This is a genomic window from Lentzea fradiae, assembly GCF_900100955.1.
Taxonomy (GTDB): domain Bacteria; phylum Actinomycetota; class Actinomycetes; order Mycobacteriales; family Pseudonocardiaceae; genus Lentzea; species Lentzea fradiae.
In genome coordinates this window covers 1-55,462 of sequence record NZ_FNCC01000017.1, presented here as the reverse complement: position 1 = coordinate 55,462, position 55,462 = coordinate 1, and the positions used below count along the sequence as shown (strand labels likewise).

General features: G+C 68.5%; 59 protein-coding genes, 6 tRNA genes and 1 pseudogene (1 of these 66 cut by a window edge). 11 read left to right on the top strand and 55 right to left on the bottom strand.

Features of this window, described 5'->3' with window-relative positions; all coding sequences use genetic code 11:
- A protein-coding gene (locus BLT23_RS42345; protein ID WP_425434440.1) for an allophanate hydrolase-related protein crosses the window boundary here: on the top strand, window positions 1-207 show its 3' portion. The gene continues 180 nt to the left of window position 1, outside the view; only the last 207 of its 387 coding nucleotides appear in the window; its start codon lies beyond the left edge, outside the window; it ends in the stop codon at window positions 205-207.
- Window positions 208-367: 160 nt separating this feature from the next.
- On the opposite strand, the gene BLT23_RS33315 is transcribed toward BLT23_RS42345, so the two are convergent.
- From BLT23_RS33315 to BLT23_RS33295, 5 genes are all read right to left on the bottom strand, one after another.
- Window positions 368-991: a response regulator gene (locus BLT23_RS33315; RefSeq protein WP_090057149.1), complete on the bottom strand. Its 624-nt coding sequence runs from the start codon at window positions 989-991 to the stop codon at window positions 368-370.
- Entirely contained in the window at window positions 988-2,139 is a 1,152-nt protein-coding gene (locus BLT23_RS33310) for a sensor histidine kinase (protein WP_090057586.1), read from the bottom strand. The genes BLT23_RS33315 and BLT23_RS33310 overlap by 4 nt, the downstream gene beginning before the upstream one ends.
- Before the next feature lie 9 nt (window positions 2,140-2,148).
- Window positions 2,149-2,874, bottom strand: coding sequence for an ABC transporter permease (locus tag BLT23_RS33305; RefSeq protein ID WP_090057146.1), 726 nt, complete (start codon window positions 2,872-2,874; stop codon window positions 2,149-2,151).
- A complete protein-coding gene (locus tag BLT23_RS33300; protein WP_090057143.1) occupies window positions 2,874-3,752 on the bottom strand; it encodes an ABC transporter ATP-binding protein in 879 nt (292 codons plus the stop codon). Before BLT23_RS33300 ends, BLT23_RS33305 begins: the two co-directional genes overlap by 1 nt.
- 89 nt (window positions 3,753-3,841) lie before the next feature.
- Complete coding sequence (locus BLT23_RS33295) at window positions 3,842-4,432, bottom strand: TetR/AcrR family transcriptional regulator (RefSeq protein WP_090057139.1); 591 nt, start codon at window positions 4,430-4,432, stop codon at window positions 3,842-3,844.
- Between the two features lie 81 nt (window positions 4,433-4,513).
- Here BLT23_RS33295 and BLT23_RS33290 point away from each other — a divergent pair, with 81 nt between their 5' ends.
- Entirely contained in the window at window positions 4,514-4,840 is a 327-nt protein-coding gene (locus BLT23_RS33290) for an antibiotic biosynthesis monooxygenase family protein (protein WP_090057136.1), read from the top strand.
- A 34-nt stretch (window positions 4,841-4,874) separates the two neighbouring features.
- Here the strand turns inward: BLT23_RS33290 and BLT23_RS33285 are convergent, their stop codons facing one another.
- Complete coding sequence (locus BLT23_RS33285; RefSeq protein ID WP_090057132.1) at window positions 4,875-5,477, bottom strand: DUF305 domain-containing protein; 603 nt, start codon at window positions 5,475-5,477, stop codon at window positions 4,875-4,877.
- A gap of 129 nt (window positions 5,478-5,606) precedes the next feature.
- On the opposite strand from BLT23_RS33285, the gene BLT23_RS33280 reads away from it, so the two are divergent.
- Window positions 5,607-7,088, top strand: coding sequence for an LVIVD repeat-containing protein (locus tag BLT23_RS33280; RefSeq protein ID WP_090057128.1), 1,482 nt, complete (start codon window positions 5,607-5,609; stop codon window positions 7,086-7,088).
- A 16-nt stretch (window positions 7,089-7,104) separates the two neighbouring features.
- Here the strand turns inward: BLT23_RS33280 and BLT23_RS33275 are convergent, their stop codons facing one another.
- Together BLT23_RS33275 and BLT23_RS33270 are read right to left on the bottom strand one after the other, a co-directional pair.
- Window positions 7,105-8,265, bottom strand: a complete 1,161-nt coding sequence (locus tag BLT23_RS33275) for an MFS transporter (RefSeq protein ID WP_090057125.1) — start codon at window positions 8,263-8,265, stop codon at window positions 7,105-7,107.
- Window positions 8,266-8,661, bottom strand: coding sequence for a VOC family protein (locus tag BLT23_RS33270; RefSeq protein WP_090057584.1), 396 nt, complete (start codon window positions 8,659-8,661; stop codon window positions 8,266-8,268).
- Window positions 8,662-8,735: 74 nt separating this feature from the next.
- Between BLT23_RS33270 and BLT23_RS33265 the strand changes: the two genes are divergently transcribed.
- Entirely contained in the window at window positions 8,736-9,908 is a 1,173-nt protein-coding gene (locus BLT23_RS33265) for a hypothetical protein (RefSeq protein ID WP_090057121.1), read from the top strand.
- A gap of 42 nt (window positions 9,909-9,950) precedes the next feature.
- Here the strand turns inward: BLT23_RS33265 and BLT23_RS33260 are convergent, their stop codons facing one another.
- From BLT23_RS33260 to BLT23_RS41100, 7 genes are all read right to left on the bottom strand, one after another.
- Entirely contained in the window at window positions 9,951-10,982 is a 1,032-nt protein-coding gene (locus tag BLT23_RS33260) for an ABC transporter ATP-binding protein (RefSeq protein ID WP_090057117.1), read from the bottom strand.
- 2 nt (window positions 10,983-10,984) lie between these two features.
- The gene (locus BLT23_RS33255; protein WP_245744465.1) at window positions 10,985-11,767 is read right to left on the bottom strand and encodes an ABC transporter permease; all 783 of its coding nucleotides are present in this window, start codon (window positions 11,765-11,767) and stop codon (window positions 10,985-10,987) included.
- On the bottom strand, window positions 11,755-12,672 hold the full coding sequence (locus tag BLT23_RS33250) for an ABC transporter permease (RefSeq protein WP_245744463.1): 918 nt from the start codon (window positions 12,670-12,672) through the stop codon (window positions 11,755-11,757). The genes BLT23_RS33255 and BLT23_RS33250 overlap by 13 nt, the downstream gene beginning before the upstream one ends.
- Complete coding sequence (locus BLT23_RS33245; protein WP_090057113.1) at window positions 12,669-13,790, bottom strand: ABC transporter substrate-binding protein; 1,122 nt, start codon at window positions 13,788-13,790, stop codon at window positions 12,669-12,671. Before BLT23_RS33245 ends, BLT23_RS33250 begins: the two co-directional genes overlap by 4 nt.
- Before the next feature lie 89 nt (window positions 13,791-13,879).
- On the bottom strand, window positions 13,880-14,368 hold the full coding sequence (locus tag BLT23_RS33240; protein ID WP_143036123.1) for an HAD domain-containing protein: 489 nt from the start codon (window positions 14,366-14,368) through the stop codon (window positions 13,880-13,882).
- Between the two features lie 67 nt (window positions 14,369-14,435).
- Window positions 14,436-15,365 (bottom strand): hypothetical protein, encoded by a 930-nt coding sequence (locus tag BLT23_RS33235; protein WP_090057106.1) that lies wholly within the window; start codon window positions 15,363-15,365, stop codon window positions 14,436-14,438.
- Between the two features lie 109 nt (window positions 15,366-15,474).
- A complete protein-coding gene (locus BLT23_RS41100; RefSeq protein WP_090057102.1) occupies window positions 15,475-16,047 on the bottom strand; it encodes a vWA domain-containing protein in 573 nt (190 codons plus the stop codon).
- A gap of 150 nt (window positions 16,048-16,197) precedes the next feature.
- On the opposite strand from BLT23_RS41100, the gene BLT23_RS33225 reads away from it, so the two are divergent.
- Window positions 16,198-19,083, top strand: coding sequence for an AfsR/SARP family transcriptional regulator (locus BLT23_RS33225; protein ID WP_245744462.1), 2,886 nt, complete (start codon window positions 16,198-16,200; stop codon window positions 19,081-19,083).
- Here the strand turns inward: BLT23_RS33225 and BLT23_RS33220 are convergent.
- Both BLT23_RS33220 and BLT23_RS33215 read right to left on the bottom strand, forming a co-directional pair.
- Window positions 19,074-20,276, bottom strand: a complete 1,203-nt coding sequence (locus tag BLT23_RS33220) for a helix-turn-helix domain-containing protein (RefSeq protein ID WP_090057098.1) — start codon at window positions 20,274-20,276, stop codon at window positions 19,074-19,076. The genes BLT23_RS33225 and BLT23_RS33220 overlap by 10 nt on opposite strands.
- A 103-nt stretch (window positions 20,277-20,379) precedes the next feature.
- Window positions 20,380-20,562, bottom strand: a complete 183-nt coding sequence (locus BLT23_RS33215) for a hypothetical protein (protein WP_090057094.1) — start codon at window positions 20,560-20,562, stop codon at window positions 20,380-20,382.
- Window positions 20,563-20,782: 220 nt separating this feature from the next.
- On the opposite strand from BLT23_RS33215, the gene BLT23_RS33210 reads away from it, so the two are divergent.
- A complete protein-coding gene (locus BLT23_RS33210) occupies window positions 20,783-21,484 on the top strand; it encodes a hypothetical protein (protein ID WP_245744461.1) in 702 nt (233 codons plus the stop codon).
- A gap of 54 nt (window positions 21,485-21,538) precedes the next feature.
- On the opposite strand, the gene BLT23_RS33205 is transcribed toward BLT23_RS33210, so the two are convergent.
- The 10 genes from BLT23_RS33205 to BLT23_RS33160 all read right to left on the bottom strand — a co-directional run bounded on the left by BLT23_RS33205 (window position 21,539) and on the right by BLT23_RS33160 (window position 28,818).
- The gene (locus BLT23_RS33205) at window positions 21,539-24,730 is read right to left on the bottom strand and encodes an ATP-binding protein (protein WP_090057087.1); all 3,192 of its coding nucleotides are present in this window, start codon (window positions 24,728-24,730) and stop codon (window positions 21,539-21,541) included.
- Complete coding sequence (locus BLT23_RS33200; protein WP_245744459.1) at window positions 24,727-25,335, bottom strand: hypothetical protein; 609 nt, start codon at window positions 25,333-25,335, stop codon at window positions 24,727-24,729. The genes BLT23_RS33205 and BLT23_RS33200 overlap by 4 nt, the downstream gene beginning before the upstream one ends.
- 10 nt (window positions 25,336-25,345) lie before the next feature.
- Window positions 25,346-26,962: a tyrosine-protein kinase family protein gene (locus BLT23_RS33195; protein WP_090057084.1), complete on the bottom strand. Its 1,617-nt coding sequence runs from the start codon at window positions 26,960-26,962 to the stop codon at window positions 25,346-25,348.
- Window positions 26,963-26,964: 2 nt separating this feature from the next.
- On the bottom strand, window positions 26,965-27,555 hold the full coding sequence (locus tag BLT23_RS33190) for a TIR domain-containing protein (protein ID WP_090057081.1): 591 nt from the start codon (window positions 27,553-27,555) through the stop codon (window positions 26,965-26,967).
- A gap of 154 nt (window positions 27,556-27,709) precedes the next feature.
- Window positions 27,710-27,781: transfer RNA gene (locus tag BLT23_RS33185), tRNA-Val, on the bottom strand.
- A gap of 1 nt (window position 27,782) precedes the next feature.
- Window positions 27,783-27,855, bottom strand: a tRNA-Gly gene (locus tag BLT23_RS33180).
- Window positions 27,856-28,026: 171 nt separating this feature from the next.
- Window positions 28,027-28,098 (bottom strand) — tRNA-Val (locus tag BLT23_RS33175).
- 1 nt (window position 28,099) lies between these two features.
- Window positions 28,100-28,171 (bottom strand) — tRNA-Cys (locus BLT23_RS33170).
- Between the two features lie 42 nt (window positions 28,172-28,213).
- Window positions 28,214-28,286, bottom strand: a tRNA-Gly gene (locus tag BLT23_RS33165).
- Between the two features lie 106 nt (window positions 28,287-28,392).
- Window positions 28,393-28,818, bottom strand: a complete 426-nt coding sequence (locus BLT23_RS33160) for an SsgA family sporulation/cell division regulator (protein ID WP_030477975.1) — start codon at window positions 28,816-28,818, stop codon at window positions 28,393-28,395.
- Window positions 28,819-29,074: 256 nt separating this feature from the next.
- On the opposite strand from BLT23_RS33160, the gene BLT23_RS33155 reads away from it, so the two are divergent.
- From BLT23_RS33155 to BLT23_RS33140, 4 genes are all read left to right on the top strand, one after another.
- Window positions 29,075-29,686: an RNA polymerase sigma factor gene (locus BLT23_RS33155; protein ID WP_245744457.1), complete on the top strand. Its 612-nt coding sequence runs from the start codon at window positions 29,075-29,077 to the stop codon at window positions 29,684-29,686.
- A complete protein-coding gene (locus BLT23_RS33150; RefSeq protein ID WP_090057073.1) occupies window positions 29,683-30,453 on the top strand; it encodes an anti-sigma factor in 771 nt (256 codons plus the stop codon). Before BLT23_RS33155 ends, BLT23_RS33150 begins: the two co-directional genes overlap by 4 nt.
- A 22-nt stretch (window positions 30,454-30,475) precedes the next feature.
- Entirely contained in the window at window positions 30,476-30,898 is a 423-nt protein-coding gene (locus BLT23_RS33145) for a TIGR02611 family protein (RefSeq protein WP_090057071.1), read from the top strand.
- Window positions 30,899-30,954: 56 nt separating this feature from the next.
- Window positions 30,955-31,026, top strand: a tRNA-Val gene (locus tag BLT23_RS33140).
- A gap of 120 nt (window positions 31,027-31,146) precedes the next feature.
- On the opposite strand, the gene BLT23_RS33135 is transcribed toward BLT23_RS33140, so the two are convergent.
- The 18 genes from BLT23_RS33135 to BLT23_RS40300 all read right to left on the bottom strand — a co-directional run bounded on the left by BLT23_RS33135 (window position 31,147) and on the right by BLT23_RS40300 (window position 45,206).
- Window positions 31,147-32,481: a tyrosine-type recombinase/integrase gene (locus BLT23_RS33135; RefSeq protein WP_090057067.1), complete on the bottom strand. Its 1,335-nt coding sequence runs from the start codon at window positions 32,479-32,481 to the stop codon at window positions 31,147-31,149.
- On the bottom strand, window positions 32,478-32,684 hold the full coding sequence (locus tag BLT23_RS33130; RefSeq protein WP_218133961.1) for a helix-turn-helix transcriptional regulator: 207 nt from the start codon (window positions 32,682-32,684) through the stop codon (window positions 32,478-32,480). Before BLT23_RS33130 ends, BLT23_RS33135 begins: the two co-directional genes overlap by 4 nt.
- 278 nt (window positions 32,685-32,962) lie before the next feature.
- On the bottom strand, window positions 32,963-34,540 hold the full coding sequence (locus BLT23_RS33125; RefSeq protein WP_090057060.1) for a YfjI family protein: 1,578 nt from the start codon (window positions 34,538-34,540) through the stop codon (window positions 32,963-32,965).
- 83 nt (window positions 34,541-34,623) lie between these two features.
- Complete coding sequence (locus BLT23_RS33120; RefSeq protein WP_090057056.1) at window positions 34,624-34,974, bottom strand: hypothetical protein; 351 nt, start codon at window positions 34,972-34,974, stop codon at window positions 34,624-34,626.
- A gap of 30 nt (window positions 34,975-35,004) precedes the next feature.
- Window positions 35,005-35,895: a bifunctional DNA primase/polymerase gene (locus BLT23_RS33115; protein ID WP_090057052.1), complete on the bottom strand. Its 891-nt coding sequence runs from the start codon at window positions 35,893-35,895 to the stop codon at window positions 35,005-35,007.
- Window positions 35,896-35,925: 30 nt separating this feature from the next.
- A complete protein-coding gene (locus BLT23_RS33110) occupies window positions 35,926-37,416 on the bottom strand; it encodes a DNA cytosine methyltransferase (protein ID WP_090057048.1) in 1,491 nt (496 codons plus the stop codon).
- Complete coding sequence (locus BLT23_RS33105; protein WP_090057044.1) at window positions 37,416-37,850, bottom strand: RRQRL motif-containing zinc-binding protein; 435 nt, start codon at window positions 37,848-37,850, stop codon at window positions 37,416-37,418. Before BLT23_RS33105 ends, BLT23_RS33110 begins: the two co-directional genes overlap by 1 nt.
- Window positions 37,850-38,242: a hypothetical protein gene (locus BLT23_RS33100; protein ID WP_090057041.1), complete on the bottom strand. Its 393-nt coding sequence runs from the start codon at window positions 38,240-38,242 to the stop codon at window positions 37,850-37,852. Before BLT23_RS33100 ends, BLT23_RS33105 begins: the two co-directional genes overlap by 1 nt.
- Window positions 38,242-38,871 (bottom strand): GGDEF domain-containing protein, encoded by a 630-nt coding sequence (locus tag BLT23_RS33095; protein ID WP_090057037.1) that lies wholly within the window; start codon window positions 38,869-38,871, stop codon window positions 38,242-38,244. The genes BLT23_RS33100 and BLT23_RS33095 overlap by 1 nt, the downstream gene beginning before the upstream one ends.
- 89 nt (window positions 38,872-38,960) lie before the next feature.
- Window positions 38,961-39,410, bottom strand: coding sequence for a single-stranded DNA-binding protein (gene ssb, locus BLT23_RS33090; protein ID WP_090057035.1), 450 nt, complete (start codon window positions 39,408-39,410; stop codon window positions 38,961-38,963).
- A 24-nt stretch (window positions 39,411-39,434) separates the two neighbouring features.
- Entirely contained in the window at window positions 39,435-39,902 is a 468-nt protein-coding gene (locus tag BLT23_RS33085) for a hypothetical protein (protein ID WP_090057032.1), read from the bottom strand.
- A 15-nt stretch (window positions 39,903-39,917) separates the two neighbouring features.
- On the bottom strand, window positions 39,918-40,406 hold the full coding sequence (locus tag BLT23_RS33080; RefSeq protein ID WP_090057029.1) for a Pycsar system effector family protein: 489 nt from the start codon (window positions 40,404-40,406) through the stop codon (window positions 39,918-39,920).
- Between the two features lie 192 nt (window positions 40,407-40,598).
- Window positions 40,599-42,578, bottom strand: a complete 1,980-nt coding sequence (traB, locus tag BLT23_RS33075; protein ID WP_143036121.1) for a plasmid transfer protein TraB — start codon at window positions 42,576-42,578, stop codon at window positions 40,599-40,601.
- 55 nt (window positions 42,579-42,633) lie between these two features.
- Window positions 42,634-42,990: a hypothetical protein gene (locus BLT23_RS33070; RefSeq protein WP_090057021.1), complete on the bottom strand. Its 357-nt coding sequence runs from the start codon at window positions 42,988-42,990 to the stop codon at window positions 42,634-42,636.
- Between the two features lie 92 nt (window positions 42,991-43,082).
- Entirely contained in the window at window positions 43,083-44,435 is a 1,353-nt protein-coding gene (locus tag BLT23_RS33065; protein WP_090057018.1) for a DUF2637 domain-containing protein, read from the bottom strand.
- Window positions 44,435-44,644 (bottom strand): hypothetical protein, encoded by a 210-nt coding sequence (locus BLT23_RS33060; RefSeq protein ID WP_090057014.1) that lies wholly within the window; start codon window positions 44,642-44,644, stop codon window positions 44,435-44,437. Before BLT23_RS33060 ends, BLT23_RS33065 begins: the two co-directional genes overlap by 1 nt.
- Window positions 44,644-44,892, bottom strand: coding sequence for a WhiB family transcriptional regulator (locus BLT23_RS33055; RefSeq protein WP_090057571.1), 249 nt, complete (start codon window positions 44,890-44,892; stop codon window positions 44,644-44,646). Before BLT23_RS33055 ends, BLT23_RS33060 begins: the two co-directional genes overlap by 1 nt.
- 50 nt (window positions 44,893-44,942) lie before the next feature.
- A complete protein-coding gene (locus tag BLT23_RS40300) occupies window positions 44,943-45,206 on the bottom strand; it encodes a hypothetical protein (RefSeq protein ID WP_143036120.1) in 264 nt (87 codons plus the stop codon).
- A gap of 106 nt (window positions 45,207-45,312) precedes the next feature.
- Between BLT23_RS40300 and BLT23_RS33045 the strand changes: the two genes are divergently transcribed.
- Window positions 45,313-45,699, top strand: coding sequence for a winged helix-turn-helix domain-containing protein (locus BLT23_RS33045; protein ID WP_176947039.1), 387 nt, complete (start codon window positions 45,313-45,315; stop codon window positions 45,697-45,699).
- A 129-nt stretch (window positions 45,700-45,828) separates the two neighbouring features.
- Here the strand turns inward: BLT23_RS33045 and BLT23_RS33040 are convergent, their stop codons facing one another.
- The 10 genes and pseudogenes from BLT23_RS33040 to BLT23_RS33000 form a co-directional block, all read right to left on the bottom strand.
- Entirely contained in the window at window positions 45,829-46,896 is a 1,068-nt protein-coding gene (locus BLT23_RS33040) for a hypothetical protein (RefSeq protein ID WP_090057002.1), read from the bottom strand.
- 14 nt (window positions 46,897-46,910) lie between these two features.
- Window positions 46,911-48,362 (bottom strand): helix-turn-helix domain-containing protein, encoded by a 1,452-nt coding sequence (locus BLT23_RS33035; protein WP_143036119.1) that lies wholly within the window; start codon window positions 48,360-48,362, stop codon window positions 46,911-46,913.
- A gap of 723 nt (window positions 48,363-49,085) precedes the next feature.
- Window positions 49,086-49,310, bottom strand: coding sequence for a hypothetical protein (locus BLT23_RS33030; RefSeq protein WP_143036118.1), 225 nt, complete (start codon window positions 49,308-49,310; stop codon window positions 49,086-49,088).
- Window positions 49,311-49,508: 198 nt separating this feature from the next.
- Complete coding sequence (locus tag BLT23_RS33025; protein WP_245744487.1) at window positions 49,509-51,269, bottom strand: DUF262 domain-containing protein; 1,761 nt, start codon at window positions 51,267-51,269, stop codon at window positions 49,509-49,511.
- Between the two features lie 930 nt (window positions 51,270-52,199).
- A complete protein-coding gene (locus BLT23_RS33020) occupies window positions 52,200-53,030 on the bottom strand; it encodes an SDR family NAD(P)-dependent oxidoreductase (protein ID WP_176947038.1) in 831 nt (276 codons plus the stop codon).
- 30 nt (window positions 53,031-53,060) lie between these two features.
- Entirely contained in the window at window positions 53,061-53,594 is a 534-nt protein-coding gene (locus tag BLT23_RS41435; RefSeq protein ID WP_342713718.1) for a hypothetical protein, read from the bottom strand.
- Between the two features lie 213 nt (window positions 53,595-53,807).
- Window positions 53,808-54,098 (bottom strand): annotated as a pseudogene (locus BLT23_RS42125) (GAF domain-containing protein); the annotation flags it as partial.
- 146 nt (window positions 54,099-54,244) lie between these two features.
- On the bottom strand, window positions 54,245-54,454 hold the full coding sequence (locus BLT23_RS33010) for a DUF397 domain-containing protein (protein WP_090056977.1): 210 nt from the start codon (window positions 54,452-54,454) through the stop codon (window positions 54,245-54,247).
- Window positions 54,455-54,494: 40 nt separating this feature from the next.
- Window positions 54,495-55,022 (bottom strand): DUF5753 domain-containing protein, encoded by a 528-nt coding sequence (locus BLT23_RS33005; RefSeq protein ID WP_281248931.1) that lies wholly within the window; start codon window positions 55,020-55,022, stop codon window positions 54,495-54,497.
- A 63-nt stretch (window positions 55,023-55,085) separates the two neighbouring features.
- Window positions 55,086-55,397 carry a transposase gene (locus BLT23_RS33000; protein ID WP_090052852.1) on the bottom strand — a complete coding sequence of 104 codons (312 nt, stop codon included), beginning with the start codon at window positions 55,395-55,397 and terminating at the stop codon, window positions 55,086-55,088.
- Window positions 55,398-55,462: the final 65 nt, after the last annotated feature.

The window sequence follows — 55,462 nt, the reverse complement described above, 5'->3', positions numbered from 1 at the left end:
GACCTCCCGCTGAAGGTCCTGCGCGACCACCTCGTCCCCGCGGAGCCCGCCGAGCTGGAGATCGGCGTCATCGAGCTGGAGGACGGCAGCGCGGCCCTGGCGACCGTGCTGCGCGACGCGGTGGTGGACGAGTTACTCCGAACGGGTGACATCGAGGACATCTCGTATCTCGGTGACTGGCGGGCGTTCCTTCACCGCGAGGGGTGAGGGAGTGGCAAGGGGGAGTTGCCGCAGGCGGCGGGGCCAACCGAAGTGGCCCCGCCGCGGGGGGACCCTCACGTCTCGGGCGCCACGGCGCCGCGACGCTTTCAGCGGGTGGCACCGCCGCGCCACCGCTGAGAGCCGGTCGTCCTGAGCGGACAGGCGCTCACCTGTTGCCGAGCTTGAGCAGTCCTCGCTCGTAGGCCACCGCGACCGCCGCCGCCCGGTCCGACACGCCGAGCTTCGCGTACACGTGCAGCAGGTGCGTCTTCACCGTCGCCTCGCTGATGAACAGCGCCGCCGCCACCGCCCGGTTCGTCGACCCCTTCGCGACCAGCGCCAGCACTTCGAGCTCCCGCGCGGACAACGGTTCCAGCGCGGGTTCCCGCACCTGCCCCAGCAGCCTGGTCGCCACCGCGGGCGACAGCACGGCCTCCCCCGCGTGCGCGGCTCGGATGGCGCGGTGCAGCTCGTCGCGCGGGGTGTCCTTCATCAGGTAGCCGGTGGCGCCCGCCTTGATCGCGGGCAGCACGTCCCGGTCGGTGTCGTAGGTGGTGAGCACCAGGACGCGGCACGGATGGCCGCGCAGCCGCTCGATCGCGGACACGCCGTCCGAACCCGGCATCCGCAGGTCCATCAGGACCACGTCCGGTGAGGTGGCCGTGACGACGGCGACCGCCTCGTCGCCGGAGGCCGCCTCGCCGACCACCTCGAAGTCGCCGGTGGACAGCATGCCGCGCAGGCCGTCGCGGACCACCGGGTGGTCGTCCACGATCACCAGCCGGATCACGCCGGCACCCGCACCGAGATCGCCGTCCCCGCACCGGGTTCGGACTCGACGAACAACGCGCCGGACAGCCGGTGCACGCGATGCCGCATCGCGGGCAGACCGAACCCGTCGGACGGCCGCCCGAAGTCGAAGCCCACCCCGTCGTCACGCACGTCCAGCGTCACCACGTCCTCCATGTACGAGAGGGTGAGGCCGACCCTGGACGCACGGGCGTGCTTCGCCACGTTCGACAGGGCCTCCTGCGCGGTGCGCAGGAGGACGACCTCCACCTCGGGGTGCATCTCGCGCACCGCTCCGGTCAGCGTCACCGAGACCGGGACGCCGTTGTACCTCGACCAGTCGGACGCCACCTCGTCCAGCGCCTCGTGCAACGCCGCCGAGTCCAGTGCGGGCGGACGCAGGGCGTGCACCGAGCGGCGGGCCTCCTGCAGGTTGTCGCGCGCCAGCTCGGTGGCGACCGCGACGCGGCTCTCCCAGTCCTTCTCGGTGGCCGCCGACAGCTGCGTGATGATGCCCGCGAGGCCCTGCGCCAGGGTGTCGTGGATCTCCCCGGCCATCCGGTGGCGTTCGTCCTGCACGCCCGCCTCGTGCGCCTGCACCAGCAGCTGCGCGTGCAGGCCCTCGTTCTCCTCCAGCAGTTCCTTGCGCAGCCTGGACTGCTCGGTCGTCACGTAGCCGAAGTAGCTGAAGGTGCACGCCGCCACGGTGAAGATCACCAGGATTCCCCAGAACGCCAGCGGCGCCTCCGCCGGGTAGCCGCCGAACAGCGACAGCGTCGCGAGGCCCGCCGTCAGCGTCGTCACGAGGACCATCCAGCTCCCGCGCAGCAGCTCGCTCGCGTACACGAAGATCGCGTACGAGACCGGCCCGAACCAGTGCTCCCGCATGCCCAGGACGCCGTAGAACACGACCATGCCGCCGACGAACACCGCCATCAGCCCACGCCGGTCCCGCCACTGCGGGTGCAGCGTGAACCACCACGTCATCCAGGCGAGGCAGCCCGCCACGACGCCGTAGGTGACCCAGCGCTGCGCGGCCGAGTGCTCGGTGAAGATCGAGTACAGCACGGTCGTCACGACCAGCACGAAGTACGGGATCAGGTAGGTGACCGCGAGGAGCCTGCGCTCCCACCTGTCCAGGGCGGTCATGTTCACGGGCTACTCCCAGCGGAAGGTCTTCGCCGCGACCGTACCCGCCACGAGGCTGATCACCCCCATGACCAGCAGGTGCCGCCAGTCCGGCGCCGTGCCGAGCCACGCCTCCTGCACCGCCAGCGAGCCGGGCGGCAGGAACACGCTGATCGTCTCGAACACCGACGGCAGCAGGAACCGCGGCAGGTACACGCCGCCGAAGAACATCAGCAGCATGAACACCGCCGTCGCCCAGCCGCCCGCCGCCCGCGCGTTCGGGGCCAGCGCGGCGATCACGAGGCCCAGGCCGAACGTGCCCGCCCCACCCAGCAGCACGGCCAGAGCGAGGCCGAGCGGGTGGTGCGGCAGGTCGATGCCGAACACCGCGAAGCCCACGAAGACGGTCAGCAGCACCGACACGACCGCCGCGACGAGATTGACGATCATCTGCCCGGCCAGCAGCCGCGCCGGGTGCATCGGCGTCGTCGCCAGCCGTCGCAGCACGCCCTTCTCCCGGTAGGTGGCCACCACGGTAGGCACGCGCTGCAACCCGATGAACGCCAGCGTGAACACGATCAGCGCCGACACGTACGTGTCGATGAACCGCTGGCCGCCGAACACGTCGTCGGGCGTCCGCAGCACCGGAACCGCCCCCAGCAGGAGCAGCAGCAGCGACGGGAACAGCACGGCGAACAGCGAGTTCAGCCGGTCGCGCAGGAACAGCCGCGCCTCGATCTCCACGATCTTCAACATCAGGACCCCCCGGTCAGCTCGACGTAGGCGTCGTCCAGCGAGACCTGGTCGACGCGGAGGCGGTGCGCCACGACCTGGCGCCTGGCCAGGAACGACGTCACCGCGTGCAGCAGGTCCTCCGACCCGCTGACCACCACCTGGTCGCCCTCGGAGGTCACCGAGGAGACCTCGGGCAGCCGCTCCAGCGCCGGGACGTCGAGGGCGGCGGACGGCACGAACCGCACCCTGGTCGCGCCGCCGACCTTCGACACCAGCGCGGAAGGCGTGTCGAGCGCGACGACGCGGCCCTCGCGGAACACCGCGACCCGGTCGCAGAGCCGTTCCGCCTCCTCCATGAAGTGGGTGACCAGCAGGATCGTCACGCCGGCCGCGCGCACGTCCTCGATCACCGACCAGGTGTCGCGGCGGGCCTGCGGGTCGAGCCCGGTCGTCAGCTCGTCGAGGATCGCGACCTTGGGCGAGCCGATCAGCGCGAGCGCGATCGACAGCCGCTGCTTCAGGCCGCCGGAGAGCCGCCCGAACTCGGACCGCAGGTGCGAGGTCAGCCCGAGCCGCTCCGACCAGTCGACGGGATTGGGGTAGAACGACGAGAACAGCTCCAGCGCCTCGCTGACCCGGATGCGTTCGGGCAGCTCGGACGCCTGGAGCTGCACCCCGATCGCCGCCCGCACGTCGGCGGGCCTGCGGCCGAGCACAGACACCTCGCCCCGGTCCGGTGTGCGCAGCCCCGCCACGCACTCGACCGTCGTCGTCTTGCCCGCCCCGTTCGGGCCGAGGACGCCGAAGATCTCCCCCTCGGCGACGTCGAACGACACGGAGTCCACGGCGACCCGTGGCCCGTACCGCTTCCCCACGTCGCGCACTTCGATGATTGCCATGCCTCCAGCCTCGGAGAACGGCGCGGGAAGATCATCGATCGACGAGCGGGACCGCGATCAACCGATCGGTTGATGCCAGGTGTGGACGGTCAGCCGATCCGCTGGTCCAGGCCGTGCACGACCTGGTCGAGCAGCGTGCGGATGACGGCCTCGTTGTGCTCGGCGCGGCCCGGCGTGATCATCCGGGACGCGGCCTCGACCATCGCGTGCACCAGCATCGCCCGCAACGCCGCCCGTTCCACCCCCGCCGTCTCGAACACGCCGACCAGCGGCGCCAGCAGCCGTTCGTGCTCGGCCCTGATCTGCTCGCGCGCCGAGTCCGGCAGCGCGTGCGCGGCCAGCGCGACCACGGCGCCGTGGCTGCCGTCGGTGATGATCGCGAGCTCGGTCCGCAGGTACGCCTCGATCTTCTCCGGCACGGACGTGGCGCTGTCGACCGCGTCCTCCAGCTTGTCCGCCCACTCCGGCAGCGCGTCGGAGACGATCGCGGCGACCAGCTCCTCCCGCGAGCGGAAGTACTCGTAGAGGCTCGGCCGCGACAGCCCGACGCGGCGGGCGAGCGACGCGAGCGTCAGCGCCTCGGCGCCCCCGGTCGCCACGATCTCCCGCCCGGCGTCCAGCAGGGCGCGCAACCGGTTGGCGCGGTGCTCCGCCACGGTGTCTGCGCTGATCCTCGGCACGGCCCGATCGTAGCTCCCTTGATTTCCCGACGGGGTGTTGGAATAGTTCCCGACACAGCGTAGGAACGAGGAGGACCGCGCATGTTCATCGCGACGAACCGGCTGTTCGTGCCCGCCGAGAGGGCGGAGGAGTTCGAGGCCCACTTCCGCGACAACATGCGGACCTACCTGCCGGGCGTCCCCGGCCTGCTGCGCAGCACGCTGCTCAAGCCGACCCGCGAGGACCAGCCGTACGTGTCGATCAACGAGTTCGAGTCCGAAGAGGACTTCCGCGCCTGGGTCGCCTCCGACTCGTTCCGCGAGGCGCACCAGCGCAACCGCGGCATCGCCCGGCACGTCACCGGCAACGCCGTCGAGACGTTCGAGCACGCGGAGGACCTGGTCCTGCCGCGCCAGCGCACGGCGTAACGGCGCTCCTGCGGGGGGCGGACCGGTCCGCCCCTCACAGCTCCGTCAGCAGCTTCCTCATCCGGTTGATCTCGTCGGACTGGGTGGCCACCACGTCGTCGGCCATCTCCTCGACGGTGACGTTGGTGCCCGACGCGCGCACGTCCGTCGCCATCTTGATCGCACCCTCGTGGTGCTTGATCATCAGCTCCAGGAACATCCGGTCGAACTCCTTGCCGCGCGCCGCTCCCAGCGCGGTCAGCTGTTCCTGGGTCGCCATGCCCGGCATCGAGCCGTGGTCACCGTGCGAGCCCACGATGCCGTGGGTGCGCTGCCACTGCTTCATGGCGCCGATCTCGGGTTCCTGGCTGAACCGGATGCGTTCGGCGAGCCCCTTGACCGTCTGGTTCTCCGCGCGGTCGGGGGCGAACCTCGTCATCGCCAGCGCCTGCTCGTGGTGCGCGATCATCATCGACACGTAGTCGCGGTCGGCGGCGTTGGGCGGCGGCGGGACGTGCCCCGTCGCGTCGGAGGCGGCGATGGTCGACGCCGAGCCGCCCGGCGTGTCCGGCGCGATGACCGGCACCTGCTCCTGCTCGGACGTACAGCCCGCCAGCAGGGCGATTGCCGCCGCGACCACCACAACCCCAGAGCGCATGCGACGGACAATACAGATCGCGCGGTGCCCCCGTCCGGTGGAGGAGAACCCTCCGAAAGGCGCTGGCCCTTAGCAAGGCGAAAGGGTCATACTCCCCCTCACCCAACCCGTAGCGAGGGGGTTAGAGCAGTGAGTTCACGCGCAACGACCCGGCGGCGCAGAGCGCCGCTGGCGGTTCTGGGGGCGCTCGCGCTGACGCTGTCGACGGTGACCGCGCCCGCGTACGCCGATCCCGAGGTCCCGCCGGACGGCAAGGGCCTGACCGAAGCTCAGCTGGAGTCCCAGGCCGAGGCGGTCAACGGCATCCCGGGGGTCGACGAGATCTCCCGCAGCCGCAACATGGTGCTGCTGGCCCACCTGGACAAGCAGGCTCCGCTCAACTCGACGCAGACCGACATCGCGTTCCAGGACAACTACGCGTTCGTCGGCAACTACGACGGCTTCGTCATCTACGACATCAAGAACCCGAAGAAGCCGAAGATCAAGAGCCAGGTGCTCTGCCCCGGCTCGCAGAACGACATCTCGGTGTACGGGAACCTGCTGTTCCTGTCGACCGACTCGTCGCGCAGCGACAACTCGTGCAGCAGCGTCTCCCAGCCGGCGACGGAGAAGTCGTCGTGGGAGGGCATCAAGGTCTTCGACATCAGCGACAAGACCTCGCCGCGCTACGTGGCGGCCGTCGAGACCGACTGCGGCTCGCACACCCACACGATGGTGCCGGCCAAGGACAAGAAGAGCGTCTACCTCTACATCTCGTCCTACTCGCCGAACGCCGCGTACCCGGACTGCCAGCCGCCGCACGACAAGATCTCCATCGTGAAGGTGCCGGTGCGCACCCCGGCGTCCGCCTCGCTGATCAAGGCCGAGGTCGTCTTCCCCGACGGCGGCAACGTGGGCCGTCCCGGCACCATCGACACCGGCTACACCACGGCCACCAGCGGCTGCCACGACATCACCGTCTACCCGCAGCTCGACCTCGCGGCCGGCGCGTGCATGGGTGACGGCGTCCTGTGGGACATCACCGACCGCGAGAAGCTGGTCGAGATCAACCGCGTCCAGGACGACGAGAACTTCGCGTTCTGGCACTCCGCGACCTTCAACAACAGCGGCACCAAGGTCGTCTTCACCGACGAGCTCGGTGGCGGCGGCGCCGCGACGTGCAACGAGAAGATCGGCCAGAAGCGCGGTGCCAACGGCATCTACGACATCGTCGGCAAGGGCAAGAACCGCAAGCTGGTCTTCAAGTCCTACTACAAGATCCCGCGCATGCAGGCCGACACGGAGAACTGCGTCGCGCACAACGGCTCGCTGATCCCGGTTCCCGGCAAGGACATCATGGTCCAGTCCTGGTACCAGGGCGGCGTGTCGGTGTGGGACTTCACCAACTCGAGCAAGCCGCGTGAGATCGGCTTCTTCGAGCGCGGCCCGATGCCGAACGGCGGTGGCGGCGGTACCTGGTCCACCTACTGGTACAACGGCTACATCTACTCCTCGGAGATGGGCCGCGGCTTCGACGTCCTCGACATGCGCGACCCGCGCACGTTCGTCGCGAAGCTGTTCCGCACGAACGAGCTGAACGTCCAGACCCAGGGCAACTTCTACCGCGGGTAGGAGCTCCCCACCCCGATCAGCGCGGCTGCCGGCGTTCGGCGGCCGCGCTGACGGCTGTCAGGACCAGGGTGACGGCGACGCCGCCGAAGACCGCCCAGACCGGTGAGCCCGCGTCGAGCGCCCACGCGATCACGACGGCGGTGAGCCCGTAGCCCGCGCCGGTGACCGCGTACATCAGCGAGAAGCCGGGGGCGTGCGCGCCGACGGGAAGCCGTTCGCGCAACGCCAGGCTCCGCGTCACCAGCACACCGGACTGGAACAACCCGGCCGCGAGCAGCGCGCCCGTGATGCCCGGCAGGTTCGGGAACAGCGCCACCGCGCCGACGCAGGTCGCGGTGATCACCAGCAGCACCAGGCCCTGCGTGCGGAACGTGCCCGGCCACGGCCGCAGCCCGTAGAGCACGGCGCCCAGCGCGCTGCACGCGGCGAACCCGGTGAGCAGCGGCCCGGTCCAGCCGATGCCGATCCCCCGGTGCTCCAGCAGCGCGGGCAGCACGAGCTCCGCGACCGCGAGCTGTGCCAGTGCCGCCGCGCTCACCAGGTAGATCGGCCACGCCGACGTCACCACGCTCGTCTTCGCCGTGCCGGAGCGGGACGTCACGTGCCCGCGCGGCAGGATGAACACGAGCCACGCCGCCACGACGATGAGCGACACCGACACCACCACCGGCGCGCGGTGGTCGACGCTCAGCGCCAGCACCGTGACGAGCGCGGGCGCCACCGCCCACACCACCTGCGTGATCATGGCGTCGAAGCCCATCGCCTTGGGCACCAGCGCGTCCGGCACCAGCCCGAGCAGCATCGCGCGCAGCCCGCCCGGTGTCGTCGACGGCCCGGCGCCCGCGATGAACGCCGCGATGGCCAGCACCGTGACGTTCGTCGTCAGCGCCAGCGTGGTGAACGCGGCAGCGCCGACGACGAGCCCGACCGACAGCTGCCCGCGCATCCGCGACGGGTCCAGGAACAGCCCGAGCAGCGCCGCGCCGAGGATCTCACCCAGCACGTAGACCGCCACCAGCGACGCGGCGAGCACGTAGCCGCCGGGCAGCCCTCTGGTCAGGAAGACCATCATCAGCGGCGTCATGGACATCGGCAGCTTCGCGGCGACCGTCACGACGGCGCACGCGAGCACGTCCCGGTTCGCGAGGTCGCGGTAGCCGGCAGCGGAGATCGTCATCTACTCGCCCAGCTCCTGGAACAGCGTGAGTTGCAGCCCGGCCGGTGCGGCCAGCCTGGCGTTCAGGGAGTTCCACGGCGTGCGCGTGGGCTCGGCGATGACCTCGGCCCCCGCCGCCTCCAGCTGCCGCGTGACCGCTGCCGAGTCGCCGACCTCGAACGCCACCCGGATGTGGCCCGCGACCCGCGAGCCCACCTCGACGTCGTCGATGAACTCCGCGTGCGGCGGATCGGTGATCTCCAGCGTCGCCCTGCCCGCCTCCAGGATCGTGACCCGCCCTCCGTCGGACGCGAACGCCGCCCGTTGCTCCAGACCGAGCACGTCGCGGTAGAAACGCAGGGCCTGTTCGTAGTCGTCGGCGGTGACGACCAGGCGGAGCTCACGGACACCGGTCATGGCGTCGATCATCGCACCACTCGCGTCAGAACGAAGCGAACCCGCGCAAAGTCCGGCCCTGTCAAGATGCCCCCGTGCTGAACGGACTTGACGACGTGAACTGGGCCGGGCTGGCCCACGCCTACGGACCCGCCGCCGACGTGCCGGGGCAGATCCGCGACCTGCTCTCACCCGACGCGAGCGTGCGCGAACGCGCGTTGTGGTCACTGCACGGCAACATCTACCACCAGGGCACGATCTACCAGGCCACGGCGCACGCGGTGCCGTTCCTGCTGGAGGTCCTGGAGTCGCCGGAGTGCCGGGTGCGCGCCGAACTGCTGGTGCTGCTCACCGGGATCGTGACCGGCTTCGACGAGATGTGGCTGCCGGAGGGGATGCCCGTCGCCGAACGGCGGGAGCAGGCGATCGGCGGTGACGTGGTCCTGGCGTCCGCGCCTGGCTTCGACCCGGAGAGCTGGGGCGATCTCGACGACGACGAGCCCCTGTCCGACGAGGACATGGGGCGGCTGTACTCCTACATCTGGGTGTCGGCCTACGACGCCGTCCGCGCCGGGGTCCCGCTGTTCCGCCGGCTGCTGCGGTCCGAGCCCGCGGTGCGGTGCATGGCGGCGTACGCGCTCGCCTGGTTCCCGGAGGACGCTGAGGAGAGCCTGCGGGCGCTGGCCGCCATCCCGGCCGACGGCGACGGTGAGGGCGTGGTGGCCGCGACGGCGTCGGTCGCGACGGGCCTGCTCGGCGGCCGTCCCGCGACCGGCCTGGACGACCCGCGCCCGCTCGCGCGCTGGGGCGCCGCGATCGCGCTAGCCACCGTCGAGTGCCGGGAGACGCCGGACGAGGCGGTGGAGGTGCTCGTAGCGGCCGCCTCCGGTGAGATGGGCGAGGACGAGCGGGTCCCGTTCCTCGACGGCAACCTGGCCGCCTACGCGGGCGCCGCGCTCCGGCTGACCGGTGACCGGCACGCCGACCGGACGCTCGACGCGCTGCTCGGCCACCTCTCCACCGTGTCGGGCGTCAGCGCCCTGCACGTGCTGCAGGAGGCGTTGCAGCTCGCGTTCCCGTCCCCGCCGCAAGACCGCGTCGGCTACCCCGAGCTCGACGACCGCCAGCGCCGCCTCGCCGGAACGCTCGCCGCCTCCCCGCAGGCGTGGCTGCTGGAGGGGCGGAACTTCGGCAACATCGGCATGCTGCTCTTCGAGTACAAGCTGCCGTCGACCTACGAGACCATGCGCGAGTACGTCACGTCGTGAGCCGGTGCGTGGTGGCGGCCCCGCGACCGCCACCACGAGGTCTCAGCCGGGCACCACCATGATCCGCGACTCGCTGAGGTCGAGCGCGACCCGCGTGCCAGGCTGGTAGGCCGACGCCGCGTTGGACGGCTGGTCCACCCGCAGCGTCTGCCCGCCCACCCGCACGGAGATCCGCGTGACAGGCCCGAGGAACGACTGCGCCAGCACGTCGCCCACGATCCTGCCGTCCGCCTCGCCCTCGTGCGCCGTGACGCCGATGTCCTCGGGACGCACGATCACGCGGACGTCGCTGCCGGACGGCTGGTCGTGCTCGGCGGGCACGGTGACGCCGTTGATCACGACGGTCTGGCCCTCCGCCTTGGCCTCCACCGAGTTCGTGACGCCGACGAACTGCGCCACGAACGCCGACGCGGGCTGCCGGTAGACCACCGACGGCGTGTCGAGCTGCTCCAGCCGGCCGTGCGACATGACGCCGACCCGGTCGGAGACGGCGAGCGCCTCCTCCTGGTCGTGCGTGACGAACAGCGTCGTCATGCCGAGCTCCGTCTGGATGCGGCGGATCTCGTCACGCAGGTTCACGCGGACCTTGGCGTCCAAAGCGGACAGCGGCTCGTCCAGCAGCAACACGCGCGGCTGGATCGCGAGGGCACGCGCCAGCGCGACGCGTTGCTGCTGACCACCGGACATCTGGTGCGGGTAGCGACCACCGAGGTGGGCGAGGCCGACCAGTTCGAGCAGCTCGGACGTCCGCTTCGTGTCCGCCTTGCGCATCTTCAGGCCGAACGCCACGTTCTGCGCCGCGGTCATGTTCGGGAACAGGCTGTACGCCTGGAAGACCATGCCCATGTCCCGCTTGTTGGCGGGGACCTTCGTGATGTCCTTGCCGCCCACCGTGACCGTGCCGGAGTCGGCGGTCTCGAAGCCCGCGACGATGCGCAGCGCCGTCGTCTTGCCGCAGCCGGACGGGCCGAGCAGCGACACCAGCTCGCCCTCGGCCAGCTCCAGGTCGAGACCGTCGAGCGCGACGTTGCCACCGAAGGACTTTCGCAGTCCGGTGAGTTCCAGGTAACCCATTTTCACTCCTCGGCAACGGTCTGACGGCGCCGCTGGCCGACGTAGGAAAGCGCGAACAGGAGGACGAACGCGAAGAGCAGGCACAGCAGCGACACCGCGATGGACACACCCGCGTTGCGCTTGCCGAGCAGGTTGACCTGCACTTGTAGCGTGTCGAAGTTGAGCAGCGACGCGATGGTGAACTCGCCGAGCACCAACGCCACCGCCAGCAGCGAGGCGCCGATCAGCGCGACGCGGATGTTCGGCACGACGACCTTCCACAGCACCGTGAACCACGACGCGCCGAGGCTGCGCGCGGCCTCGGCCAGCGTCTTCAGGTCGATCGCGGCCAGACCGGCGTCGATCGCGCGGTAGGCGAACGGCAGCACCAGGATCGTGTAGGCGAACGTCAGCGTCAGCGCCGAGTCGCCCAGGAAGTAGTTGACCCACGCGTAGAGCGGCGCCATGCCGACCACCAGCACGATCGCGGGGATCGCGAGCGGCAGCAGGCACAGGAACTCCACGATCCGCTGCAACTGCGGGAGCCGCAGCCGGATCCACGCCATCGTCGGCACGAGCAGCACCAGCATCAGCACGGCGCTCGTGATCGACAGCAGCAACGAGTTGACGAGGGCCTCCATTAACCCTTCGTCGTCGACGATGGACGTCCACGACTCCAGGCTGCGCGTGCCGTTGCGGCCACGCGTGGAGAACTCCGCCATCGCGATCAGCGGGAGGACGAAGTAGACGCCGAGGACCAGCAGGATGACCGTGCGCAGGACGCGCTGCTTCACTACCGAACCCACTTGGCCACCCTCTTCTGCAGCAGCACGTTCACGCCCATCGCGATGGTCACCACGACGACCATGCCGAGGCCGAGCGCCTTGCCGAGGTTCTCCTGGCCCAGCACGACCTCGCCGGTGAGGAAACCGCGGATCTGCAACGGCACGATCGGGCTGCCCTGCGAGACGAGAGCCGCGGCCGTGGCGTAGGCGCTGAAGGCGTTGGCGAACAACAACAGCAGCGCGCCGAGGAACGGCGGCAGCAGGATCGGCCCGCCGACGTGCCGCCAGTACGTCCAGGTCGTGCCGCCGAGGCTCGCGTTGGCCTCGCGCCACTGCGGCCGCAGCCCGTCGAGCGCGGGCAGGAACACGATGACCATCAACGGGATCTGGAAGAACGTGTAGACGAGCGTGAGGCCCGGCAGCTCGAACAGCCACGCGCTGCCCGCGAACAGGTCGATGCCGGCGTTGTCGCGCAGGAACTTCGTGACGAGACCCTCGAAGCCGACCGTCGCGAGGAACGCGAACGCGAGCGGCACGCCGCCGAACTGGGCGAGCACACCGCTGCCCGCGACGACGACCCGCCGCAGCATGCCGTCGGGGTTGCCGACCGCGATGGCCCACGTGAGCAGCGCACCGAAGACCGCGCCGATGGCCGCGGTGAGCGCGGAGAGCTGGATGCTGCGCACGAACGCGTCGAAGACGACGCCGGTGAACAGGGTGGAGAGGTTGCCGAGCGTGAACCCGCCGTCGGAGTCCTGGAAGGCCCCGAACAGGACGAGCACCGTGGGGTAGACGAGGAAGGTGCCGGCGAAGGCGAGGAACGGCACCGCGACGAGCCACGCGGCCGGAGACGGCCGACCGGCGGCCCCACCTTTGGTCTTGGTGGAACCGCCGGGCGTCGTCGCTACGGGAGCGACACTCGTCATCCGATGGCCTGGGCCCAGGTGGCGGTCAGGACGGCCTTGGCCTTGTCAGCCTGCTCCTGCGTCTGGAACACCTGCTTGCCGTCGGTCTTGGGCAGCTTGTCCTTCGCGGCCTGGTCGGCCTTGTCCCCCATCTTGTCCAGGCGGACCGGGCGGGACATGCCCTTCAGGTACAGGTTCTGGCCCTCGTCGGAGTAGAGGAACTCCTGCCACAGGCGCGCGGCGGCGGGGTGCGGCGCGTCCTTGCTGATGGCCTGGTTGTAGTAGCCGCCGATCTGCGCCTCCGCCGGGACGACGACCTGCCAGTCGAGCTTGCCCTTGAGCTTCTCGGTCTGCGCGGCGTTGGTGTAGTCCCAGTCGATGACGACCGGCGTCTGACCGGACTCGATCGTCGCGGGCGACGGGTCGACCGGCTGGAAGTTGCCCGCCTGCTTGAGCTGCTTGAAGAACTCGACACCGGGCGCGATGTCGTCGGCGGAACCGCCGTTGCCCAGCGCCGCCATCACGACACCGGCGAACGCGGCACCGGCCTGCGTCGGGTCGCCGTTGAGCGCGACCTTGCCCTTGTACTCCGGCTTGAGCAGGTCCTTCACGCTCGTCGGCGCGGGCACCTTGGCGGCGTCGTAGCCGATCGACATGAAGCCGCCGTAGTCGCCGTAGTACGCACCGTCCGCGTCCTTGAGCTCAGCCGGGATGTCGTCCCAGGTGCTGACCTTGTACGGCGCGAACATGTCCTTGTTGGCCAGTGCGACGTTCAGGCCGAGGTCGAACACGTCGGGCGCGCGGTCGTTGCCCTTGAGCTGCTTGGCGGCGTTGATCTCCTCCTGGCTGGACGCGTCCGGCTGCGCGGAGTCGACCTTGATGCCGTACTTCGCCTCGAACGCCTTGATGATCTCGCCGTAGTTGGCCCAGTCCGGCGGCAGCGCGATGACGTTGAGCTTGCCCTCCTGCTTGGCGGCCTCGACCAGCTTGTCCATACCGCCGAGGTCGGCCGCCGAGGTGGCGGTCGCGGCGGCGCCGGCCTGCGTCTCCTTGGCGGGCGGGGCGCCACAGGCCGCCACCGCCAGCACCAACGCACCCACACCGATCAGTTTCGTGGTGACGTTCGTTCGCTTCAGCACAGGCGGAGGATTCGCGGCGACGGCTTTCGTTGTCAAGCCAGCCGCGCCGGTTGAGACCTTCTCGACTCCAACCGTGAACTCGGAACTTCTCAGAGGTTGCGACTGAATGCTCTCCGTGCATCGCCGAGATGTCGTTCCGTGATCCCGGTCGCAGGGTCGACGTGCACCAGGGCCGTGGTGAGATGTCGTCGCTTGTGGACGAACTCGTCACGCCGCGCGGGATGCAGCCCGAAGTCGTCGTCGAACCAGACGAGCGGCCGTTCGTAGCCGTAGCGGGCGACGGCGGGGTACTTCCACCCGTGCTCGTCGTGGAACTCGACGACCTTCAGCGCGGGCAGCCCGATCCGCGGCGCGATGTCGGTGTTCGCCCGGTGCATCCAGCTGGTGGCCCAGGCCAGCTCGGCGTCGAGCTCACCCGCCAGCTCCAGCAGCGCGGCGCCGTGCCGGGGATCGAGGTGGACGCGCAGCTTCCGCCGCCACCCGACCCTGACGTCGAACGGCCGGTAGCGGGGCGGCTTCGGATTCGCCGCCCACGGGTTGAGCGGCCCGTCGACGTCGACCAGGATCAGCGGTCTCACCCCGCCCAGCATGCCCGAGCCGGAGCCACCACCTGGCCGCCACCGGCCAGCCCGCCCCGCACGACGCTCACGAAGCGCGCCGCGCGGAGCACACCGCCGACTCGCCCCACCGGGCCCCGTACACGAGCCCCGGCAGCAACCGCCGGAACCGCAGGTGGACGTCCCCGGCCCGGTCCACGGCCTGCTGCAACCCGCCCGGCTCCGCGTCTGACCGGGGCAGCACCCCGTCGAACGTGCGCACGATCCGCTTGCCGTCGTGCTCGAACCGCACGCGCAGGTCGAACAGGTCGCACGGCCGGTCCGGCACGTGCAGCACGCACGGGTGCATCGCGTCGCGGTGGGAGATCCGGTAGCGCAGCGCGAAGTCGTGGGTCTCGCCGCGTGCCAGCGGTGTGGCGAGGACGAGGGTGAAGCCGGGGCGTTCGAGGCCGCTGCGGTCCCGCAGCGTGCCGCCGTAGAGCAGGTGCACCTCCACGTCGCGGCGGCGCACCGGGAAGACCGGCGCGAACTCCAGCGAGCCCACCCCGTCCTGGTCGGCGACGACCTGGTAGCGCTCCAGCACCTCCGGCTGCCCGCGGTCGAGCGTCACCGCCACGGACAGCTCGGCGGGGTGCCAGCCGCCGGTGTCGCGCCGGGTGGTGGTCGCGGCCAGCTCGGCCAGCTGGTCGACCGCCTCGTCGACGCGGCGGCGCACGGTGCGGGCGTCGCGGTCGATCACGGCCGCCACCCAGGCGACGCGTTCCTGGTAGAGCGGGTGCCTGGCCTCGGAGGTGAGGCCGAACGCCGCCCGCGCCGGCAGCTGCAGGTCCTCCGGCAGCTGCTCGACCAGCTCGGTGAGCCGGGTGACGAGCTTCTGCTTCGCCGCCACCGGCCCGTCGGACCCGGTGATCCCGCACGCGGCCGCCAGCGCGGGCCCCACCCTCTCCACGATCCGCCCCGCGTGCACACCCCGCCCCTTGCGCAACGTCTTCAGCTCGTGGACCAGCTTCGTCGTCATGTCCGCTCTCCTCCCCTTGCCGCTCCCGGGCGGCCCCTTGCCCACTCCGGTGCGGCGGAGGCAGGGTGCGTCGGCCGTGTGGACCAGAAGTGGACACGCCGTGGATCGGTCACACGCACTCACGCCGGAGGGCCGTTCGCGCCACCGACGACGCGAGCGCGGTGCCCAGCCGCACGCCGTCACGGCCGAGGAAGACCCGGGACGTGCCGATGCGGTCCAACGTCCGCTGGTCGACGACGCCCAGGCCGAACGCGATCATCTCCGGGCACGACGCCGTCGCCGTGAGCCGCGCCAGCGCGACGGGCCACCCGGAATCCGTCGCCCTGCCGTCGGAGACGAAGAACAGGACGGGCCTGCGAACCCCCGTGCGCTCCGCCCTGAGGCTCTCGACGTCACGTTCGACGACACCGCGCAGGAAGGTGAACACCGCACCGAAGTGCGAGCCGGACTCCTGACGTGCCACGACGGGCGCCGCCTCGTCGAGCGCGGGCGCGAGCGGGTGCACGACCGCCGGCCGGTCGGCGAAGGCGACGACGCAGAGCCGGACCTGTGCCGCGGACCGCCGTTCCGCGTGCACCACCCCCCGGAACTCGCGCAGACCGGCGTTGACCTCGTCGAGGTGGCCGGTCATCGAGAACGACACGTCGCACACCACGTAGCAGGGCAGCACATCGGGCACCATCTGTCTTCTCCTCGGCACGAAGCGTGACTCCGGAGCACCGTGACCTGATCGTGTTGATCAAAGGTGGACAAAAAGCGGATACATCGACACGCCTGCGCGTCGCCGTACGACATTCCTCCCAGACTGGTCACCGGGAATCGAGGAGGCGGCGTGGAGTTCCGGATGCTGGGTCCGCTGGAAGCGTGGCACGGGGACGCCCCGGTGCCGCTGGGAGACCAGCAGCAACGGTTCATCCTCGTCGTGCTCCTGTTGCACGTGAACAAGCCCGTGTCGCCCGAGCGCATCACCGAGATCGTGTGGCCGGAGCAGCCGGAACGCAGGTCGCTGGTGCGCGGGTACATCAACAAGCTGCGCAAGGCCGTCGACGGCACCGGTGCCGCGATCGAGCGGACGGCGACCGGGTACGTGCTGCGGGCGGACGAGGACGACATCGACACCGTGCGGTTCGACCGGCTTCGCGAGGACGCCGCGCAGGCGCTGCGGGACAAGGACGAGCCGCGCGCGATCGAGCTGCTGCGGGAGGCCGTCGCGTTGTGGCGCGGCCGGTTCCTGGAGGACATCGACATCGACAGGGTCGGCGGCGCCGAGGTGATCCTGCCGGACGAGAGCTACCACGACGCCCTCGGTGACCTGGCCGAGCTGGAGCTGGTCTCCGGCGACCACCGGTCGGCCAGGGACCGGATGCGGAAGGCCGTCCGCGCCACCCCGGAACACCAGAAGTACGCCGAGCTGCTGATGCGCGCGCTCATGGCGGGCGGTGACCGGGTCGGGGCGATCCGCGTCTTCGAGGCCGCGAGCACCGCCCTCGCCGAGCAGGGGTTCGAGCCGGGGACGGTGCTGCGCAACCTCGCCGAACGCGCCCGGCGCGGTGAGCCCGGCAGCTCGCTGCCGTCGCGGCCCGGCGGGTTCACCGGCCGCACGGCCGAGCTGGAGACCATCGAGGCCGCGGCGGCGGGACCGGGCGAACGCCGCGCGGTGTGGATCAGCGGCGCGCCCGGCATCGGCAAGACGGGACTGGCGGTGGAGGCCGCGCACCGCCTCCGCCACCGGTTCCCGGACGGGCAGCTCCTGGTGCGGCTCAACGGTTTCACGCCCGGCGTGGCACCGATGACGGTGTCCGACGCGCTGACCCACCTGCTCACCGAGCTGGGCGTGCCCGCCGAGCAAATCCCGGACACGGTGGGCCGCAAGGCGACGGTCTACCAGTCGCAGCTCTACGGCACGAAGACGCTGGTGGTGCTGGACAGCGCCGCGTCACCCGAGCAGATCCGGCCGTTGCTGCCGGAGGCGCGCGACTGCTTCGCCCTGGTCACGAGCCAGAAGATGGGCGAGCCCGACATCGGGGAGCACGTCCGGCTCGCGCCGATGGCCCCCGACGACGCGTCGACCCTGTTCCGCAGGCTCACCGGCTCGGCCCGCGTGCGGGGCAGGGCGGCCGACGTCGCCGGGCTGGTGAAGCGCTGCGGGTACATGCCGGTGTCGATCACCGTCGCGGCGGCGTTGCTGCGCAAGCACGACAGGTGGTCGCTCGACCACCTGCTCGGCAGGCTCGACGACAGCGGCGCGTGGCGGGACAACGCCGCCGTCCACACGTCCCGCCAGCTGCTCGACGACCGCCAGCGAGAGGTCTTCCGGCTGTTCGGGCACCTGCCGGGACCGGCCGTCGACCTCGTGGCCGCGGCGGCCCTCACCGGCAACGACATCGCCGACACCCGCAAGCTGCTCTACGACCTGCACGAGGTGTGCCTCCTGGAGGAGGTCGCGCCGGACCGCTACCAGATGCTCGACTCCATCAAGGAGTTCGCCGCGCTGGAACCGCCACCCGCGGAGGCGTTGCCGCGCCTGTTCGACTTCTACCTCGTGACGCTCGCGAACGCCGTGAAGGTCGCGTACCCGTTCGACCGCGCGGCTTTGCCCTCCGTGCCCCAGGAAAGCCCGTACGGCCTGGAGTTCGACGACCAGGCCCGTGCGCTGGCGTGGATCACCGCCGAGCGCGACAACCTGATGGCCGCGATCCGGCGCTCCGGCACGGACCACGCGTGGCGGCTGGCCGCGTTGATCTGGCGGCACTTCAACACCGCGAACCGCTTCGAGGACTGGATCGACGCCGCAGGCTCCGTGCGGCCGGACGACGACTACGGGCTGGCGCACGTCGAGATCCGCCTCTCCGCCGCGCACGACAGGTGCGGGCGGCACGAGGAGGCGCTGGCACTCGCCGAACGGGCGCTGCCGCGCTGGACGCGGCTGGGCGACGTGGCGGGCGAGGCGGGCGCGCTGTGCGCCATCGCCGTCTCGGCCATGCAGCTCGGCGACCACGACAAGGCGGTGGCGAACTACGAGGCCGCGCTGGGCAAGTACGCGGAGTGCGGCGACCTGCGCGGACAGGGCCACGCGCTGAGCATGCTCGGGTACCTCAACGAACAGCACGGCAGGTACGAGACGGCGTTGCGGCAGCAGGAGGTCGCGGTGACGTTCCTGCGCGAGAGCGGGCACCTCCAGGGGCTCGCCCACGCGTTGAACAACGTCGGCGCGAACCGCCAGCACCTCGGCATGCTCGACGAAGCCATCCCCGACCACCTGGAGGCGCACGAGATCGCGGTCGAGCTGGGCGACCTCTGCGTGGCGGCCTACGCGCTCACCAACATCGCCGACGCGCACCGGCTCGCGGGCCGCATCCCGGAGGCGTTGCACCACCACGACCTCGCCGCCAAGGCCGCCGCCGGGCTGGCGGACGCGGAGCTGCAGGCCCGGCTGTGCCGGGACCGCGCCGCCACCGAACGCGACCGCGGCGACCTGCCAGCGGCCCTGCTGCTGTACCGGTCGTTGCTCGACGTGGCCACCGGCACCGGCAACCGCACGCACCGGTCCCACGGCGAGATCGGCATCGCCCGCACGCTGCACGCCCTGGGCCGGCACGCGGAAGCCGTGCCGCACTGGGACACGGCGGAGTCGGTCTTCCGCGAGCTCGACCAGCCGGAGGCGGACCAGGTGCGGGCGGAACGAGCAGGGCTGACCTGCCCGTGCGGTCAGCGGTGAGCCAGGAGCCGTTTCAGGTCGGGGTAGATCTCGCGCACCGCGCCGTGGTTGTGCCACCGGCCCAGGGTCCTGGCCAGTTGCCGCAGGTCGGCCCTCACCGTCGCCGAGTCGACGTGCGCCACGTCGTCCAGGACGTGGCCGAGCGAGCGGCAGCTCTCGTCGACCTCGCCCGACAACGCGTGGGCGAGGGCGCGCCGGGTGCCGAACCGGGCACGGGTGCGGCGGGACGTCGCCGGCACGGACGCGAGCACGCGGTCCAGCACCTCCGCCGACCTGGCGTTGAGCCCGAGGTCGGCCAATGCCCAGCCCCTGGCCAGCTCCAGCGGGTCCGGCGCGCTCGACCCGAGCACCGGGTAGGCGCTGTCCTGCCCGGCGTCCGCCATGCGCCGCGCCGCCAGGTCGAACGCGCGTTCCGCCGCACCGCGGTCTCCCGCGAGCGCGTGGCCCTGCGCCTCCCGCCGGGCGGCCAGCGCCAGGACGCGTGAGCTCGCGCTGCCGATCCACTGCGCCTGCTGGGCGAGACCGATCGTGGCGGCAGCGTCCTGGCGGTACAGCGCGACCCCCGCCTCGCGCACGAACGCATAGCTCGCGATGTCCGGATCTCCCGCCGCACGGGCGAGTTCGGACGCGTGCCGGGTCCACCAGAGCGCGCCGTGCTCGTCCCCGGCCTCCTGGCACATCCAGCCGGTGTGCTCGGCGATGCGCGCGGCGAGCCTGAGCAGCCGGGTGCCGACCGCGCCCGCGTTCTCCCGCGCCAGGTCGTGCACCGTGTGCTGCAAGGCTTTCAGCGGTTCGAGCACGAGCTGCGGACTGGTCCGCAGGCCGAGGGCTCGCAGCTGTTCGAACGACGTGCGCATCCCGGCGATCACCTGCTCGTCCGGCACCGGCCGCTGCCCGCCGCCGGTGAGCGCGCCAACGCCCAGCACCGTGCCCGCCACCAGCACCTGGCGGCGCCCCAGCGCCCGGCCGTCGGGCGGGGGCGATGCGCTCCGCACGGCCGCCTCGACCAGCCGGCCACCGACGTCCAGCACGCCGTCGCACAACCGCGCGACCGTGGGGCTCGGCGGTTTCAGATCGTTCTCGATCTTGCTCAGATAACCCTTGCTGTAATGGATCAGCTTCGCCAGCTGCCCCATCGACAACCCCGCCGCGACACGGTGCGCACGCAGCAACTCACCAAAAGTTTCGGACACGACTGCCTCCCGCTCCGGCGTGCGCCGAGTACATCACCACTGCCGTTGTCCCGCAATCGCCCCGGCCTTTTCCGACAAAGACCGGGGCGATCGCGCTGTCACCTCACCCGTGCCACGGGTTGCCCCCGCCGTCGGGCGCTTCGGTGGTGGTCGTCGTGGTCGGGGGCTTGGGCGGGTTCTCCCCGTCCGCCACGGCCGTGACGCCGCCGGACACCGAGGCGGCGACGGCGACGGCGGTCAGCAGGGTGGCCGCACCGGCGGCGAAAGTGGACGCGATTTTGGACATGGCGAATCCTCCGAAGGGATCGGAATTGATTTCCTGAATTCCGCCCGCTCGGTGCGGGCTCCCTTCGAGCATTCGTCCTGGGAATGCGCGGAACCAGGTGTTTCCCGTTGCCTGCCGCAGCGGTCAACACGTCCACTCCTCATCCACTTCTGGTCAACACCGCGGGTGCACGATGCGCGCGCACCCGGCCGCCGGCCGGGAAGCCGTGAGGGAGGTAGGAGTGACCGAATCCGCGACCTACGACATCGCCGTGTCGTTCGCAGAGGAGCAGCGCGCCGTGGCCGACGAGGTGGTCGAGGCGTGTCGTCAGCGCGGCCTGACCGTGTTGGAGAGCAACGACCTGCCGGAGGCGGAGGTGCGTTTCCTCGTGCCGTTCGTGACCAGCGCCGACGAGGTGGGCACGACCGACGAGCACGTCCTGCCGGTCCTCACCGGCGAGGACGACCCGTCGTCACCGCACCTGCGCGCGAACGGCCACCTCGTCGACACGCTGGTGTCGCGCGTGGAGGAGGCCGAGACCGCCGGCCTGGCACGCGTGCCCGTCGCCGACCTGGTGGCCGCGCTCAAGCAGCCGGAACCGGAGGCGGCTGCCGTGCAGGAACTGGAAACCGGGCAGGAACTGGAAACCGGGCAGGAGCTGGAGCCCGCGCCAGCGCTGGAACCCGTGCAGCCCAAGCAGAACCCGCTGCGCACCCTGGCCGAGCAGTTCGCCGCCGCCTCCCCCGCCCTCGCCAAGCGCGCCCTCTCCGGCACGATGCTCATGGGCGACACCACGGTCGCCGTGCGCGTGGAGCGCGAGGACAACACCGTCTACGCGGTCGAGCTGCACGACGACGACACCGTGAACTTCGTCGTGGTCGGCGGCTCGCCTGACCAGTTCTCCACGCTGTGGCAGCGGATCGAGGACATGCTCAGCGCGTAGGTCCACTGAGGACGCGAAAGGGCGGTGCCCCCTTCCGGGGACACCGCCCTTCGTTCACTTCCGGGCCCGCTCCAGGACCTCCTCCAGCCGCAACGGGCTGGGCGGATGGTGGCTCAGGCACAACGGCGCCCGCATCCGCCGGAACCCGAACGTGTCCCCGGTGACGTAGAACTGCCCGCGCTCCAGCCGCGAGATGTCCGCGACCGTGCTTCCCTTGGCACGAGCCATCTCCGTCGCCGCCGCGATCTGCGCGGGACTGTTCAACCGCCCGAAGAACTGCGTGGTGGCGTTACCGGTGATCTGGTTGTGCACGCCCTTCGGCGCCTGCGTGGCCAGCAACAGCCCCAGCCCGTACTTGCGCGCCTGCGACGCCAGCAGGATCGTCGTCTGCGTGCTGGCCGTGACACTGCCCGACGGCGCGATCGTCTGCGCCTCGTCCATCACGAGCAACCCGCCGAGCGGCCGGTCCACCGCCGGGTTCCGCTTGATCCAGGCGAAGATCTCCAGCTGCAGCTGGCTGATGAACCCCTGCCGCTGCTCGTCGGACGGCAACCCGACGAAACTGATCACCGAGATCCGCGCCTTCTTCCCGCGCGAGGGCCGCAACAACACCCCGGGATCGGTCGGCTCTCCCTGCCCACCGAGCAACGGGTCGTTCACCATCGCCGCCCGCAACGTCTCCGCGAGGTCAGCCGCCGTCGACACCGCCGACTGCAGCAGGCTCAACCCTTCCGGCAACTCCGCCAGCAGGTCCACGAACCCGTTGAGGTCCCGCCGATCCTTGCGCGCGTAGTACCGCAACGCCTCCTTGAGCACAGCCCGCCCTCGAACAGCGAACTTCGTCTCGTTGGCGATCCGCGCGTGCGGCACCAGCCGTGCCACCGCGGCCTCCACAGCGGCGGTGAACTCGTCCTCGTCCGACCGCACCTCAGCAAAGTCAGGCAACGGGTGGAACACCAACGGCCGCCCACTGGCCCGCCCCGGCGTCCACACGACGACCTCGGTCCCGCCCAGGTACTCGGCGGCCCTGGCCTCGTCCCCGTCCCGCCACTCCCCCGGCGCCTGCGGCCACGCGTCCCCGAGCCGCGCCAGGTCGTTGTTGGGGTCCAGCACGATCGCCGAAACCCCTTGCAGCGCACACTCCTCGACGATCCGCCGCAACAACACCGTCTTGCCACTACCGGACCCGGCGAACACGATCGCGTGCTTGCGCAACGACTCCAGCGCGATCCGGATCTCCCCGTCCACCCCGAGCACGATCTCCCCGTCCCCGGCGGGCTGGAGCTGTTCCTCCACCGGCGTTTCGGCGCGTGCCTCCGGCGTCTTCAGGTTCGGTGTCTTCTCGCTGGGCGTCTTCTGGCTGGGCGTCGGCCGGCCCGGGGTCTTTCGCCGGGGCGGAGGACGCGTCTCCTGGTGCCCGCTCCTCGCACCGGCCCGCGCCGGGTCGGGCAGGATCGTCTTGAGGAACGTGCTGCTGCTGGCCGGTTTCCGCGCCACCAGCCACGCGAGCAGCTGGTGCGACTGCGACGACCACATCTCCTTGAGCGCGATGAACGTCCGCAGGTCCTCGTCCGACACGTCGATGCTCTTGCCACCGCGCTGGACGAACTCCGCGACCTCACCCCTGGTCTTCGCCCCGGTCCAGCCCTTGCGGCCGTTTCGGATGAGCACGAGGTGTTGCCCGCGGGCCTCCTCGGCCGCCGCACGGGCATTGCGGAACCGCCGCAGCACCGTGTTGCCGTGCCCGCTCGCGATGAGCCGGAACAGCCAGCGCTCCTCGACGTCCCGCTCCTCGTCGACGGTGTGCCGCAGGCTGGCGTGCAGGCTCTTGTCCTTGGCCTGCGGCTCGGGATGCCACGCCAGGTCGTCGTTGCCGATCTCGGTGACCCAGGACCTCAGCCCCGCCAGCAACAACGCCGGCATCACGTCGTCCTCGTTCTGCGAGCGGAGGTCGGCGGCGGCGTGCGCGGCGCTCTCCCGCAGCCGCGCGAACCGGACGTCGAGCTCGACCAGGTAGTCCGGTTCGGGTCCCGCCTTCGGCGTCTGCTCGGGTGCCGGCGCGGGCGTCTCCTCCCGCTGGGGCTCCTGGAACGAGCGGAGCTCCCGGACCTCGCCGTGCAGGCACGCCTCCGCGTGCGAGTGGATCCGCTTGAGCAACGTGCGCGGCGTCTCCATCTGCCAGTCGTCGCCGAACGCCTCCGGGGACACCGGCCAGGTCGGGTGCGGAGGCGTGATGCCCTTGCTCCCGTAGATGACCGACAGCCACTTCTCCACCAGCGCCTTGCCGATCCCGGGATCGCTGATGGCGCCGAGGACCGGCGTGAGGGTGAACCGGTCGCCGACGGTGTCGCTGGCGGCCTGGCGCAGCTTGGTCCAGGTCGTCGGCAGGCAGGCGACGATCGTCACCGTCCGGCGGGTGATCTCGCGCAGCTGCATCAACCCGTCCGAGATGAGCGCGAGCTCCCGCGCCTCCTCCGGGCTGAGGTCCTCCTCGATGAGGTCCTGCGACTTGTTGACGACGGTGTCGAGCTGGTCGATGGCGATCACGCACGGACCGGTCATCGCCAGCACCCGCGAGATGTCCCGCACCACCTGCTGCGCCGGCTTCGTCTTGGCCGACAGGCCCCACGCGGCCCGCTCGCCCTTCTCGTCGTCCAGCCCTTCCAGGTAGTTGCGGCCGACGGACGAGTGCCGCGACGCGTACAGGACCAGCGCCCTGATCACCTCGTCGCACTCGCTCGCGATCCGCGCGTCCACCTTGTGCAGCCCGTCGACCAGCGCGTCCAGGTGCTCGGGCGTCAACGGCGCCTCGCGGACGATCGCCTTGGCCACGTCCGCGGGCAGGTCGGCACCGCGGCACAGCTCCCGCAGCAGCACGATCAGCTGGAGCTGACCGCTGTCGTCGGTCCTGAGCAGCTCACTGCGCATGGCGTCCGCGACGTCCTCCCAGAACATCGCGGCCGAGCTGATCTCGATCAGGAAGAAGTAGCCACCGATCTCCTGCACCATGCTGCGCACCGTGCCGAGCAGGTGCGTCTTGCCGACTCCCTTGCGACCCTGCAGGACCAGCCCGATGGGGTTGGAGCCGGTGCTGTCCCTGGCATCGTCGATGGCGGTCCTGATCCGGTGCTCCGCCCTGGTGTGCAGGCCGTCGACGTGGGACGGCGAGGTGCGCCAGACGTCGTCCGGCGTCTCTGCGGAGTTGAACCGCAGGACGGCCAGCGCCTCCCGCAGGTGCTCGGTCATGACTCCTCCATCGCCACGAGGTGCAGGTCCTCGCTGCCGACCCGCAACGCTGCGGCGTGATCCTCCGCGGTGAGCACCTTCGTGTTGGACTCGGGCGCGAGGTGCACGGTGCCGGTCTTCATCATCTTGACCAGCGTCTCGTCGACCTCACCCCGCTCGGCGCCGTTCAGCCGCGGCCGGATGCGGGCGAGCCGGATCCAGTCCTGCGGCTCCACCGCCAGCTCCTCGTACACGGACCGGATCAGCGACTCGATGTCGCGGGACCGGATCACGTCGACGAGCGTGCCGCGGTCCTGGTGGTGCCGCACGAACTTCTTCAACAGCCCGAAGACCACCCGCGCGTGCGAGGTGGACCTCGGCGGCAGGTCACCGTCCACGAGGTCCTGCAGGCACCAGGCGATGCCCTCGTCGGTGATCTCGTGCACCATCGGCCGGACGTCGTCGGACGTCCTCATCAACCCGGCCTTGTTCAACCTGGCCCGCCCCTGCGGGGTGAGCTTCACCCGGTGCAGGTTCGCCAGCTCCGGGTTGGGCACCTGCCGGCTCTCCAGCATCAGCACGAGCAGCGCCGCACGTTCGGGGGCACCAAACTTCTCCGGCATCATGCCGCCTCTCTCAGTCGGTGAACGCGTTCAGTCGTCGGTCGATGCGCCGCAGCAGCTCGGCCACGGCGGCCCGCAGCTCCGCGGGCATCGGGATCCGGGCGCCGTTGCCGTGCGCCTTGCCCAGCAGCGCGAGATCGGCGGAGAGGTCGAGCATCAGCTCCACGTCACCGCTGTCGAGCGCCTCCGTCATGCCGCGCACGGTGTCCTGCGCGAGCGCGAACCGCCCGGCGTAAGGCATCCGCTCCGGCAGCCCGCGCAACGCGGCCGCAGCCGCCACCAGCGCCTCCTGGTTCGGCTCGTGCTCGGGCTCGCCCTGGATGAGCGCGTGCAGCTGCCGCGCGACCAGCTCAGGTTGGTCCCCCAGCTCGATAGGCCGCAGGTTGCGCAGGAACCCGGGCAGCCGCTCGCGGTTCGTGCCCCGCGACAGCACGCAGAACAGCTGCCGCTGCCCACCCTCCGGCCCGATCGCGTGCCGCAGGAAGCGTTCCGCCTCGGTGATCTGCCACCGGCTCGGCTCACCGTCGACCAGCAGGCACAGGTGCTCCGCCGGCACACCGGCCCGTTCGAGGATCTCCGGGTCCCCGGACACCGACCGCTCCGCCCGCACGCCGAGCGCGTTCAGCTGCGCGACGAGCTCCTCGGTGGCCCGCAACAACGTCCGAGGGCTCGACACCAGCAGGTCGAGGGCGAAGTCGCGGTGGTGGTTGCGGGCGGCGGCGACGTAGGCGTCGCGGTTGTCCTCCAGCACGTCCGTCCGGTCGAACCCCTGCGCGATCACCGCGGCGATCGTCTCCAGCGCGTAGGAGATCTGGTCTGGAGAGGGGACGGGTTCGTCCAGCACGGGCACCTGCTCGCCGAAGCTCCAGTAGGAGACGTACGGAACCGTGAGGTGCCGCAGCATCCGCTCCTCGGGAACGCTCTTGACGAGCCAGTTCTCGAACAAGGGGGTGACGACCTGCGCGCACTTGCGCTGCCAGGCGTCCGCCCGCTCGTACTCCACGCGGTTGTCCAGCCGTGACAGCACGGGCAGCACCGTGTGCCGGGGCCGGTCATAGGGCATCCGGTCGCGCGCGTCGTCGGCACGCCGGGCGATGTCGACGACCTCGTCCAGGTTCTGGTCGTTGGCGGTGAAGACGACGACCAGCCGGTCGGGCAGGTGGGCCGTGCAGATGCTCGCGATGTCGGAGATGCCGGTCCGGCTGTCGATCAGCACGAAGTCGTGCTCGGCGGTCCAGATGTCCCGGCACGTCTCGAGAAAGGTCGCGAAGCCGCGTTCGTACAGGTCAGTCCAGTCGATCGACTGCATGCGGCGCATGTAGCCGCGGTCCATCCGGCCGGAGGCGAGCAGCGAAAGCGAGCCGGTGCCCTCCACGCCGACCTCGACGATGTGCGGGGCGGGCCTTTTCGCGCCGGCGAGGAAGTCGTGCGCGAGGTCGATCACCCCGCCGTCCGGCACCCGTGTCATCTGCGGCCCGAAGTAGTGGTGCAGACCGGGGGCCTCCAGGTCCCAGTCGACCGTCAGCACCCGATATCCCCACCGGGCGAGCAGCACCGCGATGCTGGCCAGGGTGAAACTGCGGCCGACGCCGCCCTTGTACGAGTAGAAGGTGATGACGGTCCCAGCCATGGTCAGAACCTCGGAATCTGCGGAGGCGGCATGAGCGGGGGCTGCGGCGGGTCGACGTCGGGCCAGTCCGGCTGCCACGGAGGCGCCTGTTTGGCGAGCCGGACGAGGTCCTCCGCCAGCTGGTTGACCCTCGTGTGGAATCGCAGGTATTTCTTGCTCTGCTGGTAAACGGGATCCGGGTGGGCGACGTCCTTGAAATTGACCCAGGACCGCTCTTTTTCCTCCGGCGGGAAGTTGTCCGAGTCGGAGTAGAGGATCGGGTAGATCAGTCCCTGCGACACCTCGACGCTCGCGAGGCCCAGCATCTCCTCCCTGGCCCGCATGCTCCTCTGCTCGGCCATGCACCAGCGCGACTCGTAGTACTGCGGGGTCAGCAGCTGGATCATGATCTTGCTGTGCCGCAGCGCGTCCTGCAGGTTCGACGGCCAGTGCACACCCCGCTCCATCGAGCGGTCGACGTACACCGTGGGCGTCGGCGCGTACTGGTCGGCCAGACATTCCCGGAGCTTGTCGAGGAAGTGGTTCAACAACCACCGCTGCACACTGCCGTGTCGGCAGTAGCTGATGAAGAAGTCGTACTTGTAGCCGGACACGGGAAGGAACAGTAGATGCGACCACTTCCCGATAAAAGACAAAAAAGTGGGCATTTACCGCTGTTCCGACCAATAAATGGACAAAAACAGGGCGCTTCGGGGTGAACAGCAAGAAGCCCCCGATCGATGTTCGATCGGGGGCTTCCCGGAGAAGTGGACGATACTGGGATTGAACCAGTGACCCCTACCGTGTCAAGGTAGTGCTCTCCCGCTGAGCTAATCGTCCGAGCGGATGACGAGACTCGAACTCGCGACCCTCACCTTGGCAAGGTGATGCGCTACCAACTGCGCTACATCCGCGTTGCGCCTCGGTTTCCCGTGGCGCGAGGAGAACTTTATCCGACGGTCCCCCGAAGTTCCAAATCGGCTGATCTTGAGGCCGCGACGCCCGCCGGCACCCCTCGGGAACACGTCCGGAAACGCCAGCGGGGCCCGGTGCGCTGTGCACCGGGCCCCGCTGGGTGATCCGAGTGGACGATACTGGGATTGAACCAGTGACCCCTACCGTGTCAAGGTAGTGCTCTCCCGCTGAGCTAATCGTCCGAGGCGGAGACGGGAATCGAACCCGTGTACAGGGCTTTGCAGGCCCTTGCCTAAGCCACTCGGCCACTCCGCCAGGAGCATGAGTCCACAGCGGACAACCACTGAGGACCCACAGAGCGGATGACGAGACTCGAACTCGCGACCCTCACCTTGGCAAGGTGATGCGCTACCAACTGCGCTACATCCGCGTGCACCACTGACTTCGTGATGTTGAAACAACCATATACGAGGGGTTCAAGCGGGTTTCACCGGGGGTACCCGCACCGCCTACGCGGGCCCCCTACCTCGGAAAACTCAGCTCAGGTCGTTCGAGATGAGGTGCGTGAGCGCCTCGTCGACGTTGACCCACAGGTGCTCGTTGCCCGGCACCACCACGTCGTAGGTGCGGTCGAGGAAGTCCGCGAGCTCCTGGGCGGACGCCTCGAACATGGCGTGCCCGGAGGGCGAGCTCAGCTCGATCACGACGACCTCGGGGTCGTCGGCCGCCGGGCGGATGCGGACGTCACCGTCGCCGGCGTCGGCGATGAGACCGTCCGCGAGCAGGTCGCGGGCGTACACCCACTCGACCCAACCGGCACGGCCGGTGCGGAACGCGGCCACCACCGCGTACGGGTCCTTCGTGTCGTATCGCAGCTCCACCTGGACCGGGACCGCGGGGGTCCTCGGTGCCAGCAGGTCGAAGACCGCTGTCGAGCGGAGCGTCACGTGATCGTTGCGCATCGTCGTTACCCTCTTCTCCCTTCCCGGTCAATGAAACGACCGAGCACCTCAGTTGTGACGTGCATGTGGCGAGGAACGCTCGCGATCCGGCCTCAGATCACCCCATCGGGTCATCTCAGCTGCACAACGCGACAGGATGTGCGCGTTCCGTGGCCTCCTCGCCGTCCAGCCGATGTCCAGTGCACCCCATCTTGCTGGGTCTACCCTGAACCCGGTACCGGCTGTTGCGCGAATGTTGGACGTGAGGACTTTTCCGGTGGCTGAACCGCCCGGTCCACCCGCCGCGCCGAGCACCGGCCGGCCACCTGACGCCGACCTGGTCCACAGGCTCGCACAAGGCGATCGAGCGGCGTTCGGCGAACTGTACGACAGGTACGGCACACCAGCGTATTCGCTGGCCAGACGCATCTGCGTAGACCCTGGACTCGCCGAGGACGTGGTCCAGGAGGCGTTCCTCGCGCTCTGGCGGCATCCCGCCAGGTTCGACCCCACCCGCGGAAGTTTCGGCACCTGGTTGATGACTTTGGTGCACCACCGCGCGGTGGATGCCGTACGTAGGGAAAACACCCAACGCCGCCGAACTGTTCCCCTGACCGACGATGATTCCGCATTCGTGGAAAGTTCCGACCACCAGGCGCTCGCGAGCGTGGTCAGCGCGGAGGTCAGGGCGGCCCTGCACACTTTGCCCGAGGAACAACGACAGGTGATGGCCCTCGCCTACCTCGGTGGCTACACCCAGGCCGAGGTGGCGAAACTGACCGGCGTCCCCCTGGGCACTGTGAAGTCGCGCACGTTCGCGGCGATCAGACGCCTGAGAGGCACGCTGGGAAACTTGTGGGCAGGCGAGACGACGGGAGTGGAACGGTGAACGGCGGCACGTGCCCCCACGAGGAGCTCGCCGTCGGCTGGGCGATGCACTCCCTGGAACCGAACGAGGAAGCACAGTTCCAAGACCACCTGCCAACCTGTGAGGGGTGCCGGGAAACAGTCCGGTCGACCCAGGAGGTCCTGGCGGGCATCGGTGGCTCCGTCCACCAGGAACAGCCACCGCCCCGCCTGCGCGCGAAGCTCATGGAGCAGATCCAACTCATCCCCCAAGACGACGCACCGCCCCCGCGCCACGAGGAGCCCACTCCCCTACGCCGCCCCCGCCACACCGCCCGCACACTGCTGGCCGCAGCGGCAGCCCTGGCCGTCCTGGCAGGAGGCAGTTATCTGGCCGTGCGCGTGAACCAACTTTCGAGTGAAGTCACCGCAGCCCAGTCCCGAACGAACGACCTGGCCAAAGCCCTCTCCCTGGCCGCCGACCCCGCCACGAACAGGGCAACCCTCCGCACCGGCAACGGCACCGAGGTAGCAGTGGTCCTGTCGAACCCCACCGCAGCCGCCGTCCTCCCCCTGAACCTGCACCCGAACGACTCGGGCCATGTTTACGTAGTTTGGGGTGCGAGCACGCCGTCGCCGGTACCGTTGGCGGTGTTCGACGTGCACGCAGGCTCGACCGACCCGCAACAGCTGGCCTGGTCGTCCGAGGCACACAGGCACACGACCTTCGCGGTGTCGCTGGAACCAGGCCGCCAAGCCCCGGCACAACCGTCGGAGGTGCTCGCGGGAGGCCAGGTTGCACCCGCCTGAGTCCCAACAGGATGATCCACACATGACGAAGCCCGACGTGAAGCCCGAAGAGCACAAGGGCTGGCGCCACTGGTTCCACCGCAACCCGGCGCTGAACCTGGCGTACCGCATCGGCGTGGGCGTGATCGGCGGCATCGTGCTGATCGCCGGCGTCATCATGATCCCCTACCCCGGCCCGGGCTGGCTGGTGGTCTTCGCGGGCCTGGCGATCCTCGCCACCGAGTTCGAGTGGGCGGGCAAGGTCCTCCAGTTCGCCAAGCGCTACTACGACCGCTGGGTCGAGTGGCTGAAGCGCCAGCCGTCCTGGGTCCGCGGCCTCGTGATGGCCGGCGTCTGCGGCATCGTCCTGGTGACGTGCTACTTCCTCAACGTGTTTGCGCTGGTAGGAGGCTGGTTCGGCCTCGAGTGGAGCTGGTTGCAGAGCCCGATTTTTGGTTCTCGTTGATGATGTTGTAAGCTATGGCCACACCGCGAGAGCGGGACAGCAAGACAACAGAACACGGGCGTTTAGCTCAGCGGGAGAGCGCTTCGTTCACACCGAAGAGGTCACTGGTTCGATCCCAGTATCGCCCACACAAGCCGGAGGGGCTCTGATCTGCAAAGATCAGAGCCCCTCCGGCTTTCTGCGCACGCCGACGATCGCCCGCACCAGGCTGCGGGACACAAATCCGTACACAAACAGGGTCTACGGGGTCACTCAGTCCCTCTCGGCAGGAATAGACCACTGATGCTCTCCGCGGCTCCTGCATCGAGGTCCGGGATGTCCTCGGTGTAGGTGTCGAGGGTGAATGCGACCGTCGCGTGTCCCAACCTGCTGCTCACGATCTTCGGATGCACTCCGGCACGCAGCGAGATAGTGGCGTAGGTGTGACGTACGTCATGAAGCCGAATGCGCGGGACCTTCGCCCGGTCCACGAGCCGGTTGAATTGCTCGGTGATTGTGTCGGGGTAGATCGGCCGACCGTCCTCCCAGCAGAACACCAGACCGTGGTCCTGATAGCCGGTACCGAATGCGGCCTTCTCCTCCTCCACCTGAGCGAGGTGCCGACGGAGCACCGCCACTGTGAACTTGTCGAGCGCGATCTGCCGCCGACTCTTCGCGCTCTTCCCCGTCCCGCTCTTGACCGCCCCGGCCGCGACCACACGCGTCGCCTTCATACGGACAACCGCCGCGTCCAGGTCGAGCGACGCGAAGGTCAGCCCGCACAATTCGGAACGCCGCATTCCGGTGGCCGACACGAGCACCCACAGCGCGTACAACCGTTCCGGACGAGCGACCTCCAGAAACCTCGTCAGCTGTTCGGGCTCCCAGGTGTTGTGAGACCGGCGGGGAACCGCTGGCGGGGTGACCCGGTCCATCGGGCTGCGGCTGATGTACTCCCACTTGAACGCGGTGGTCATCGCGGAACCGAGCATGATGTGCACGCTCTTGACCGTCTTCGGCGACAAGCCCTTGCCCTGCGGAACCGGCACGCGGCCGACCTCGTAGCGCTGGAACGCTTTGCGAGCAGCGGCGTACGAGACTCCGACCTTGTCCGCGACCTCACGGGGCCGGATCTCCCGCCTGCTCAGCCGAGCGTCCTCCCACAGCTCGAACATCTCCCAGTTCGTGTCACGCTTCCGGCGTCCCTCCCGCAACAGGTGCTCGTAGAGCGCTGCGATCACCGACGGCACGATCTCCTGCATCGGCCGCTTCCCGATCCACGGCAACACGTACGCCCTGGCCAACCTCTCGTAGTTGGCCGCGGTGGTCGGCTCCGTGGTGATGCGCACGTGCGGGAACCAGCGCTCGAAGAAGTCGGCCACCTTGGCTCTGGACGGCTTGACGTAGGTCTCGGTGGCGACCTCCGCCTGCGCCTTTTCCATCGCCTCCCAAGCGTCGTCTTCGGTCACGAACCCGCTCTTGCGGATCTGCTGACGCTCGCCCGTCAGCGGGTGCTTCTCCCCATCGAACGAGTACGTCCACGTGTTGCCGCGCTTGAAGACGCTGCCCTTCAGCTTGCGGCGCTTCGGCTTCCTCTTGGTCATGCTGCTTCTGCCTCCGGAGCGAACTGCTCGTCGGACTCCAGGAACTCCACGAGCCGCGCACGAACGACGTACACGCGTCGCCCGAACCGCTTGATGCCGGGCAGCTGGCCGGCGTCGGCGTAGCGGTAGGCGGATGCGCGGCTGATGCCGAGGAGTTCGGCGGCTGCAGGGACAGAGATGAGAGCTGGCTGCTGCTTGGACACGGGTGCTCCCTGGAGACCGGGCACGCCGGAGCCTGGACAGTTTGGACAGAATGGCCACAATTGGCCGTGCGGTGTCGTTTGCACTGCTCAGCGCCGGTGTGCGGTGATCTTGGATCGCGTGGACACAATCGGACAGAATCTGGACACAATTGCCGCGCGTCCGGTCGGTGGTCCTCGGGCCGGTGGAGCGGCCGGAATTCTGTCCGAGTTGTGTCCGATTCTGTCCAGCACGGGCATGATCAACCCACATGCCCGCGACCTGCGGAAACCGAACTTGATCATGGATTCTGACCATTCTGTCCAAACTGTCCCCGGTCGGCGGACAGGTGGACCGGGTGGACGAGATAGGTCGGGCTCGGCTTGCGCCCTGCGCCGTGCCGTTCAGGCGGGGGCAGCTGGCGGATGTGGCCGTGCTCTTCGAGCAGGTCCAGCGCCGGGCCGATCTCGCTCGCGGAGGTGAACCGGCCGCGGTTGGCCCGGTGCGCCTCGCGACGGGTGAACTGCGGCAGACGCTCGCCCGCGATCCAGGCGAGTAGCGCGCGGGCATCGTCGTATGCCTCGTCCCTGCCCATGTGGTCGAACGCTCCGAGCGCGTGCGCGAGGAAGTACGAGCCCAGTTCCCGAGCACGCGCGAACGTGCTGACGCCGATCTCGTGGTGCCACGCATCGGCGGGCCGGTCCGCCAGGTGCAGCAGCGCGGCGAGCCGGGCCACGGTTCCGGCGTACTTGCCCGCCCAATCGGCGATGTGGTGCCAGGCACCGCGCGGCCCCAACTGGGGCTCGATCTCGGCCTGCAGCGCGAACATCGCCTCGTCGGCATCCCTGCTGAACTCGACCACCTCCGGTGCCGACCAGGACGCCAGTTGCAGCGTCAGGCCACCGATGCGGGCGCGGTAGTCCGCCGCGACGTGCTCGGGCACCTCGGGAACGCGGATCTCGCGGTGCCCGACGGTGCTGGCCGGCAGCGAGTACAGGAAGCGTCCGAGCAGGCCGCGTTCCTTGGCTGCCTTGATCTGCCCGAGGTCGCGGACGATCTGCGGCTGCACGACGAGCCCGAGCGTGAGGTAGGCGTGCTCGATCACGTCGGACTCGCGGCCCTGGCGGTCGACTTCGAGGTACTCGCCGGCGTGGCCACGTAGGAAGACCTCGTAGTTCGGGGTGCCGGAGTAGCGCCCGGCGATGTTGGCGACGATGCCACCCTCGGGCGCGAGCACCGCAAGGCGTCCGCCCTGCTCCGCCATGATCGAGGCGGCTTTCTCCGCGGTGATGTCGTCGACCACCAGGCGCGGCGGCACCGGGACCACCAGCTCACGCGCACGCAGAGCTGCATCTCCGGCCAGCCCGATGGACGCGAGATCGGCGGTGCTGGCGGACTTCTCCAGCTTCTCCGCTTCCCGCTCTGCCACGGCTTTTTGGATGCGGGCCTCCTCGATCCTGGGCAATGCGAGTTCGACGAGCTCGGCCTGCGCCGCGCGGATGGGTCCTGCCATCGCGGCGAACACATCCGACTTCCGCGAGCCGGGCGGCAGGGCGACGATGACGAACAGGTTCACCGGCTGCGTCCAGCCCGGCCGGATACGAGCAGTGATGCGTCCACCTGCGGCCGTCGACAGCGCGGCCAGCGCGACGCACCCGGCGAGATCAGGCGGGGTCTGGGTGAACTCGGTGACGGCGTTGACCATGTCGGCCATCCATCCGGGCAGCACGTCGACCGGGAACGGCGGGAGCGCACGCTGCGCCGCGGTGAGCGGGACCGGCGGTTCCCACGTGTCTCCGAACTGGCCGGGATCGTCCGGCACAGCACGCAGAACGCGCGCAGCCCCGCTCTCATGCGGGTGCGTGTTCGTCGCGTTCATCAGTGGTGCCTCCAACTGCGGTGTCTGGAGTGGACGGAGAGGGTGCCCGGTACCGGCGCGCGGCCGGTACCGGGCCAGAGGTGTTACCTGCTGATGGCCGGGAACTTCACGGCGTGCGCGGCGTCGACCGCCTTGGCCGTGTGCTTCAGGACCGTGTTGGCGGCGCGTCCGGCGGTGAAGAACGCCACGCTGGCGTCACCGATCGAGCCGGTGGCCTTCACACCCTGCTCCCTGGCCGTCTCGACGAGCTTGCCCAGCGCGGTGTCGATCGCGAGCAGGATGTCGGTGAGGTCCTTCGCGATCTGGTCACCGGCGTGGGCGGCCGTGGTGATCTCGTCCTTCTTCGCGAACTCGAAGCTCTTGGCGGAGTTGGCCGCGTTGAGCGCTTCGACAGCGGTTTCGAGGTGGGACAGGAACGTGCTGCACTTCGACATGTGTTTCTCCCTGGTTATCGGTGTGTTGGGTCAGGCGGCGCGGTTGTCGAGCCGCCGGGGTTTGGTGGCGCCCAGCCGGAGTCCGGACAGGACGGTGGCGGTGATCTGGCGCGGGGTGCAGTCGCAGTCGCCAGCAGCCATGTGCGTGGCGGATTGCTCCAACATGCGGGCAGCGTCGGCGTGGCCCAGCTCGTTGCCCCCGACCAGTTGGCCAAGGGTCAACGCGGCCTGGAACAGCGTCTTGTTGTGGCGGCTTCGATGGGCCGCTGCGACCTTGGCGCACTCGCCGCGCACGATTGCGTCCAAGTACGCGGAACGCTGCGCAGGGACGCTCTGGTTGGGCGCTGATACGGCCGTGGACGGCCTGGGAGCGGGTGCCTGGACCAACCAGGCGGGCAGTTCGACCGGCGGCCGGTCGTCGGTGATCTCGTAACGGCCGGTCGGAGTGATCGACGGCGGGGCGATCACGTAGCCGCCGTGCGCGCGGGTGTCGACGAGCCATCCCAGCGTGCCCGCGGTATTGCGCAGCGCCTTGCCGCGTGGTGCGCGGAAGTAGAGGTGCGTGCCGCCGGACGGGGTGCGCACGGTGTAGGTGGGCGAGATTGTGGCGTGGGCACGTTCGGCCAGCAGCGTCAAAACATCGAGCCCCGTTGCCACTCCGAACATGTTGAAGCCATCCGGTGCCACGTCGCCGGGCTTGGCAACGTCGCAGTCGACCACCACAAGGTCGGACGGGCCGGTGGCCACCGCGACGTTGTGCCGCGGGTACCGGGTGTAGAAGTCGCGGATCACGCTGATGTCGTTGGTGGCGCGAGCTTCCCACTGGTCGACGAACGGGCGCTTGGTGCCCGGCACGGCCGGAAAGAGGTGCCAGCCGCGCTTCGCGGCGTTCAGGATCGTGTCGAGGTAGTCGGCGCTCACGACAGGGCTCTCCCTTCAGCACCGGAGCGGTCAGAGGACTTGAGCGAGGCGGCCGGCGAGCCACTGCGCGACGTTGGCGGACACGGCGTTTCCGGCCTGCATGGTCTGTTCGGCGACGTTGCCCGTGACTCGGTAGTGGTCCGGGAAGCGCTGCGCGCGGAGCTGTTCGCGGGGACGCAGCATCCTGTAGCGGCAGTCGGCGACGTCGATCGCGGTGCGCAGCACGCCGTGCTGTTCCCGCGTGGCCACCGTGGACAGCGGCTGGTCAGTGAGGTGTGGTTTCGCGCCCTTGCGGTACGGGATGACCAGGGTGTGGCGGTTGCGAGCCGGAGCTGCGCCGGGCGGCACGGTCAGGCCGTGGTGGTTGCCGCCCGCCGACACCGTGGTGAGCGGTACGTCCACACCGGTGGCGGTGGCGTGGTTGCGCAGCACGGTGACGAACGGGGAGCACACCAGCGCGTCGTTCTCGCGCGTCGTGCGCGCGGGCATCGGCACGCGCAGGCTCGTCGGGTCGCTGCGCCAGGTGCCGCCCGAGGGGACCAGGTAGCCGGGCGTCGCCAGGCCGTCGCCGATTTTCACGGTACGGGTGTGCAGCGGAGCCGTGTGGGCCGGGTAGGCGCGGCCGTCGTCGCCGCCGTGGGTGACCGTGATCATGGTCGGTTCACCGAACATCGCCAGTCCGGCCTCGATCCGCTTCATGGTCCGGTCGGCCAGCGGCTTGGCGCGGTCGCCGATGCGCTCGCCCAGGTCGGTCCAGTCGATCGCGGCGGCGGCCGGGAGCACGTAGGGCTCCACCAGGGCGTGGCGGCACGCGGAGTTCGGGCAGCGGTAGTCGTACTGCTGCCGGTACTTCCCGATCGGCCGGGGCCGCGGCTTGCGCCACGACTGCACCGCCCGCACCTGCTCGCCGCACTCCTCGCACCACGCCAGCGGCCGGGGCGCGACATCGGGCAGCGGGATGCCCTCGCGGGTGAAGCTCATGAACAGCCGGTCGCGCCACTGCGGCGCGTGGGGGTTGTCCTCGTCACCGATGTGCGCGGAGCTGACGCTGGTGAACTGGACGTTGTAGCCCAGCAGCTTCATGCCGCCGACCCACCAGTCGAACAGCTCCCAGTCGGTGGCGACGTCGACCACGTTCTCCACCAGCACCGCGCTGTAGCGGTGCACCTCGGTGGCTCGGATGACGTCCATGAAGGTCGCGCGAGTCCGCTCGAAACCGGCCTGCCGGACGGAGCCCTGTTCGAGCAGGTCGAGCTGAGCGCGCTGGCGCTTGCGCCCGCCGGCCGGGCTGATCTCGGTGCAGATCGGCGACGCCCACAGCACGTCCGTGCGAGGCAGGCGACGCATGTCGTAGTTCGAGACGTCCGCGCACAGGTGCTCGGCACCGGGGAAGTTCGCGGCGTGGGTCTCGATCGCCCGGTCCCAGTGGTTGGCGGCGAGCTTCAGCTCGAACCCGGCGGCTGACAGGCCGATCGAGGAACCGCCCGCGCCGCAGAAGATGTCGGTGAAGGTGAGGGACATCAGCAAGCCTCCAAGCTCTCGTTGGCCTCGAAGCAGGCCCAGCAGCGGCCGTAGGAGGTGGGCACGCAGTAGCCGACATCGCGCTGGCACTGCGGGCACCAGCGACGCGCGGCCATCGCCTTGTCGAGCGCGAAAATCCGGGCGGCGTTGAGCGGCCGGACGGGTGCCGCAAGGTCGACACGGAACAGGTCGCACAGTTCGGCACGGCGGTAGGGCTTGCGGTGGCGGAACCACAGCAGCGCCTGTGCGCCCTGGCCGTTGGGGCGCAGGCCGATCGCTCGCAGCTGGCGACGAGTCGCGAGGCCGGGCGGGACGGCGCCGGGCCTGCCGCGCCAGGCGAACACGATCAGCCCGCCTTCCCAGCCCCGGCAGAATGCGGTCTGCCCGTTCCACGGCAGCACGACTTCGCAGATCGGGCGCGTACGGCTGCCCATCACTCGTCCCGCCCGTCGGCCAGTCCTTCGACCACGCGCTGGCGGGTCTCCAGCTCCGTGATCAGCCGTCCGAGGACCCGCGACGCGTGGCCGAACTGGCGGTCACGCACCAAGTTCGCGACGTTCTGCAGTGCGCCACCGGTGCGGTCTGCCCATCGGTGCCATGCCCGCTTGGCCTCGCTGATCAGCGGTTGCAGGTGCTCGCGGTCCCATTCGTCGCCTGCGGCTTCGCGGCCGTCCTCGCTGGGCTCGAACAGCGTGCTGCCGGTCCAACCGCAACTGCACCGCGCGACGTAGCCGACCTTGCCGCCGGGAAGTTTGCGGTCGGCATAGCCCTCGTGGTCGTAGGAGTCGATCAGGTCCGCGTATGGACCGCAGTAGACGATGCCCATCAGGCGCTCTCCCGTCCGGGACGGTGGTCGCGCAGGCGCCCGTTGGCGGGAAGGCTGGTGAGGCGGCGTCCGTGCTTGTCCACGTACATGGCCGCGTCAGCACCGGCGAGCAGCGCGGACAGCTGCAGATCGCGGGTGGGCAGCGTGTGCGCGCCGATGCTGACCGCGAGGTTCAGCCGCAGGCCGCCCAGGACGATCGGCTTCGTCAGTGCCGTGCGGACAGCGGCGACGCGGTGTGCGGCGGCTTGGCGGCCACGCTCGTCGGATGGCACCGCGCCCAGCCACAGCACGAACTCGTCCCCGTGCAGCCGCACGGCGCGCTCCCCCGGCAGCCGCAGTGAGTCGAGCCGGGTGGCGAGCACCTTCAGCACGGCGTCGCCGACGGCGTGCCCGTGGGTGTCGTTGATGGCCTTGAAGTTGTCGACGTCCAGCAGCAGCAACCCGACGGAACCGGGGCGGCGCGAAGCAGCGCGGCGAGCCAGGATGCCGAGCGCCTCGCGGTTGCCCAGGCTGGTCAGCCCGTCGATGTGCAGTCGGCTGAACAGGTGTACCGCGTAGGCGCTGGTGACCAGGTAGCCCGCCGTCGCAGCGACGGTGCTGGTCAGCAGGATCGTGTTGGTGGTACTCATGGATGGCTCCTCGAAACCGTGGAAGCGGTGGGAGAGCGGAGTTGCGGGGCGAGTGCTTGCCGGCGTCGCCCCGCAACGTCCGAAGTCGGTCAGAACGGCGGCTCACCCGCGAACCCGGACCCGCCGGCGGGCGGAGCGCCCCAGGAATCCGCGGCCGGGGCGGACTCGGCGTTGGTGCGGGTGACCTTGGTGACCTTCGCGGTGGCCCAGCGCACGGACGGCCCGACCTCGGTGACGTCCAGCTCCAGCACCGTGCGCTTCTGGCCGTCGTGCTCGAACGACCGCTGCCGCAACGTGCCGGTGACCAGCACGCGGTTGCCCTTGCCGACGGAGTTGACGAGGTTCTCCGCGGGCTGGCGCCACAACGTGCAGCGCAGGAACGTGGCGTCACCGTCGACCCACTGTCCGGACTGCTGGTCGTAGCGACGGTCGTTGGCCGCGATGGTGAAGTTGGCGACGGCGACGCCGGACTGCGTGAACCGCAGCTCGGGATCGGCGGTCAGCGTTCCGGCAACGGTGACCTCGGGAAGACCAGCCATGATCGTGCTCCTTTCGTCGGGGTATCAGCGGGTGACGTGGTGGACGCACTGGTCGGCGACGAGGCGGGCGGCCAGGTCGGTGATGCGGTCCCAGTGCGTGATGACGAGCCGTTCGGCCTTGCTCTGCATCGCCTGGAAGGTCGGGCGCTGGTCGCGCGGGATGCGAGCGAGGCACTCGTGGACGAGTTGGCGGTCTCGGGCACCGCTGCCCTCGACGTCGTGCGGCCAGCGGGAACGCGGAACGTTGTGGGCTTCGAGCCAGAACCTTTCGGCGGGAACTCCGGCCAGCAGTGCGAGTGCGGCGGCCTCGTCGCCCTCGGGGGTCTCGTTGAACGTCATGTCGGTCCAGCCCCGCCAACGGGTCGGGCTGGCCTGCCAGATCCGCACCTTCGGTGCGGTGCCGCCACCGACGAGGGCGATCACGGCATGTGCGGCCTCGTGGTGTGCCAGGGTCTCGATTGCGTACACGGCCTGTTGCGCAGCGGTCGTCATGGCGCCCTCCCCTGTTCAGGCGGTGAACGACGCAAGGGTGAGCAACGCGAACCCGGTGCCGAGCAAGTGCACTGCCGCGCGGATGCGCCGGTACTTGGTCAGCAGGCTGGCCGACAGCACCGCGAGCACCTCCAGGCGTCCGTTGAGGACGTCGGGGGCAGTGAGGTCGTCTAGCAGCGCCGCCGGCTGACCGCGAAAGCAGGCCCAGCGCGGGAAGCCGTAGGGACTGCTGTAGATGCCGACGGGGCGGATCACCGAGAGCAGCAGCACGATCGACACGGCGACGAGCAGGGCGGCAAGCCGCAACAGGACGGCGGCGAAGGTGCTCGGCTGCGCGGCGATGAGCGCGAGCAGGGCGGCCAGCGCGACGCTGAACAACCCGAGCATTCCGATCGCCTTCATGTCGGTGCGGCGCAACTCGTCGCGCACCTCCAGATCCGCGGCCGTCACGGCCTCGGCGTGGTGCTGCTGAGCGGGGACCGCGACGTACTCGCAGCGGGTCATGACACCCCTCCAATAATCACTCTGAGTAGTCGAATTTGGGTGTGCGGAACCAGGCCGACGTGTCGTCAGCTGTTGTGTGTAACGGTGTTATGAATGGGGTTTCGCGCGCGCACGCGCGCCCGCGCGCATTGGGCGGGAGTGCGGGCGCCTGACGTCAGGTGACGTGCGGGGACGTCAGGCGTCCGCTAGATATCACGCTGCGTGTTCGTGTGCCGGGCGGTAGACGATGGCCTTGCCGTCGGTGCCGACCTCCTGCAGGACGCCGTCGCGGACCAGGGCGGCCAGCTCGCCGGAGACCCATGACCGACTGCGCCCGAAGGTGGTTTCGGGGTCGGGCAGGTCCCGGACAGTGATCTCCTGGCGTCCATCGGCGACAAGCTTTTCCACGATGCGGCGCAGGCGATCCCGTGCCACGCGCCTCGGCGGGCGGCCGGTCGGCAGGTCCAGGGCGATGTCCTCGGGCAGCTCGGTGTCCATGCCGCCCTCCAGGTCGGCCTCGGGGTCGGCAGGGAGTTCGAGCGGGGTGGACGCCTCCTCGTCGGTGATGTCGGGCATGGAGTTCAGGTCGTGCACGGGCGCGAAGTTCTCGCGCATCCCTGCGGGCGCAGCACCGGTTCCGGATGGACGGGCAGGCAGCCCGAGCAGTTCGGCGGTACGCGGCCACAGTGCGGCCCGGACGTCACGGCACTCGTTGATGGCACGGGCCATCTCGGCGTCGGTCGTGGCGTAGGTGCGGGCAGGCATGACCATGCGGTCCTCCTCGATACCGGGCGCCTCCAGGTAGAAGGAGCCAGCCCTGCGGTTCTTCCACCGCTCGGGTGCCGCGCCCGCCTCGATGATCTCGTCGGACAGGCAGAACGCGGCGTCGCCGGCGTCGTTGACGCCGAAGCACCAGCCCGCACCGAGCTGCGAACGGATGTCGGTGCTCATGCGGCGGAAGCTGGACTTCTGCTGCGACAACACCACCGAGATCCCCGCGGACCGGGCCTCTTCCGCGATTGTGGTCAGGGTCGCGGCGTCTTCGAGCACGCGCGAGGCTTCCTCGATCCACAGCACGATGAACGGCATGTCGTGCTCCTCGTAAGCCTGCGGCACCCACTGGTCAAAGCCCCACTTGCCCAGCTGCGACGCCTGCTCGGTGATGGCCGTGGGCACGCGGGTGACGAACTGCGCGCACTCCTTGTGCCCGGTCACGGTGTGCACGTTGTCCCCGAGGAACCCGACCGTCTGCTCACCCTTGGACGGATCGAGCACGATCAGCACCACGTCGCGGCGCGTGGCGATCTCGGTCCACGCGATCTTGGCACCGTGCGACTTGCCGGAGCCGTTCATGCCGTTGACCTGCACGTGAGTCAGCTGACGCGCGGTCTTCTTGTCACCGGGCAGCCACAGCCGCACCGGCTCGTTGTCCTCGTACAGGCCCGGCACGATCGGCTCCACAATGGACCCACCCGGAGCCGACGGACCCGGCCACGGCTGCGGGTGGCGCAGCACGTCGTTGGGGACGATCGTCATCGTGGCCTGCGACAGGTCGTCCGGATCGCCGCTGATGCGCACGGCGCCCTTGTGCAGCCGCAACGCTTGAGCCAGCTTGTTCGACGCGCCCTGCATGTCCTCCACCGAGATCTCCCCAGCGGGCAGGGCAAGTGCCGCGGTGACCTTGTTGGGAGCCACGTCGATCGCCTTGGTCTTCACGCCCGCGAGCTTGACCTTCTCGAACAGCCCGCCGGCCGCATCCCCGTCGCCGCCACCGCGCAGAGCACGGCGGATGTTCCACGAGATCGCCAGCCCGGCGCCGCCGTAGAGCCACAGCCCGAACAGCGGGTTCGTCCACGGCGCGGTGATCGCGCACGCGACCATCCACCCCGTGCCGATCAGCACCGTCACCGCCGCGTGCGTCTGCGTGATCGGCGACCGCGCACCGCCCGCCTTCCACGCCACACCAGCCAGAATCGCGCCCATCACGGCCAGTCCGGGCGTGAGCCACGGCAGGTGAGCCGAGTCTGCCATCATCCAGTGCGTCAGCGCGCCGACCGGCCACGCGAGCAGCATCAGCATCCACTGCCCCAGGTACGGGGCGAGCTTGCTGCCTACGTAGTTGCGTGGGACGTAGTAGCCCATCTCGGAGTTGCTGGCCGCGAGGTCGCCGCCTGCCGTCCGCCTGCTTCCCACCGTGTCCACTCCTTTCGTGCGGTTTCCTCGCGGTACCAACGGTGACGCGACGTGCCTACTTGTCGAACTGGAAGTTCCGGCCGCGGTTCTTGGCCGTCATGTCGATCTCGGCGACGTAGTGCTTACGGAAGCTCAGGTACGTGCGCACCGCCGACGCGCAGATCACCTCCGCCGCCTCCGACGCCCGGCGCAGGTGCGCGGCGACGAGCTTGGCCCGCACCTTCGAGTCCAGGCCGAACGCGTGGGGGTTGACCGACCTCACGTGCTTGAGCGCCGCCTCCAGCTCTTCCGCGCTCACGTGCAGCTCGCTCACCAGCGGTCGCATCAGCGTGCGGACGTTGTTGCAGTAGTCGTGAATGTGGGAGCTGGCGAAGAACTCGGGCTCCCCGAACGTCAGCTGCCTGCCGTTCACGTGCTCACCCCTCTCTCGGGACTGCGGCCTGCCGAGTGCGCTGGCCGACCGGGCACGGCACCCACCACTGCGCGGGTGCCGCACCCCGCCGGTCATGCCGCCCGGTCACGTTCGGCCAGCACCGCGTCGTAGACGGCCTTGCGTCGCTTGCCACCAACCGACAACCCGGCCGCACGCAGTGCCTCACACAGCGCGTCGCGGGTCAGCCGGTCGCCCAGTTCGGCCGCGGCCTGGCGCGCGGCGGGCATCAGGTCCGTGATGTCCACTCCGTCGACCACCACGGGCACGGGCTCGGTCGCCGTCTGGTCGCCGCGACCGGCCACGCGCAACCACCCGAGCCGACGCGACCGAACCGGCTGCTCATCGCCGTACCCGCCGGAGCCGTTGTCGCTGGTCGGCCGCGACCGGGCCGCGCCGTTCGCCCGCTGCCGGAGCGCGTCCGGACCGAATAGCAGAGCCGCTGCCCCCGTCACCTGCTCCGCCTCGCGGATGACCTGCTCGGCCGCGCGACGACGTTCCTCGTCGGTCGCCTTGATCCGGGCGGCCACGACGCGACCGAACCGACGCCGTGCCCTCCACCCGAGAGCCTTGTTCGCGGCCTTGCGGTCGCGGTGCTCCGCCGCCTCGCGGTCGGCGACTGCCAGCGCCTCGGCCGCGTCGGTCAGCCCGTGCCGCAGCGCGACCGACCACGCCCGCCACGTCCACATCGGGTAGCGCAGCCACCGCACCAGACCGAACCGCGGACGCCGCGCCGGTAGCCGACCGGCCGCAGCGAGCGCTTGGCGGTGCGCACGACGCTCCCGCGTCTCCCACACGGCCACGCCGACGATCGACAGCACACCCACCGTCGGGTCACCGGAGTGCGCCCAGTTCGACCCGGCCGCGTAGCCGACCACCAGCCACATCACCAGACGCTCCATCCACGCGGAGTCATCACGCTCCACCTGGCGGCCGTCCGCAGTGGTCACCGTGACCGCCTGCCGCGCCACGTGCGCCAACCGACCGCACACGAACCCGATGCATTCGATCCCCGTCGCCGCGGCAGCCGCCAACGGCGCCGGCCACCCGAGCCGAAGGCTGAACAGCTGGAACTGCCCCCACCATGCACCGACCATCGCCAGCACGATCGGGACCACGATCACCCGATCGGCCAGCCACCCGGTCACCCGCGCCGACCACGCCGCACGCAGCGCCCGCCGCTGCTCCGCCCGCGCCCGCCGTTCAGCCTTGCGCTCCTGGCGCTCCGAGTGCTTGCGAGCGCGCTCCGCCTGCCGATCCTCGTTACGCGCCAGCCGTTCCGCCCGCATGGCCTGCGCACGCTCACGCGCCAGTTCGATCTCCGCGCGCTGAACCTCAAGTTCCCGAGCAGCCGCAGCATCGGCCCGACGGATGTCCGCCTCCGTGCTCGCCGCGATCCGCACCGCCTTGCGGTCCATGAGCGTCATCACCGCTCACCCCGATCCGAGCGCGACTTCGTGACCGCCTTGAGCACCAGGACCATCGCCAACACGAAGCCACCGAGTGCCGCGAAAACCAGCGGCAGCAACGACTCCGGCAACGCGAGGTAGCACAGGAAACCGATGAGCACGGCCCAAAACGCGAGCTTGAGCAGCGAGCCGAACGCAGCCAGCGGCCACATCGCGAAGAACCTCATCACGCCACCGCCTTCCGCGACGAGGCACCGCGGCGCATCGCCCGACGCTCGTCCTCGGTGGTGCCGCCCCACACGCCCTGCACCCCGTGCTGCAGCGCGTAGGAAAGGCACGCCCGCCGAATCGGGCAGGACAGGCACACCGTCTTCGCCTCGCTGATCTGCGCCACCTGACCGGACTCCGGGAAGAACAGCTCCGGGTCCTCGTCAGCGCACGCCGGGCGCTCACCGAACTCAGGACCGGTCAGCATCGACAGCAACTGGTAGAGGCTGTCGTGCTTCGCCAGGGAATGGGTCGTCGTCATGCCACACCTCCAAGAACCTGCACGTGAAGCGCCCGGCGGCCGTCCGCGCGACGAGCACGGCGTTCAGCACGGCGCAAGGTCAGCTCATCGATCTCCGGACCGATGACTTCTCCCCTCTTCTGAGCGGCGAGCGCCTCGACCAGCGCGGTGCTCAGCAGGGCGAGATCCGAGAGCTGGTTTGCGTCGTCGACCTGGGCGTCTTCGGAGATCAGCGACAGCCGATCGGCTCGAAGCACCTCTGCGATCGGTCGAACCTTCATGCGACGAACCTCCTGATTGACTTAAGTCAGTTGAGATGACTTGAGACAGTAGGGCGCGACTGAACACGTGTCAACGGGTGGCTTAAGACACGGGTAGCCTGTGATCGTGACTGGAGACGTTGAGACCGGCGCTGAGCAGCGCAATCGCGCAGAACTGGCCGACCTGCTACGTCAGGAAATCGACTCCGGGAAGTACCCCGTCGGGACGAAGCTCCCGAGCTACCGCCAGCTGGCGGAGATGTTCGGCGCCGCCCCCAACACGGTCGGCGAGGCGGTGCGGATGCTCGCGGCGGAGGGCCGCGTGAAGGTGAAGCCGAACGCGGGTGCCGTCGTGGCAGACCCCGACGACCAGCCGAAAACGCCGGAGCAACAGCTCCAGGAAGCTCGCGCCGGCCTCGTGGAAGTGCGCGAGCAACTGCGGTCGGTTCGCCGCGACGTCGATGCTCTCGACAGCCGCGTCGCTGACCTCATCGCCGGACTTCCTGCGGACTAGCTCAACAGCTCCAGGCGATGTCATCCCCTCCCCCTTCCGTCTGCTCGTCTCTGGACACGACGAGCTTGCCGTTCGGGAGGGGTCGGTTTCCAACAACGGGGCGTTGTACAACGCCCCGTTGTATTCGCTCTACGCCAGCAGGTCCGCGCGGTGCTTCCAAGCGAGCGCGAGCAGTGCCGCGCCAGCGGCCTGCGTCGGTTCCCTATGCACGAACCGTTCGATGTTCTCCGCGGTGAAGGCGAGCCCTTCGAGCACGCGACCCTCGTCGTTGTTCTCCACCAGGTCACCGAACAGCTCGTCGAACAACGACGCCTCGATCACCGCGACGGTGAGCATGTCAGTCGCGAACGTCAGCGGATCGACGCCCATCCCCAGGTAGGAGACGCGCACCTGGTCCCCTACCGAGTCGGTCAGCGTCTTGGCGAACGGCCAGCCGTCGTAGTCGATCGGCGAGTCGTGCTCCTCGGACTCGCCCAGCAGTTCCTCGGCGAACTCGCGGATCATGCACCGCCACAGCGAGAAGTCGTTCTCGATGTTGCGCTCGTCGTCGCTGGACGCCTGGAAGATTCCGACGGGCAGCACCTGGTACATCCCGCCCGCGTGACCGACGCGCTTCGGGTCGCGCCAGTGCAGGAAGAACGTCGCATCGCCGCTCGCCCGGTCGTGGCGGATCGTAAGCGTGCTGATCGCGACGTTCATCGGCCGGCGCGCTGGGTCGCACGGGTCCGCCACCGCGGACCGCAGCCGGAGCTCGTCGACGTGCCCGAGCTGGCGCGCGGCGTACTCGTGAGCGCACGCCTCCCCCACGTCGATGCCGTCGAAGTAGGAACCGATGCAGAACGTCAGGTGCTGGTCGGTGAAATCGAGCAGCCGGTAAGTGGACCGGTTCTGGAACACCTTGGGCGCCGCGAGCTTCGCCATCGCCTCGGAGTACGTGCCGTAGTCGCCCTCGGGAAGCACGTTCGCCGCAGCCCCTCCCGTCCCGTCGACTCCGACGAACTCCGCGTCGCGCTGCAGCCGGAGAGAGATGTCCGTCAGCGGCACCGGCGCGTCCGGTACCCAGCTCGCAGCCGTGAGAAGAGGCGTGCCCGCCACCTTCGGAGCGTCCGGGTACAGCTCCGCGGCCTTCGCCGCGAACGCGTGACGGTGTTCCCCCAGGTACGCGCGAACTTCGAGCCACTGTTCAGACGTCGGCATTGCGTCCTCTCCGGTCAGAACCCGAGCAACTGGTCACGATGCTTCCAGGCCAGCGCGAGGCACGCCGCACCTGGTGACGCCATCGGCTCGGAGCTGAGCATCCGGTCCACGCACTCCGCCGTGAACGGGATGCCCTCGGTAGGCGTGCCACCGCCAACCGCCACGATCTCGCCCTCGTCGTTGTAGCGGACAGCGTCGCCGAATACCCGCTCGAACACGTCGTCGTCGATCACCACGACCGTGAGCATGGTCGCCGCGAGCGTCAGCGCATCCATGCCCGTGCCGAGGAAGAACGCGCCCACGCTGCCGTCTTGGCGAGCCTGCGTGAGTTCGCGGTACAGCGACCAGTTGTCGTAGTCGATCGGCTGCGTACGCGTGCCGTCGAACTCCGGCTCTCCGAGCAGTTCCTCGGAGTATTCGCGGACGATGTTCCGCCAGATGTCGAAGTCGTTCGTGCGGTCCCACAGTGCGACGCTGGACGGCTGGAACTCCCCGGCCGGGATGACGTCGTACACGCCGGCCGCGGTCGCGACCTTGGCCGGGTCTCGCCAGTGGAGCAGGAACGACGGCTCAGCCGGGTACCTGCGCAGGCGAATCGTCAACGTAGTGATCGCGGGGATGATCGCGCGCCTTGCCGGGTCGAACGGGTCGCCGATCAGGTCGCGGAACGGGAGCTGGCCGCGCAGCTGCGCGGGATCGGTCGGGATGCCTTTGTCCATGCACGCCCGTGCCAATTCGTGGCCTAGCGCTTCGGAGACATCGAGCTTGTCGAAGTACGCCGCGAGGCCGAACTCGAACTTGTTGGTAACCAGGTCGGCGCTGAGCAGGCGGTAGCTGGGGCGCGACTCGAACAGCGTTGGCGGGTCCAGATGCTTGATGACCGACGTGTACCGCTCGAAGTGCGTCGTGCCGACGCGTAGCGGCCTTACGGGTTCGGTCTCCGACTCCGAGCCGTCGACCACAACTGGGTGAGGCTGCTCGGACAGCGTGAGGTTCAGCGTCGACAACTCCACTGGACCAGCGGCGACCCATTCCGGGTGCGAGATCAGCGGTGTGCGCGGAACGCGGTACTCAGCTGGGTAGAGGTTCACCGCAAGTTGCGCCAGCTCGGAGCGATGCTGATTCAGCCATCGGCGCTGGTTGCGCCACTGGAAGCGGCTGAACGCGATGTGTGGACTCGCGTCGTCGGACGCGATGAAGGAGCGCGCCTGGCCGGATGACAGGCCCAGGTCTTCGGGGGCAATGCCGAGTAGCTCGACGAGCTTGCGGCGCAGTTCAAGCGAGACCGGACGCGTGCCCTTCTCGATCTGGCTGAGGTTCTGTTGGGTGATGCCGAGAAGACTAGCGACGGCGGTTTGGTTCTGCTTGTTCGATGCGCGCCAAGCCCGCACTACAGCGCCAGCGTCGTCTGCCGCATTGCCCTGTTTGGTTCTCCTCAGCCAGGTATCACGATCCACGGCGCTCATGTCCTCCACCGTCGTCCCAGGTCATCTTGCCACTTGGCTCTGAGGGATCGAGTGCTCGCACCGCCACGACGGCCCCGACGTGTTAGAGCCCGCCCAACACACTGGGCGGGCTCTAACACTAACCTCGGTTCTCCACAGCGTCAGCAAGCCGGTTGATGGCTGACGCGACGGCAAGCAGTGCGTGCACTTGCGCCTTAGCGGGATCCCCATCCCTCGCCATTTCACTGGCTATGTTCTCGTGAACACCAGGCCCGTTCATGAAGTTATCGGACAAGCCACAACCTTCTTCCTCGAATCCGAGCTACACCGGCAATAGTAGCAGAAAGCAGGTATGTGGCACTTGATGAAATGATCGATTGCGGTGCACAGAATCCTCGCCTCATCAAAGCAGACTTATGAAACCGCTATCCCCGCAACACCCTTGCCACCGACGTCAAGAGCTCCACTCGACTCCTCATCGAGGACTCGCACCAACAGGGTCTTACCAGGGCCATCGGTCGATTCAGCATCATCCATATAAGCCGGGAGTCCCCTTAGGCAGACATCAATTCTTGATGAACAGTATCTCTATCCTATCCGAATTAGGCCTACGAGCCATAGGCCGTCGACACTCTCTGCAGCGCCCACATCGAGATCGGATTCCTGCAACGAACGTCGCACCACCGATTACGCGAAGCGTCTACCGGCCTGACCCGTATGTTCGTATTCGAGATAGGTCGGTGATCATCGATCACCCAGATGTCGAGCAACCCGACTCAAGACCTCGGTCAGCTCACCGAGCACCTTGGTATGCGTTGCGAGCAAGTCGTTACCGTGACGGTTCTCGTGATAGAGCGCGCGGAGCAACAGCGAGTGCTCATGACTGACCATGTCAACCTCATCGGACTCACGCAGGTAGTCTTCCGCGCGCTCTCGGTCAGTCCGGGAACTCTTCTCTTGGTTGGCCATGAGCCAGTACTGTACGAGAAACACGCTTATGCCGCTCGTTGGGACCGTGCGGACGCTGTCGTCGAAGGGTCGTCCGGACCGGTGTAGCGAACGACCAAACCGACCGTGAAGACTGAAGAATCGAACGTCATCGCCCGCGCGAGCGGGCGATGACGCCGGCACTCCAGTTGACTGCTTCAGCTCGCGTTAATGACGATTCTACAAACTCCAGACCCGATCAAGTGCTTCCAACGCCAAGCGTTCCGCTCGCTTCTTGATCTGCGCATCCGAAGGTGCAACGGCTCCGCCATGCGCCCATGACTCCAACTCGGGGTCAAAATACGCTTTCCCCTTTCGCAGCGCTTCCACCTTCTTCGACAGGGGCGCCGCACCCAAGGAGCTATTGAGCGCATCCGTCAGCAAAGTTAGGTTTCCGATCGAATACACAGGATCTTTATAGCTATCCCCAGCAGTGGATTGAGGTTTAATGTGCTCAATAGACCAGGACGCGAGATCTTGTCCTGCCGGTATGGATGCCTCCGCTTTTGCGAACGCCATCAACACGTACGCAATGAAAATTTTACGGGCACGGGGCTTCTGTGCTTGAGTCAGCTTGACAGAGGGGGCATAGAAGAGCTCCTGAAAAGCCTTGAGCGCCAATTCACGCGAAGGCAGGCTTGCGACGAGCTTAACCTTGAGATCTGCGATCGCCTCACTCACCTCAGCCCTAGAATTAGCCGCTTCGAGACGGACAGCAAATCGGTTATACCTCGCCCGCGTCCCTCCCGTAGACCCACTATTGGTGAGAGCAGTGAACTGGAAGTGGAAGTTCTCAACCAGGCGCATCACCTCAATAAGTTGAGACTCCTTGACTAGTGATGACTCTTGGTACTTTCGCGCGATAGCCAAAACTGTTGAGTTTGCAACAGACACGTTGAAAATGGCCAAGGCGCGGACACTATCCGCAAACTTGCGGACCGCAAAGGCATTGCGGTCCGCACCTTTTTTCAGCCTAGTTTGGACATCCTCATTCTCTAGCCATTGATACGTCAGCGAGTCAGTCTCGAGCTCGGCAAGGTAGTCGAGATGTTTTGCAGCATCCTCTTTAACCAGGCGACTAATCTCTTTGAATAGCTCCGGCTCCTTCACCGCCGCGCGCCGAGAGTTCCAAGACTGCCAAATGAAGCGATCCACCACGTCAGGTTTCAGACTTTCCAACTGCACTCTGTCAACCAAACGATTCCACCTTGCGGCGATCGCTTCACGGTCAGGCGCCGTTGTCGCGCCACCCCTAATAAGAAGGTTCTTAACCAAGTCGGATATACGCAGATCAGCTCCGCGAGTATTCAACGTCTCAAAGATGAGAAATCCATCTTCCTCCGACGTCAGCTCGACCTGAATGACGCGTGCCTTCAAGACATTTGCCCTTATGGACTTCAGGCGGTCGACTTGATCCGCCAAAGAAAGGTCGCCCAAGGCACCGAGAACGCGGTTCTCGAAGAATGTTCGTGCAGCCCCTAGACGCTCCGCACTACTATTCCATTTTGCACCAGAGGGAATAGCGCTCGGGTTTTGTATTTTCTCGTAAAACATCTCTTCCGGGCGCGCTATGACCGAGTAGAAATTCCCGTCGTCATCCGTCGCGATCAAGTACTTTTGAGTCGCGGAGGCTTGCCCCTTCGCCGCCGAACCAACATCGGAATCATCGGCGCCTTCCGCAATCAGCGAAACCTTATTGAACGCATCGCGAACAACCGAAAGCATGATCGTGCTCGTGGTCAGACGCTGCTGCCCGTCAATGATCGAGTATGTAGACCTGAAGAGATCCCTCTTCGCGCTCACCCACGTTACAGTAGACCCGAAAAAGAAATCTCCTTGAGCAAGTACGACGTCGTTCCAGAAGTCCTCCAACTGGTCTTCCGACCAGCTATATGGTCTCTGAAAATTGGGTACCTCATAGAGGCAATGCTGGAAGCACATCTGGATAGTTTTGGTCTCACTCTTGATAGGGATCAACTCAACGCCGGGTACCGCTTCAGTCATCTTGCCCCCACTTATCGCGCCTGATCGAAGCCATTTACATTAGCCGACAACTTTAGACGTGTCATCAGACACGCGGAGCGTCCTAGCAATTGTTAATGCCTCCGCACCGGGCAGGCGGTCGAGGCGCAAGCGTTGAGGGTGGCCGCGACCCTTCGAAGGGACTGAGCCAGCTGCGCCCAGGCGATCCTGCGAGGCAGAGCCACTCCCCTCATGACCAACGTGTTGTTGTGCGGCACGATGGGTTGGCCGAGGAGGGAGCAGGCGTTGGGTGCGAGGAAGACGAAGCAGTGGACCGCGACAGGAGCAGCGCGTGGCGCGTGATGCGCGGATCGCGACAGCTCGGTTTCTAGACGAGGCACCGATTGCAAGAGCGTGGCATGCGGCTGTACCCGAACCGGTAGCCGCGACCACACGCGCAGCAGCGTTAGTGTTGGTACCACCTGAGACGCACGAAAACATTTACGCTGCTCAGAGCGCCGCTCCTGAGACAGGGGCGCCCACCAGCGACGTGCCCGGTGCCGTTCACACCGAAGAGGTCACTGGTTCGATCCCAGTATCGCCCACACAAGCCGGAGGGGCTCTGATCTGCAAAGATCAGAGCCCCTCCGGCTTTCTGCGCACGCCGAACACCCCCGTTGCACCCGAACAGGTTGTCGAGCTTGAACGCGACCTTCGAGTGGCCGGGTCGGCTACTCACAATCTTCGGGATGCACACCCCTGCCTTTGCCGCGGTCATGCCGAGCTCGACATGATGTGCAGTGGCGTAGTCGAACCCGATCGCGTCGGAAGTCAGCCGAGGCTACTCCAGCGTTGCGCTCAGGGATCAGCTCGATAGCGACAAAGCCAACCCGGTCGTCGGCCCACCAGTCACCCCCACCGACGTCCCAGCACACGCTCCACAACCGGCATCAGGTCTTGATAGTGGCCGCCAGCAAGACGCGCGAGCACTGCCACCAGGCGTGCGTCCGCTCCGACGAAGACGCGCGCTCGACGCCGTTCCGCTCCTTTCAGGACGACGGCCGCCGCCTCGTCAGGATCGGTCCGTGCGACGTGCTTCTCGAAACCGCGGATCACGGCATCACGGTTCTCCCCCGCTGCGAAGAGCCCGTTGCGCACGATCGAGGTTCGAACTCCCCCAGGGAACACACACGTAACCGACACTCCGCTGCGGGCATCCGCGAGCTCTTGGCGCAACGACTCACTGAAGCCGCGGACGGCGAACTTCGACGAGTTGTATCCGGTGTACTTCGGCATCGCGACCAAGCCGAAAGCGCTCGAGAACGTCACGATCCGCCCCTCGGCGGCGTTCACGACGTAGGGAAGATGCGCCTTGACGGTGTACATCAACCCCCGCCAGTTGACGGCCATGACCTCTTCGAGGTCCGCGACGTCGGAGTCGAGCAGGCTGCCACGGTGGATGATCCCGGCAGCCGCAAACACAGAGTCCACGCCACCCAGATCGGAGTTGGTCCGAACCGCGGCCTCCTGAACCGCCTCCCAGTCGGTCACATCGACCACGTGCGCCCGCACTCGAGCGCCAAGTGTCTCGCAATCGGCCGCGACCTTTTCCAGCTCGCCGTGGTTGCGATCGAGCAGTGAGAGCCGCGCCCCACGCCGTGCGAGTTCAACCGCCAAGGCCCGCCCGATACCCGCCGCCGCTCCGGTGATCACCGCGACCTTCGCCTCGAAGCAGTTCACGAGCCAGCTCCTCACCCCGCGGCCGGCAACTCAGTCGACCTTGCCACCTTCGGAGGCGGTGAGGGTGACGAGCGCGGCGGTGGTGTGCTGATCAAGCGCCATGAGCGCAGCGGACACGACAACCTTCACCCAGTCGCCGTCGACCGACCGAAGCCGCACCACACCTTCCGCACGACCACGCAGTCCGAGTTCGTTGGCGAGGCCGACCGCGGCACGCAGATCATCCCGATGAATGGCGGGACGGTGTGGTGCGTCCAGCGTCCAAGAGACGCCCGGCATGGGGTCGTCCAGCCACTTCAGCAGCCGCATCGTGCGGAGATCGACGATCGCACGCCACCGTCCCGGCGTCGCTTCCGCCGCGAGCACTTGCTGCGCGAGGAGGACCGGGACGGGTGGAGGCGCGGCCGGCACGCTCTCGGCCGGGCCGATGTCGTGGGTGATTCCCCGGACCACGAGCTCGACCCGGCCGTTAGGTGCCTCCACCTCGACACAACGGCACGCGAAGTGCACGGCACGTCGAGCACCGTCGTCCCTGTTGACCGTCCAGGTGGCCAGGTGCTCCATGCCCGCTTTCGCGTTGACGATGAGCGCCAACGCCTTCGCCTCGTCCGAGTTCGTCTGCAGCCGCTGGTAGGCGAACAGCTCGGCCAGGTCGTGCTCATTGCGCCACCGATCAGGCCGCGTCCCGTACAGCCGCAGCAGATCGTCCGACCTGCTGCTGACGTGCCGGGTCAGGTTGATCTGCCACGCACCTGCCGGATCACGTGCGGGTGGTTCTTCACCGAGCGGTCCCACCCACACGTGGACACCATGGACCAAGCCGTCGTACGAGAGAAGCGGCAGCGCCACGACGCGGCGTTTACCTGCGGTTGTTCAAGCTTCGACCGGTGCCCGCGCCCGCCCGTTCACCACGCGAGCGATCGTCCCGAGCACATCCGGCAGGAACGGGCCACGTCCGAGAACGGACCGAACCGAAACCATGTTCTTCGGGTGACTTCCGACCGCGAGCACAGTCGGTTCCCGGCGAACACCGCAGAATGTCTCGACCAGCAACCAGTCAGCCGCCACCGCCGTCCCCCGGTCGAAGATTGGCCTGAGCAGGCAGGCTATCTCCAGCAAAGCGGCTGCGCTTGGAGCTTCTCCAAGGACCTCGGGTATGCAGCGATTAATTCATGCGCTCGGGTGAATCGGCTCAAGAAGGCTCACTGACCGCTCTACACGGTGCTGCTCACCCAGCTCGTGAAGGAGGTCCAAGCGTCTGCCCTGAAGGTCAAGCTGCCCTGGTCCGGCGCCTTGGAGTCGCGAACGCCGACCCTGCTGACTGCGTGCTGGATCTCGACGCAGGCGCTCTCACTCGGTTGGCTGTAAGAGGACTTGAACCAAGGGGTAGCCCTGATATCGGATGCTGCTGATGGCTCGTTCATCTCGTAAGCCGGGCCCTTCTACCGTTGCCGTCACCAATCGTCACGACAGCAGCGGTCCGCCCACGAACGCGAGGAAGCTCGCCGCCTGATCCGACTCAAGCGCGACCTTCTCCTGCGCGTCCCACAAGTCCAGGTACCTCTTGACGACCTTCGGCTCGTGCAGGACCGCTTGCTCGTCGTAGCGCTCAGCGTAGATCAGGTGCAGTTCGGGGTCGGTCGCGTACGTGACGATGTGGTAGTCGCTCTCCTGGCCTGGGTAGAACCCGTGACTGAACGGCACCCACCTGATCCGCACGTTCGGCAGCTGCACGACCTCGGCGAGCCGAGCGAGCTGGCCCGCCCAGATGCCTGTGGTGTCCGCGATCAGGTTCACTCGCGCGAGCGCGGCCTGGTCGATGATGAACTCGAACTGACGCGCGGCGTCCAGCAGTGCTTCCTGCCGTCGAACGCGAAGAGTGACGAGCCGATCGATCTCCTCAGGCTCGACGCCCGCGGTCTCCATGAGGTAGCGCATCAACGCCGTGGTCTGAAGCATCCCGGGCAACAACATGCTCGCCTTGCAGCGGATCAGCGTCGCGGACCCGGAGGATGGGCTCGACCCCGAAGCGGCCGCGAAGCTGCGCGATGAGCTTCACGACCGTCGCCGGGTCGGGTCGAGTTCCGAGGCGAAAAAAGCACTCGCCGCCTTGAGGATCTCGTTGGCCCGCTTCAGTTCCGCGTTCTCCCGCCGCAGCCTGCGCAGTTCCTCCGACTCGCCGGAGCTCGGCCTGTCATCCCGCTCCCCGCGGTCGGCCTCGTCCTGCCGGATCCAGTTGCGTAGTGCCTCGTGATGGACCCCGAGCTGCTCGGCCAGCCGCCGGATCACCGGCTTCGGATCCGACTCCCTATACAGCCGGACCGCACGAGCCCTCAGCTCGTCGGGGTACTTCTTCGGTGCTGCCACGGACGACTCCCTTCAGGCCCTATCGGACCATGCTTGAAAGTCTCCGAGCTATCGGGGGAACCTCA

What these genes read in the sequence shown, in the direction of transcription:
- BLT23_RS33310 (WP_090057586.1), bottom strand. Translation starts at nt 2,139, where the DNA reads ATGACCGCCCTGGACAGGTGGGAGCGCAGGCTCCTCGCGGTCACCTAC.
- BLT23_RS33305 (WP_090057146.1), bottom strand. Translation starts at nt 2,874, where the DNA reads ATGTTGAAGATCGTGGAGATCGAGGCGCGGCTGTTCCTGCGCGACCGG.
- BLT23_RS33300 (WP_090057143.1), bottom strand. Translation starts at nt 3,752, where the DNA reads ATGGCAATCATCGAAGTGCGCGACGTGGGGAAGCGGTACGGGCCACGG.
- BLT23_RS33290 (WP_090057136.1), top strand. Translation starts at nt 4,514, where the DNA reads ATGTTCATCGCGACGAACCGGCTGTTCGTGCCCGCCGAGAGGGCGGAG.
- BLT23_RS33285 (WP_090057132.1), bottom strand. Translation starts at nt 5,477, where the DNA reads ATGCGCTCTGGGGTTGTGGTGGTCGCGGCGGCAATCGCCCTGCTGGCG.
- BLT23_RS33275 (WP_090057125.1), bottom strand. Translation starts at nt 8,265, where the DNA reads ATGACGATCTCCGCTGCCGGCTACCGCGACCTCGCGAACCGGGACGTG.
- BLT23_RS33270 (WP_090057584.1), bottom strand. Translation starts at nt 8,661, where the DNA reads ATGACCGGTGTCCGTGAGCTCCGCCTGGTCGTCACCGCCGACGACTAC.
- BLT23_RS33260 (WP_090057117.1), bottom strand. Translation starts at nt 10,982, where the DNA reads ATGGGTTACCTGGAACTCACCGGACTGCGAAAGTCCTTCGGTGGCAAC.
- BLT23_RS33250 (WP_245744463.1), bottom strand. Translation starts at nt 12,672, where the DNA reads ATGACGAGTGTCGCTCCCGTAGCGACGACGCCCGGCGGTTCCACCAAG.
- BLT23_RS33235 (WP_090057106.1), bottom strand. Translation starts at nt 15,365, where the DNA reads ATGACGACGAAGCTGGTCCACGAGCTGAAGACGTTGCGCAAGGGGCGG.
- BLT23_RS41100 (WP_090057102.1), bottom strand. Translation starts at nt 16,047, where the DNA reads ATGGTGCCCGATGTGCTGCCCTGCTACGTGGTGTGCGACGTGTCGTTC.
- BLT23_RS33215 (WP_090057094.1), bottom strand. Translation starts at nt 20,562, where the DNA reads ATGTCCAAAATCGCGTCCACTTTCGCCGCCGGTGCGGCCACCCTGCTG.
- BLT23_RS33205 (WP_090057087.1), bottom strand. Translation starts at nt 24,730, where the DNA reads ATGACCGAGCACCTGCGGGAGGCGCTGGCCGTCCTGCGGTTCAACTCC.
- BLT23_RS33200 (WP_245744459.1), bottom strand. Translation starts at nt 25,335, where the DNA reads ATGATGCCGGAGAAGTTTGGTGCCCCCGAACGTGCGGCGCTGCTCGTG.
- BLT23_RS33195 (WP_090057084.1), bottom strand. Translation starts at nt 26,962, where the DNA reads ATGGCTGGGACCGTCATCACCTTCTACTCGTACAAGGGCGGCGTCGGC.
- BLT23_RS33160 (WP_030477975.1), bottom strand. Translation starts at nt 28,818, where the DNA reads ATGCGCAACGATCACGTGACGCTCCGCTCGACAGCGGTCTTCGACCTG.
- BLT23_RS33145 (WP_090057071.1), top strand. Translation starts at nt 30,476, where the DNA reads ATGACGAAGCCCGACGTGAAGCCCGAAGAGCACAAGGGCTGGCGCCAC.
- BLT23_RS33135 (WP_090057067.1), bottom strand. Translation starts at nt 32,481, where the DNA reads ATGACCAAGAGGAAGCCGAAGCGCCGCAAGCTGAAGGGCAGCGTCTTC.
- BLT23_RS33125 (WP_090057060.1), bottom strand. Translation starts at nt 34,540, where the DNA reads ATGAACGCGACGAACACGCACCCGCATGAGAGCGGGGCTGCGCGCGTT.
- BLT23_RS33120 (WP_090057056.1), bottom strand. Translation starts at nt 34,974, where the DNA reads ATGTCGAAGTGCAGCACGTTCCTGTCCCACCTCGAAACCGCTGTCGAA.
- BLT23_RS33110 (WP_090057048.1), bottom strand. Translation starts at nt 37,416, where the DNA reads ATGTCCCTCACCTTCACCGACATCTTCTGCGGCGCGGGCGGTTCCTCG.
- BLT23_RS33105 (WP_090057044.1), bottom strand. Translation starts at nt 37,850, where the DNA reads ATGGGCAGCCGTACGCGCCCGATCTGCGAAGTCGTGCTGCCGTGGAAC.
- BLT23_RS33100 (WP_090057041.1), bottom strand. Translation starts at nt 38,242, where the DNA reads ATGGGCATCGTCTACTGCGGTCCATACGCGGACCTGATCGACTCCTAC.
- BLT23_RS33095 (WP_090057037.1), bottom strand. Translation starts at nt 38,871, where the DNA reads ATGAGTACCACCAACACGATCCTGCTGACCAGCACCGTCGCTGCGACG.
- ssb (WP_090057035.1), bottom strand. Translation starts at nt 39,410, where the DNA reads ATGGCTGGTCTTCCCGAGGTCACCGTTGCCGGAACGCTGACCGCCGAT.
- BLT23_RS33085 (WP_090057032.1), bottom strand. Translation starts at nt 39,902, where the DNA reads ATGACGACCGCTGCGCAACAGGCCGTGTACGCAATCGAGACCCTGGCA.
- BLT23_RS33080 (WP_090057029.1), bottom strand. Translation starts at nt 40,406, where the DNA reads ATGACCCGCTGCGAGTACGTCGCGGTCCCCGCTCAGCAGCACCACGCC.
- BLT23_RS33065 (WP_090057018.1), bottom strand. Translation starts at nt 44,435, where the DNA reads ATGACGCTCATGGACCGCAAGGCGGTGCGGATCGCGGCGAGCACGGAG.
- BLT23_RS33060 (WP_090057014.1), bottom strand. Translation starts at nt 44,644, where the DNA reads ATGAGGTTCTTCGCGATGTGGCCGCTGGCTGCGTTCGGCTCGCTGCTC.
- BLT23_RS33055 (WP_090057571.1), bottom strand. Translation starts at nt 44,892, where the DNA reads ATGCTGACCGGTCCTGAGTTCGGTGAGCGCCCGGCGTGCGCTGACGAG.
- BLT23_RS40300 (WP_143036120.1), bottom strand. Translation starts at nt 45,206, where the DNA reads ATGAAGGTTCGACCGATCGCAGAGGTGCTTCGAGCCGATCGGCTGTCG.
- BLT23_RS33040 (WP_090057002.1), bottom strand. Translation starts at nt 46,896, where the DNA reads ATGCCGACGTCTGAACAGTGGCTCGAAGTTCGCGCGTACCTGGGGGAA.
- BLT23_RS33035 (WP_143036119.1), bottom strand. Translation starts at nt 48,362, where the DNA reads ATGAGCGCCGTGGATCGTGATACCTGGCTGAGGAGAACCAAACAGGGC.
- BLT23_RS33030 (WP_143036118.1), bottom strand. Translation starts at nt 49,310, where the DNA reads ATGGCCAACCAAGAGAAGAGTTCCCGGACTGACCGAGAGCGCGCGGAA.
- BLT23_RS33025 (WP_245744487.1), bottom strand. Translation starts at nt 51,269, where the DNA reads ATGTGCTTCCAGCATTGCCTCTATGAGGTACCCAATTTTCAGAGACCA.
- BLT23_RS41435 (WP_342713718.1), bottom strand. Translation starts at nt 53,594, where the DNA reads ATGGAGCACCTGGCCACCTGGACGGTCAACAGGGACGACGGTGCTCGA.
- BLT23_RS33010 (WP_090056977.1), bottom strand. Translation starts at nt 54,454, where the DNA reads ATGAACGAGCCATCAGCAGCATCCGATATCAGGGCTACCCCTTGGTTC.